Genomic DNA, 57,671 nt, shown 5'->3' with positions numbered 1-57,671 from the left:
ACGTCTGCGCCTTCGCAAGAATCGGTAGACTTGAAGGTTTTTTCCACGCGGGTGCCGGTCAGCAGACGGCGCATTTTCACGCGCGCGAACGCCTGGCCTTTGCCCGGCTTAACGAACTCACTGGCTTCGACGGCGTAAGGTTCGCCCTCGAACATGATTTTAAGACCCGGACGGAAATCGTTGCTAGAATAAGTCGCCATGATGGCCCTCTGAATATTTGAACTGGTAGCTTAGCCAAAAAAATGGCACACATTATAACCCAAAGTACGGCACATAGAGAAGATTGGTTGCATCAACTCGCCGATGTTATTACCGATCCCGATGAATTACTGCAGCTTTTGTCACTGAATACGCACCCGGAACTGCCGCAGGGGCGCGATGCCCGCCGGCTGTTTGCCCTGCGCGTGCCGCGCGCCTTCGCTGCGCGCATGCGCCCCGGGGACGCCAACGACCCGCTGCTGCGCCAGGTGCTGACCGCCAGAGAGGAGTTCATCAACGCCCCAGGGTTCACCACCGATCCGCTGGATGAGCAGCGCAGCGTGGTGCCGGGCCTGCTGCACAAATACCGCAATCGCGCGCTGCTGCTGGTCAAGGGCGGCTGTGCGGTCAACTGCCGTTACTGCTTCCGCCGCCACTTCCCCTACCAGGATAATCAGGGCAACAAGAACAACTGGCGGCAGGCGCTGGATTATATCCGCCAACACCCGGAACTGGACGAGATCATTTTTTCCGGCGGCGATCCGCTGATGGCCAAAGACAGTGAGCTGGAGTGGCTGATCGGCGAGCTGGAAGCCATCCCGCACCTGAAACGCCTGCGCATTCACACCCGTCTGCCGGTGGTGATCCCGGCGCGCATTACGCCGGCGCTGTGCCGCCTGCTGTCGGCCTCGCGCCTGCAGGTGCTGATGGTCACGCACATCAACCACGCCAACGAAATCGACCGCGAGCTGCAGAGCGCCATGGCCCAGCTGCGCCTCGCCGGCGTCACGCTGCTCAATCAAAGCGTGCTGCTGCGCGACGTCAACGATGACGCCGACACGCTGGCCGCGCTCAGCAACGCGCTGTTCGACGCCGGCATCCTGCCCTACTACATTCACGTGCTGGACAAGGTGCAGGGCGCGGCGCACTTCATGGTCAGCGACGATGAAGCGCGCGTCATCATGCAGGCGCTGCTGAGCAAGGTGTCCGGTTATCTGGTGCCGCGCCTGACGCGTGAAGTGGGCGGCGAACCGAGCAAAACACCGATCGACCTGCGCCTGATGCAGGAGTGAGGCGCGCCACATGGCCTGATGGAACGAAAAGAGGAATGCCGTGGCATTCCTCTTTTTTTATCTCTGTGCGGCGTTTGGCCTCAGCGCCTTACGGGCACTTGTAAACCTGGCCGACCATTTTGCTGTCCAGCGGCGCGAAGCTGGAGAGCAGGTTCTGGCTTGGGCTGTTGGCGCCGTAAATGACGTTGCCGCCCATCGCCGCTGCCTTGTTGCGCAGATCGTTGGCCGCACCGCGCATGGAGCTGCCTTCACCGCCGTTGCCGGACAGCCAGTTGCTCTGGGTGCCGGTCACTTCCCCCAGCAGCTGGCATTCCGCCGCCGGCTTGCTGTCGGTGAACTTGATCTGCTGACCCGCAGCGGTCAGTTCATGAGTGGTGCTGCAACCCGCCAGCAGCACCGCTGCCGAAAGACCCAGTAAGGCTTTAATCCGCATCTTGTTCCCCATTCGATGTTGAGAATTACGCAAAATCTTCTACCCGTCGCCTTTCAAGCTGTAGCGTTGTTGACTGCACTCGCTCACCCCAGTTACTTACTCAAGTAAGCGCCTGGGGACTCACGAGCTGGCCGCCTAGCTACAACTTGAAATTCATAGGGTATATCAGAAAGCGATGCCATCTCTTAAGCATCCGTTGCCACGCGAGCGGGCCAACGTCTTGAGCGACAGCTGATGACTTACCAGTTTACCAGCTAAATCGCCCCGGGCGGCAAAAATATCATCAAATACAGTGCGGCGGCGTTATCCCCAACCGGCGGCCGCCGTCGGTGCCTCCACTTCGCCCTGGCGCGGTTCCTCCTCCGCCAGTTGGAAAGTCGCCACCGCCTGCGCCAGCAGGGCCGCCTGTTCCTCCACGCCGACGGCGGTGGTCGCCACCTCCTCCACCAGCGCAGCGTTCTGCTGGGTTACCTGATCCATCTGGGTTACCGCAATCCCGACCTGCTCAACGCCCTTGCTTTGCTCTTGCGACGCATAGGAGATGTTATCCATCAGCGACGTCACCTGGTTCACCGAGCCGACGATGGCATTCATCGTTTCGCCCGCCTGCTCCACCAGCCGCACGCCGGCGGCGATATCGCAGGTGACGCCGTCGACCAGGCTGCTGATCTCCTTGGCCGAAGTCGCGCAGCGCTGCGCCAGATTGCGCACCTCGCCGGCCACCACCGCAAAACCCCGCCCCTGTTCACCGGCGCGCGCGGCCTCGACGGCGGCGTTCAGCGCCAGGATATTGGTCTGGAAGGCGATGCCGTCGATCACGCCGGTGATATCCCCCACCTGACGCGCACTGTCGTTGATCGCCCGCATCTTGTCGACAGCGCTGGCCATCAGCGTTTCGCCGTTGCGGGCAATGCCGGCAGTCTGATTGACCATACCGGCGGCCTGATTGGCGTTATCGGCGTTTTGCCGCACCGTGGCGGTAATCTGTTCCATGCTGGCGGCGGTTTCCGTCAGCGCGCTGGCCTGTTCTTCGGTACGGCTGGAGAGATCGGCGTTGCCGACGGCGATCTCGTGCGTACCCTGGTTGATCGACTCCACGCCATCACGCACCTGCTGCACGGTGGCGCTCAGCTCCAGCTGCATCGTTCGCAGGCTGGCGAACAGCATGCCGATCTCATTGTTGTTGCGTACCGCGATCTCGCTGCGCAGATCGCCGCGCCCAACCTTTTGCAAGTGTGCGGCGATCTGACGCAGCGGCAGAATCAGGCGCCGGCGGAAATCACGCTGCACGGCGACCAACAGCAGCAGGATCGCCGCCAGGGTGCCGCTCAGCAGGCGGGCGAACACTTTCTGAGTCTGTTCCGCCTCTTCCACTGCCAGACGGTGGGCGGCCACCGTGGCCCGCATGTAGTCGGCAAACTGGCTGTCCAGCCGCTGGCGCACCTGGCGCTTCTCTGCCGCCATGGCGTGCAGCCGCTCGATCAGCGCCGCCTGTGGCGTGTCGGCCAACAGCGCCAGTTCTTGCTTCAGCACTCTCTGCTGCGCCAGGTAGACCTTTTTCATCGCCTCGCCCAGCTCCGGGTGCGATACCGTCAAACCCGGCGTCTCCCAAAACAGGTTGAACGCGACATCGGCGCCGCGCAGCTCGCCGCGTGCCTCACCAATGCCCTGCTGAATATCGGCTCTGCTGGTCTGCGCCATACGCTCGAACGCCATGTTGTCGATCAGCGTCTGCGTTTGCAGCAGAGCACGCCAACTGCGGTTCAGCGCGGCTTCCTCGTCGGAGAAAGTGCTCATCCTGCCGATGCTGTTGCCGTTTTGCTGCATGAAATAGAAGGCGATGGCGCCGGTTCCCATGGGCATCAAGCCCAACAGCAACAGCATCAACATCAGCCAGGTGGCTATTTTCATATTTTTCAGCATAAGTCGTCTCCGTTGACAGTCACACCGGCGAGGGAAAATTCCCCGCCTGGTAGGGGCTATATCGGTACGAAACGACAACGGTTTAGGGCAAAAACAAAATAATGCAATAATTCATTCAATAAACTAATAACAAGCTAAACAAACATTCTTTTTATTGATTTTTAAGCTAAAAAAAACCCCGGTCATTTGACCGGGGTTCTCAGCACACAAGCGTGTGGGGGATGATTACATCATGCCGCCCATACCGCCCATGCCGCCCATGCCGCCTGCTGCGCCCAGATCCGGTGCGTCAGCCTTCGGCAGGTCGGTGACCATGCATTCGGTGGTGATCATCAGGCCAGCCACGGAAGCCGCGTACTGCAGAGCAGAACGGGTCACTTTGGTTGGATCCAGGATACCCATCGCGATCATGTCGCCGTATTCTTCAGAGTAAGCGTTGTAGCCGTAGCTGCCTTCGCCCGCTTTCACCTGGTTGGCGATAACGGAAGCTTCTTCACCGGCGTTAACCACGATCTGACGCAGAGGGGCTTCCATTGCGCGCAGCGCAACTTTGATACCCACGTTCTGGTCTTCGTTGTCGCCTTTCAGCGCGGCGATTTTGCCTGCAACGCGGATCAGCGCTACGCCGCCGCCGGCAACCACGCCTTCTTCCACTGCAGCGCGGGTGGCGTGCAGGGCGTCTTCAACGCGGGCTTTCTTCTCTTTCATTTCAACTTCAGTCGCTGCGCCAACCTTGATAACGGCAACGCCGCCGGCCAGTTTCGCTACGCGCTCCTGCAGTTTTTCACGATCGTAGTCAGAGGTCGCTTCTTCGATCTGCTGACGAATTTGAGCAACGCGGCCCTGGATGGTTGCTTCGTCGCCCACGCCATCGATGATGATGGTGGTGTCTTTGTTGATCACAACGCGTTTCGCCTGACCCAGGTCTTCCAGGGTGGCTTTTTCCAGCTCCAGACCGATCTCTTCAGAGATAACGGTACCGGCAGTCAGGGTCGCGATGTCCTGCAGCATGGCTTTACGACGGTCGCCGAAGCCAGGCGCCTTAACGGCAGCCACTTTCACGATACCGCGCATGGTGTTGACCACCAGGGTCGCCAGCGCTTCACCTTCAACGTCTTCAGCGATGATCAGCAGCGGTTTGCCTGCTTTGGCAACGGCTTCCAGCACCGGCAGCATTTCGCGGATGTTGGAGATCTTCTTGTCAGCCAGCAGGATGAACGGACTTTCCAGCTCAACAGAACCGGTTTCCGGCTTGTTGATGAAGTATGGGGACAGGTAACCGCGGTCGAACTGCATACCTTCAACCACGTCCAGCTCGTCTTGCAGGCCGGTGCCTTCTTCAACGGTGATAACGCCTTCTTTGCCCACTTTCTCCATCGCTTCCGCGATCAGTTTACCCACGGTTTCGTCGGAGTTGGCGGAGATGGTGCCTACCTGAGCGATAGCTTTGGAATCGGAGCAAGGTACGGACAGTTTTTTCAGTTCTTCAACCGCAGCGACAACCGCTTTGTCGATGCCGCGCTTCAGATCCATCGGGTTCATGCCGGCAGCAACCGCTTTCAGGCCTTCGGTGATGATGGATTGAGCCAGTACGGTTGCCGTAGTGGTGCCGTCGCCCGCCGCGTCGTTCGCTTTGGAGGCCACTTCTTTCACCATCTGTGCGCCCATGTTCTCGAACTTGTCTTCCAGCTCGATTTCACGCGCAACGGAAACGCCGTCTTTGGTGATGGTCGGTGCGCCGAAAGATTTATCCAGCACTACGTTGCGGCCTTTCGGGCCCAGGGTCACTTTTACTGCATCAGCGAGAACATTCACGCCGCGGAGCATTTTCACGCGAGCGTCATTGCCGAATTTTACGTCTTTAGCTGCCATTGGTATTTCCCTTCAACTCGTTCAGTTCAGAAGATAAAGCGCAATTACGCTTCAACAATTGCCAGAATGTCGCTTTCGGACATGATCAACACTTCTTCATTGTCGATCTTCTCTGCTTTCACGCCGTAGCCGTCGTTGAAAATCACGATATCGCCAACTTTCACATCCAGCGGTTGGATGTTGCCGTTTTCCAGCACACGCCCTTTACCCACTGCAACCACTTCACCGCGAGTGGATTTACCCGCAGCAGAGCCAGTCAGGACGATGCCGCCAGCAGATTTTGATTCAACTTCTTTGCGCTTGACGATAACGCGGTCATGCAATGGACGAATACTCATTGAACGCTCTCCTGTAAGAAGGTCTCTATCAGATTTAGGGTTGTACACCGGATGGTTGTTATTACCGGCCTCGTGGCATTTGAGATGGGGGCGTTCCAGCCCCCTTCAAGGGGGCTAACGAAAAAAATTTCGCATTTTTGGTTCGGCGAGTGCCGCAGAGATGAAAAACGCGGCCTGGGCCGCGTTTGCTTAACGATCGTGAGGTTTGCGATCCTCGTCCGGGCGGTGTTCCAGCACCGGGCGCTCGTCGTCCTTACGCTGGAATTCGCCGTCAAAGGTGTTGCCGTTGGCGGCGTCGCCGCCCGTCCAACCGCCGGGGCGATACACCGACAGATGCGGCATCAGCTTCAGCGTCAGCGATTTTTGCACCGGCGGCAGCAGCAGCAGCAGGCCGAGGAAGTCGGTGAAGAAGCCCGGAATCAGCAGCAGGAAGCCCGCCAGCACCAGCGAAACGCTTTTCACCATTTCCGCCGCCGGGCTTTCGCCGGCCGCCAGTTTTTGCTGCATCTGCACGAAGGTTTTCATGCCCTGATTGCGCACCAGCGAAATGCCGACGCAGGAGCTGAACACCACCAGCAACAGGGTGACAGCCACGCCGAGCACGGCGGCGACTTTGATAAAGATGGATATTTCTATGTAAGCCAGCAGAAATATCAGCAGTAGCGGTAACCAGCGCACCTGGTTCTCCTATCGGTAGGTAAAGCGCGGCCGCCACGGGGCGACGGCGCGAAAAAAGAGGCCGTAAACGGCCGACACCATTACAATGAGGGCATCCCCCCACCATTTCAACCGAGAGCCGGTTTTTATTGCTAAAGTTCACAAACGTGAAAGAAGTCACAGAACCGGAAAAGGGCATATCCTTAAACACCATAAGGTGATCTGGATTCAGTCATTTCTTATCAACCAGCATATGATCTGGGCAGCAACGGGCGATTTGGTTAATCGTTTCACGCCCCAAGCCTTCGGCAATATTAATTTAGGCTGTGCCCTTTAGCCTTGACCTGACAAATTATTAATTCGGCAGCAACACATAGAGAAGGTTCTCATGTCAAACAACATTCGTATCGAAGAAGACCTGTTAGGAACACGTGAAGTCCCCGCAGACGCTTACTACGGAGTTCACACTCTGCGTGCGATTGAAAACTTCTACATCAGCAACAGCAAAATCAGCGATGTCCCCGAGTTCGTTCGCGGCATGGTGATGGTGAAAAAGGCCGCGGCGATGGCCAACAAAGAACTCAAAACCATTCCGCGCAAAATCGCCGACGTGATCATCCAGGCCTGCGACGAGGTGCTGGATAAAGGCAAGTGCATGGATCAGTTCCCGGTGGACGTATTCCAGGGCGGCGCGGGCACCTCGCTGAACATGAACACCAACGAAGTGCTGGCGAACATTGGCCTGGAGCTGATGGGCCACCAAAAAGGCGAATACCAGTACCTGAACCCGAACGATCACCTCAATAAATGCCAGTCCACCAACGACGCCTACCCGACCGGGTTCCGCATCGCGGTGTACGCCTCCAACCAGAAACTGATCGACGCCATCAACCAGCTGCGCGAAGGCTTCGATCGCAAGGCGAAAGAGTTCGAAACCATCCTGAAAATGGGCCGCACCCAGCTGCAGGACGCGGTGCCGATGACCCTCGGCCAGGAATTCCACGCCTTCAGCGTGCTGCTGAACGAAGAGACCCGCAACCTGCACCGCACCGCGGAGCTGCTGCTGGAAGTGAACCTGGGCGCCACCGCCATCGGCACCGCGCTCAACACCCCGGAAGGCTACCAGCCGCTGGCGGTGCAAAAACTGGCGGAAGTCAGCGGCCTGCCTGTAGTACCGGCGGAAGACCTGATCGAAGCCACCTCCGACTGCGGCGCCTACGTGATGGTGCACAGCGCGCTCAAACGCCTGGCGGTGAAACTGTCCAAAATCTGTAACGACCTGCGCCTGCTCTCCTCCGGCCCGCGCGCCGGCCTGAACGAAATCAACCTGCCGGAGCTGCAGGCGGGATCGTCCATCATGCCGGCCAAAGTGAACCCGGTGGTGCCGGAAGTGGTCAATCAGGTGTGTTTCAAGGTGATTGGCAACGACACTTGCGTTACCATGGCGGCCGAAGCGGGCCAGCTGCAGTTGAACGTGATGGAGCCGGTGATCGGCCAGGCGATGTTCGAGTCGATCCACATCCTGACCAACGCCTGCTACAACCTGCTGGAAAAATGCATTAACGGCATCACCGCGAATAAAAAAGTCTGCGAACACTACGTCTTCAACTCGATCGGTATCGTCACCTATCTGAACCCGTTCATCGGCCACCACAACGGTGACATCGTCGGGAAGATCTGCGCCGAAACCGGCAAGAGCGTGCGCGAAGTGGTGCTGGAACGCGGCCTGCTGACCGAAGCCGAGCTGGATGACATCTTCTCCGTGGAGAACCTGATGCACCCGGCCTATAAAGCCAAACGCTATACGGATGAAAATGAACAATAACAGACCTACCCGGTAGCCCTGAAAGGCACGCTAAATCCTCTGGATAGCGTGCCTTTTTACTTTTAGGCGCCCACAAAATTTTAACGTTTGATTTTCAATTTCTCTCATTTTAAGGAGTAAACACTATGCTAGCCTTGGAATTGGTTATCGTTCTGCTGGCCATCTTTTTAGGGGCCAGGTTGGGCGGTATCGGTATCGGGTTCGCGGGGGGGTTGGGCGTTCTGGTCCTGGCGCTGATCGGCGTCAAGCCGGGTAGCATCCCTTTCGACGTGATTTCCATCATCATGGCGGTGATCGCGGCGATCTCCGCGATGCAGGTCGCCGGGGGGATGGACTACCTGGTGCAGCAGACCGAAAAGCTGCTGCGCAAGAACCCCAAACATATCACCATTCTCGCCCCTATCGTCACCTACTTCCTGACCATCTTCGCCGGCACCGGCAACATCTCGCTCTCGGCGCTGCCGGTGATCGCCGAAGTGGCGAAAGAACAGGGCATCAAGCCTTGCCGGCCGCTGTCGACCGCCGTGGTCTCCGCCCAGATCGCCATCACCGCCTCGCCGATTTCCGCCGCGGTGGTGTACATGTCTTCGGTGATGGAAGGCCACGGCGTCAGCTACCTGCACCTGCTGATGGTGGTGATCCCGTCCACCTTCTGCGCCGTGCTGGTGATGTCGCTGCTGGTGACCTGGCTGTTCGACTCCAAGCTGTCTAACGATCCGGTCTACCTGAAACGCCTGGAAGAAGGCCTGATCACCCTGCGCGGCAACAACGCGCTGGCGATCAAACCGCGCGCCAAAACCTCGGTGCTGCTGTTCCTGCTGGGCGTGCTGTGCGTGGTGGCCTACGCCATCATCAACAGCCCGGGCCTGGGCCTGGTGGCCAAGCCGCTGATGAACACCACCAACGCCATTCTGATCATCATGCTGAGCGTCGCCACGCTGACCACCCTGCTGTGCCGCGTCGACACCGACATGGTGCTGAACTCCAGCACCTTCAAGGCCGGCATGAGCGCCTGTATCTGTATCCTCGGCGTCGCCTGGCTGGGCGATACTTTCGTGCAGGCCAACATCGACTGGATCAAAGAGACGGCCGGCAGCGTCATTCAGGCGCACCCGTGGCTGCTGGCGGTGATCTTCTTCTTCTGCTCGGCGCTGCTGTACTCGCAGGCCGCCACCGCCAAGGCGCTGATGCCGATGGCGCTGGCGCTGAACGTGTCGCCGCTGACCGCCGTCGCCTCCTTCGCCGCCGTTTCCGGCCTGTTCATCCTGCCGACCTACCCGACGCTGGTCGCTGCGGTGCAGATGGACGATACCGGCACCACGCGCATCGGCCGCTTCGTGTTCAACCATCCGTTCTTCATTCCCGGCACCATGGGCGTGATCTTCGCGGTGGTATTCGGCTTCCTGCTCGGCAGCGTCATGCTGTAACGCTTCGACCGGGGCTGCGGCCCCGGTTTTCCTTCTGGCGATAAACTCGCCTTCTAGCCAATCCGCCTTCAGGGTATAGTGCCCATTCGAACCGATGAGAGGGCTGAAGATGTCTGATTGCGAAGCTGTCGTCATACTCTGTACCGCACCCGATGAAGCCAGCGCCCAGGAACTGGCGGCGCGGGTCTTGGGCGATAAGCTGGCGGCCTGCGCCACGCTGCTGCCCGGCGCCACCTCGCTGTATTACTGGGAAGGGAAACTGGAACAGGAATACGAGGTGCAGATGCTGTTCAAAAGCGATCGCCGCCGTCAGCAGGCCCTGCTCGACACCCTGAAACAACATCACCCCTACCAGACACCCGAGCTGCTGGTATTGCCGGTGATGGCCGGAGATAAAGACTACCTGTCATGGATCAACGCTTCATTAAACTGATTTTGCTGCTGTGCAGCCTGTTCTTCCTGCCGCAGGCGGCGCAGGCTTCGCTGTTCGCACCGACGGGCGGCAGCCAGTTCGTGCCCGTCGATCGGGCCTTCGCTTTCGATTTCAAACAGCAAGGCAACCAGGTAACGCTGAACTGGCAGATCCGCCCCGGCTATTACCTGTATCGTCAGCAGATCAAACTGGTGCCCCAGCAGGCGACGCTCGGCGCCTTTACCCTGCCGGAAGGATTGAGCCACAAGGACGAGTTCTTCGGCGAAGTCGCCATCTTCAAGCAGCAGCTTAATCTGCAGGTGCCGCTGCAACAGGCGGCGGCCAACGCCAGCCTCAGCGTCACCTATCAGGGCTGCGCCGAGGCCGGCTTCTGCTATCCGCCGGAAACCCGGGTCATCCCGCTGGACGCGGTCAGCGCCGGCGCTGCCGCCCCGCTCCCGGCCGCTGCACCGGCTGAAGCGCCCGCCGCACCGGCCAGCCTGCCGTTTTCGCCGCTGTGGGCGCTGCTGATCGGCATCGGCATCGCCTTCACGCCGTGCGTGCTGCCGATGTACCCGCTGATCTCCGGCATCATCCTCGGCCGCGAGCGGCCGCAAAGCAGCGGCCGCATTCTGGCGCTGGCGGTGGTTTACGTGCAGGGCATGGCGCTGACCTATACCCTGCTCGGGTTGGTGGTGGCCGCCGCCGGCCTGCAGTTCCAGGCGGCGCTGCAACATCCTTATGTCTTGATCGGCCTGTCGGTGCTGTTCATCGCCCTGGCGCTGTCGATGTTCGGCCTCTATTCCCTGCAACTGCCTTCCGCACTGCAAACCCGGCTGGCTAACTGGAGCAACACCCAGCGCGGCGGCTCGCTGACCGGCGTGTTCCTGATGGGCGCTCTGGCCGGGCTGATTTGCTCGCCCTGCACCACCGCGCCGCTCAGCGCCATCCTGCTGTATATCGCCCAGAGCGGCAATCTGTGGGCCGGCGGCGGCACGCTGTACCTGTACGCGCTGGGGATGGGCATTCCGCTGGTGATCGTCACCCTGTTCGGCAACCGCCTGCTGCCGCGCAGCGGCCCATGGATGCAGTACGTGAAAGAGGCCTTCGGCTTCGTCATTCTGGCGCTGCCGGTGTTCCTGCTGGAGCGGGTAATCGGCGATCTGTGGGGCATGCGCCTGTGGAGCCTGCTCGGCCTGGCGTTCTTCGGCTGGGCTTTCGCCCTGAGCCTGAGAAGCGCGCGCGGCTGGGCTCGCGCCCTGCAACTGCTGCTGCTGGCGGCGGCGGTGATCGCCGCACGGCCGCTGCAGGACTGGGCTTTCGGCGCCGACCAGGCGCAGCAGGCCGCTCAGCCGCACCTGGCCTTTACCCGCATCAACAACGTCGCACAGCTCGATCTGGCGCTGCAACAGGCGCGCGGCAAGCCGGTGATGCTGGATCTGTACGCCGACTGGTGCGTAGCCTGTAAAGAGTTCGAGAAATACACCTTCAGCGATGCGGCGGTGCAGGCGAGCCTGGCCAACGCGGTGCTGCTGCAGGCGGATGTGACCGCCAACAGCGCGGAACAGGCGGCGCTGCTGAAGCATCTGCAGGTGCTGGGGCTGCCGACGATCCTGTTCTTCGATCCGGCGGGCCAGGAACTGACGGCGCAGCGGGTCACCGGTTTTATGAAGGCGGAAGCCTTCAACGCGCATTTGCAGAAAGTGATGCGATAACTGACACTGAAGATCGGAAGCGAATGGGAGGAAGCACAAGTGCAACGTGAACACGTCCTTGATACCGCGCTGGGCCTGTTGGAACAACAGGGCCTGGCGACCGCCACATTAGAGATGCTGGCGGAAAAACTCGACGTTCAACCCGGCGATCTCAAACGGTTCTGGCCGGATCGCGAAGCGTTGCTGTACGACTGCCTGCGCTATCATGGCCAGCAGATAGACACCTGGCGCCGCCAGCTGCTGCTGGACGAAAATCTGAGCCCGCAGCAAAAGCTGCTGGCGCGCTATGACGTGCTGGCGGAATACGTGCAGCAAGACCGCTATCCCGGCTGCCTGTTTATCGCCGCCTGCAGCTTCTTCCCGGAAACGGACCACCCGATCCACCAGCTGGCGGAGCAGCAAAAGCTGACCTCGCTGGAGCTGACCCGCGAACTGCTGCGCGACATGGATGCCGACGACGCCGACATGGTGGCGCAGCAAATGGAGCTGATTCAGGAAGGCTGCCTGAGCAAACTGCTGGTAAAACGCCAGCTCCAGGACGTATCGGTCGCCAAACGGCTGGCGGAAGACATCTTGCAGGTGGCGCAGTGCCGCCGCAACGGGGCGTTGAGCTGAACCGGCAGGGTTGGCAGCGCCACCAACCCGAGGCGATAGCCCCAACAGGCGCATTTTTTGCGCCCTTTGCCTGAAAAGCCAGCAACCGGAGGCATTTTCGCGTATTTCACGCATAAAGCCGTTGACGGCTTTCGGCCAATACGGTTTAATGCTGCCCGTTGCCCGGATAGCTCAGTCGGTAGAGCAGGGGATTGAAAATCCCCGTGTCCTTGGTTCGATTCCGAGTCCGGGCACCATATTCAGAAGAACCCGCCTATGGCGGGTTTTTCGCTTTCTGGGGTACGGACTCTCCATCGAACTGCGTTCGATTATTCGGCCAGAGGCCTCACCCTGCGGGCCAGCGCCGTCTGCAGCCGCTGGAGGATGAAAACCACCGGCTCCGTCGTTTGGCGGCAGACCTCAGTCTGGATAAAGAAATGCTCCAGGATGTTATTCGAAAAAACGTTCTGAGGCCCGTCCAGAAGCGAGAAGTACTGACTTACCGACCTGGATGCCTAGCGTATTTGCCAGCGCCATGGTTGTCGTTTGATGATGCAGAGTCGCACGATATACAATTTAAATATATTTACACTATATAAGAATAATAAATAACCTTATCATTAGTGTATATCCAGATAGTTTCCCTCCATCCATGAATAATTTAATCCTCGTTCAAAACATTCAACACGACATTTAAAACCCCTGATTTTGACGACATCAAATCATAATGTGTCGCTTCAGGAATCATGCTGATAATGACATTATCTTTGTGTGTTTTTGCATAGTCTTCTGCATATTTACCCGGAGCTATATTATCCTCCCCTCCATTTATCAAGGTAATCCTGAAATTATTTCTCATTAGTATCGGCGAGGTTGACTCCATTTTTTTGCCTGATATCTTATCGATGCCACCAAATCGAATAATATTTGGGCAGGCTGTTTCTGCAACTTTAAGATCAACAATTGCACCCAGACCAATTGCCTGATTTATTTTTACCTTACTCAAGTAGTTTTTCGAATGAGTTTCCTCTCCGCCGGATGCGGCCCAGCTGGCTAAATGCCCACCAGCGGAATGGCCAATTAACGTGATTCCGGACTCAGTTATCTGCTTGTCGTTCAAAACCTCAGTTATCTTAATCAAGGCATTTGAAATATCACTATACGTTGTCGGATATCCTCCGCTCGTATCTGCTTTGGTATACTCCACATTGAAAACGGCGTACCCATTCTTCAAGAAGAAGTCCACAACTTCTCCTGCCTGTTGAAAACCCTCGAATTTCGAGTCCCAGCAACCTCCATGTATCACGGCTATGGCTGGCTTTTTTTTATCTAATCCTTTAGGGACGTAGAAATCAAAAAAATTATTTTCTTTATCGGCACCATAATAGTACCTCTGAGTTGCTATGTTCTTCGGCTTGAATTCCATATAGTCTTTAAGTGTAGCGCCGTATATTGGATTGATAACTTCGGCACTTGTACTGCTTATTGAAAAAAAGGCAAGAATAAATGCTAATTTTATTTTCTTCATGGTCAGTCATCCCATTAAAATTTAAATCAATTTTTTGTTTTTTTAATTATTACCATCAAAAATTAACCTGAAATAACCTGTGTGATTTTCGCACTATTATTCCGCGTACCAGGGTTTGGCTACTCGATTCCTAATGGTAATCGACTTAATGTTTGAATAGAGATCAAGCGTTTCTTGACAATGTTCTATCCCTATCCCGCTCTCTTTGACTCCACCGAAAGGAACGCCGCTGGCAAGGTTGAAGTATTCATTTATCCAAACAGAGCCCACATCAAGTGCATCTGCCGTACGCATCGCTTTTTCAAGGCTAGTGGTATAAACGCCTGCTGCGAGGCCATAAGGCACATCGTTCGCTTCATGCAGCATTGTATCATAATCGTTCCAGCGGATGAGGCTTAGTACAGGACCGAAGATCTCCTCTTGAGCAACACGCATTTTATTCTTAACTTCAAGAATAGTTGGCTGTATAAAATACCCGGGCTCACACCCCTCAACCTGAACACGATCTCCGCCATACAGGACTTTTGCACCTTCAGCTTTTCCAATGCTGATATATTCAAGCACTCGCTTCCCTTGCTTGGCTGATACCAGGCAGCTTAATTGGACAGAATCGTCGCGTGGGTCTCCAATCTTTAAACTTGATGCTTTCCCTATCAGTTTTTTGACGAACGGCTCATAAATTGAGTCATGTATGAATAGCCGAGTGCCTGCAAGGCAAGATTGACCGTTGCAGTACATCGCGGCGAACAATGCATTGTCGACAACGGCATCAATGTCTTCGATATCGGGGAATACAATGTTGGGGCTCTTTCCTCCGAGTTCTAACGAGGCCGGGATCAAACGCTCTGCAGCGGCATGGCCGATAAGGCGTCCGACCTCAGGGCTGCCGGTAAATGCTAACTTCGACACTAAAGGATGGGTCGTAATTGCATTACCGACTTCATCGCCAAAGCCGGGCACGACGTTAATGACACCCGGTGGTAAAATTTCGCCTGCCACAGCAGCAAACTCTAATGTGGAAATTGATGCATTCTCATCTGGCTTGAGAATCACGGTATTCCCAGCTGCAATAGCCGGCGCTACCTTAAGCGCGACCATCAGCGCAGGGACATTCCAGGGAATGATCTGTCCAATAACACCTATAGGTTCGCGTTTAGCGACCATATAACCATCGGGAATGGGTTTTCCGTAGCCTTCGTAGGTTGAAATGGCTGCCGCGAAATATCTATATTGAGCGATCGCTTTCTCATAATCTAGACGAACTTCCGCCAGACGTCGTCCGACATCAGTGGCATCAATCAACGCTAATCGTTGCAGGTTTTTTTCGAGTTCGTCTGCCAAGCGGTTTAATAATCTTGCACGCTCCTCATAAGACGTTTCTTTCCAGGTAAGAAAAGCGTTTCGGGCCGCGATAACTGCGGATTCAACTTCAGATTGTCCACAACGGGCGATCTTCGTCAACACTTCCCCGGTTGCCGGATTGACGGCCTGGAAGGTTATTCCGGAGTATGGAATAAATTCGCCATTTATGTAAGGATTGTATTGTTTTCTGAGTGAGATGTTCATGGAAACTCCTTCACGTTAGAAAAAGGTAACGTAGATAATCAATGAATTGTTTACTTGGCGCTATCTATATAGCGCCACTGATGTCAAGAAAACGCCTTTTTTGATCACAAACTGTTAACGGTTTATAAGGAGTACTTATGAGTAAGTCGTTAGCATCATTCTCAAGGTTAGATATCGCACTGCGAAATACACAGTGCAGCGATAATACTATGCCTGCAGAAGCCTTGCTGTTCGATACCCAAGACCTGGATTATGCTCAAGAGAAAGTGAGTGAGGTTTATTGCCCATATCGTTTCAGTCTTGGTGAAAAAAATGAAGGAAACGCAGGTATGTTTAGCCTGCCGGGAGAGAATATCGTGCTGTCCTGGTTTGCTTATGGGACTGATATTCTAATTGAACCGGAAAACTTTAGTGATTTTATATTGACGTTAACGACACTGTCTGGTGAATCTGTGATTCATAGCACCAATATAGTAAAACCCGGCCATGAAAATTCTACAGTTGTCATTGCCGCAGACGACTCGCCACGTTTTCTATATAGCTCAGATAACGTGCAGTTGGGGGTCCGTATTGACGCTCGCTATATGGATGCACTATGGTTACGTTTCTCAGAGGGAGAAGGCGAGTTTTGCTCTTTCGTTTTGCTCGGGGGAGAATGGAATAAGCGCTGGTTGGCCTCTGTAGAAATGCTTAGACAACTGCTGCTTCCAACAATACCTGCCGCTACAAGAAATATGCTGTTGCCTCGGGCAGAGGAATTATTGGTACTACAGCTTCTTGCTGAACGATGGGCCGGTTTTACGGATAAACATTCACGCGGAACTTCCAAACAAAACCTGCCTGCTTACTTACGGCGTTCTGTTGAATATATTAATGAAAATATTGATAGCCCTTTGACCTTATCGGAGATTGCGAGTGCTGCTCAATGCAGCATCCGTACTTTGCAACGGGTTTTTCATAGTTGGCGTCAAATAGGTATAATGCAATATGTTAAGGAAGTCCGCTTGCGGAAAGTGCGTGAGGATTTACTGCAGTCAGAGATAAGCTCAGTGACAGAAGTGGCTACTCGATGGGGTTTTTTCCATTTAAGCCAGTTTGCTGCAGATTACCGTAAACAATACGGTGAACTTCCTTCGGAAACTCGACGCAGGCGGCAGCTTTAAAATAGCAACGGTGGGTTTTACCCCCTCAGATGCGGCAGGTGACATCCTGCCGGAATTGGCCAGCTTTGATTGGTGAACAGTCCCCAAATACATAATGACAGACAGCCACCACAACATAGCATCCGTCCTTAAACCAGGGTGTTTTCATTATGGAGTATGCAGACTGAATCCGATGTCTTAACCGACCACACAAAGGTGATTGGCTTCACCAGCATTGAACGTATCTAAAACCGTCCTAAAGAAAAAGCTGATTCGCGATAAATTCGTACCTTTTATCATGTCACTGTAACCCTGCCTTATTCAAGAAAACCCTGGGGCTATCGGGAGTATCCATATACGGCGGTTTCCGGCGAGACAGGCAGGGACGCCTGTCGTAGCCGGCCGTGATACGAAGCGATAAAGTGAGGGCCGTTGGTGCAGCCAACTATCTGGCAGGGCAAGGAACGTGCCTACGGTTCCTTGCTAGGTCGAGGCGTATGAGTCTTATAAAGCATCTCACTTTTATCGGCAGGAACATCACCAATATCTTCAGAAAAAAACGAACTGACAAGCATGATGCCTATGGCTAGTTTTTCGCTTTCTGGGATACGGACTCTCCATCGAACTGCGTTCGATTATTCGGCCTTCGGTTGACTCGGCGGGATCAGCCCAATCAGCGCCAGTACGCAAGATTTGGCGGCTAATACCAGATTGAGATGCCCGGGGAAAGCGACGTTGATGAACCAAAAGGCCAGGAAGATCGCCAGAGAAACCGGCCAGGCGAGCACGAAGAACCGGGTATCGCATAACCGCTGGGCGCAAAACAGCAGCGTCAGCACGATCGCCAACACGCCGAAAGGAAGATACAGAATCAGCCTCAGGTAAGAGGCGATGACATCAGCGAACGAAACGTTATTGATGACGGAAATCGTCAATTTCTGAAAGAATAATGCGTCGTTGTTATAGAGCTCTAAAAGATTTAACCACGCAAAGCTGAACCCTATCGTTAACGACATCCATACTGCGTATTCTTTGCGGGATAGGGGATTGGTGATCAAACTCAGTCTCTCGTTCAGCCAGCGGTTCCGAACAAAGGATATAGCATAAAAACGCTGAACCGGCGGTAAACGGCAGTTCAGCGTTGTTGTTCAACTCGTCTGAACAGACGCTCTTTTTCTCACTCCGCCATCGTCTCCGTACGCGCGAAATGAATAAACTCAGGCGCCGCAATACGCAGATAATCCTGCGCATTGAGCACCACGGAGCGTTGCAGATCGCCGGCGTTAAACGCAATGTCATCGTAACGCTCAAACAGCTCCGGATCGGCGACCAGCCTGAGCTGCGGGTGGAAGCTGAACGGCGGGATCGCCCCCGGCACGCAGGCCGTCAGGGTCGCGATTTCCGCCGGGCTGACCAACGATGCCTTTTTACCGCCCAACTCGGCCGCCAACCGCTGCAGATCCGCCTGACGGTCCGCTGCCAGCACCGCCAAAATGTAATGCTTGGCTCCGTCGATGCGCGTTTGGCACACCAGTGCCTTGGCGCCCTGCCCCTGTTCGGTGCCGCGCAATGCCGCTACAGCTTCGCAGCGCCCCTCCGCCGGATGTTCTATCACCCGGAATGCGGCCTCTCCGGCGCTCAGCAGCGCCACGACCTGCTCAAATACCGTCTTGTCTGTCACCATGGTTCTCTCTCGTCATCCGCCTGTTTCTATTGACCTGCCAGCAACTCGCCGTAGCGGCGAATGTCGACGTTGCCGCCGCTGATGATCACACCGACGCGTTTTCCCCGCAGCATCGATTTCTGCGCGCAGGCGGCGGCGAACCCCAGGCAGCCGGTTGGCTCCACCACCATTTTCATCCGTTCGGCGAAAAAGCGCATGGCGGTAATCAGCTCATCGTCGGTCACCGTCAGAATGTCGTCAACGTCCCGGCGGATAATAGGGAAAGTATATTGGCCCAGATGCTGCGTCTGTGCGCCATCGGCGAGGGTCTGCGGCGTCTCAATGTGAACGATGCGGCCGGTACGGAATGATTGCTGCCCATCATTGCCCGCCAAAGGCTCTACGCCATAGACTCGGCAACCCGGCGACAGCCGACGCGCGGCGAGTGCAGAGCCGGCCAGCAACCCGCCGCCGCCCAGGCAAACGAACAGCGCGTCCAGTTCGCCGACCTCGTCGAACAGCTCTTTAGCCGCGGTGCCCTGCCCGGCGATCACCTGCGGATGATCGTAAGGCGGGATCAGCGTTAATCCCTGTTGCTGCGCCAGATCCCGGCCGATCTGCTCGCGATCTTCATGATAACGGTTGTACTCCACCACTTTGCCGCCATAGCCGCGCGTCGCAGCCACTTTGGCCACCGGCGCGTCGTGCGGCATGACGATCGTGGCGGGAATGCCAAGCAGCCGGGCAGCCAGCGCGATCGCCTGCGCATGATTGCCGGAAGAAAAGGCCACGACCCCGGCCTTGCGCTGCGCCGGAGAAAACTGCAGCAAAGCATTCATCGCACCGCGAAATTTAAAGGCGCCCATGCGCTGCAGGTTCTCGCATTTGAAAAATACGCTGGCGCCGAAATCGTCGTCAACCGTGCGTGAAGTCTGCACCGGCGTGCGGTGAGCATAATCATTGATGCGCGCGGCGGCGGCGGCCACGTCGTCATAAACGGGTAAAATCAAATCGGTCATAGCGTTACCTGTCAGTAAGGGTTAAAGGGCGGCCAACGCGACAGCTTCCACTTCCACGGCGGCGCCATAATGCAGTTGCGATACGCCGGCCACCGCGCGCGCAGGGCGAAACTCGCCGATCCATTCGGCATACAGCGCATTGAAGGTCGGCCACAAATCGATATCCGTCAGATAGACGCGCACCTGAACCAGCTGCGCGCGGCCGACGCCGGCCCCTGCCAGGCAGGCATCCAGATTGTCCAGCACCTGGCGGGCTTGCCGCGCGAAAGGTTCGTCGGCAAGACTCTCACCTGAAAAGGCGATCGGCAATTGGCCAGAGATATAGACCGTCCCATTGGCCGTGCAACTGGGTGAGTAATGACCGGCGGGAGGAAAGCCGCCGGCGGCGTTGTAAACCACATCATGCTTCATATTTAATCCTTGCACAGGTTCGAAAAGCCCTGCGGAAACGGCGCAGGGCGGCATTCAGACGGGTTTGCGCGCAGCCGCTTCAGGCAACCTCGCCTGAAAACCCACACGCTCTTTCTGCCAGTAAGAAATCGCCATGGTCGCCACGCCGTTGCCGGCCACGTTGGTCAACGTACGCATGGTATCCATCAAGCGATCCACGCCAAGAATCAGCGCCAGCCCCTCCATCGGTATCTCTGGAAACATCAACAGCGAAGCGGACAGCGTGACGAAAGCGCCGCCCGTCACGCCGGCTACGCCTTTCGAGGTCAGTAGAAACACCATCAATAGGCCGGCCTGTTGCGCCAGGCTCAGCTCCAAACCGGCGGCCTGAGCGATAAACAGCGCCGCTAACGTCATGTAGATTGAAGAGCCGTCCAGATTCAAGGAGTAACCGGTCGGCACGACAAAACCGACGGTGGCTTTACTGCAGCCGGCCAATTCAAGTTTTTTCATCAGGCCCGGCAAGGCGGCTTCCGATGAGGTGGTGGTAAAGGCGATGATCAGCTCTTCCCTGATGAGTTTTAAGAAACCGAACAGGCTAAAACGGGTCAACCAGGCCACCACGGAAAACACCACCACAATGAGGAACAGACACCCCAGATAGACCAGCCCCACCAATTTCATCACCGGCATCAGAGCGCCAATGCCGTATTTACCCAGCATGAACGCCGCCGCGCCAAATACGCCAACGGGCGCCAGCTTGAGGATGATATTGACCACTTTGAAGGTGGCTTCGGTCAGCAGATTCACCAAATCAACCACCGGCTTGCCTTTATCGCCCATTGCGTACAGCGCATAGCCAAACAGCAGAGCCACCAACAAGATTTGCAGCATGACGCCGCCGGCCAACGCATCAACCACCGTTTTCGGGATGATGCTCATCACGAAGTCCACGCCTTGCAGGGGCTCCGCCGGTTTAAGCGCCGTGGCGGCATCGGCATGCAAGGCCAGCCCTTTGCCCGGCTCAAACAGATTGCCCATCGCCAGGCCGATCAGCAGCGCCAACGTGCTGACCACTTCGAAATAACAGACCGAGATCATGCCCAGGCGGCCAACGCCGGCACCGCGTTTAACCTGCGCAAAACCGGCTACCACGGTGAGAAACACAATCAGGCCGGCCACCATTTTGATCAGTTTGACGAAGGCCGCCGCCAGCGGATTGAGCTGAGCGCCGATTTGCGGCCACAACAGGCCCAGCGCGCCACCGGCCGCCAGCCCTACCACCAACTGAAAGGTCAACGTGTAATAAAAAGGTTTTCGTGCAGAACCGACGACTGAAGTTGCAGACATTATTGTTCTCCATGCCCTTGCGGGTCGTTGAAGCTAGCGCTGAAAAACCCCGGTGTGTGCGATACGGCTTTTAACGCACGAACATTGTCATATTTAAAACAAATAATCTAAAATTAGAAAATAAGTCCAGAAATGATGTTATATACCTGCGCGACGGCCAAATGCCAATCGGGAAGTGCAGAATTGGGAGCAAGATCATTTTTAGTGCCGCCAGGCGCCAGATGAAAACCGCCGTGCGCCGCACTTGTGGTATGTTCTTCATCTGGCTCGAAATGAGCCAACGCCGCCAAGAAAGTGATCGGAGTGCCCTATGCCTGAAGTGCCGGAAAACCTGTTGTTATCCCAGTTGAATGTGATTGCCGAGGGGCTGAGCGCCACCTTCGCGCCGTTTTGCGAGGTGGTGGTTCACGATCTGCAAAATCCCGAACACGCCATTTTGGCGATCCACAACAACCTGTCCGGACGAGAAGTCGGCCAAGCGGCGACGGAACTTGGCCTGGCTCGCATCGCTTCGGCGGAGTTTCCCAGCGTGATCGCCAACTACGGCAACCAGTTCGCCGATGGCCGCCCGGCGAAAAGCACCTCGATCGGCATCAAGAATGCGCAGGGCGACTACGTCGCCGCACTCTGTTTGAACGTTGATATGACGCTGTTCCGCGGCATGCAAAGCGCGCTGGCGCAGTTCACGCAAACGGCGGCCGGCGCGGTGGCGGAACACCTGGAGCCCAGCGGCGCGGAGGCCATCCGCAACCGTATCGATCGCTTCGCCGCACGCCACGCCACCACGCCGCGCGCGCTGAAAACGCCGGAGAGAAAACGGTTGATTCAGGAACTGAGGGAGCAAGGCCTGCTCGAGGTGAAAAAGGCGATGGAGATTGTGGCGCAGCACCTCGGCGTTTCCCGCGCTTCGGTGTATCTCTATGCGAAAGAAGAGTGAAAAGGCGACGCCTTCCAGCCCCGCCTGGTTACTTTACGTTTTTTCATAGAAAACCCGCCATACGGCGGGCTATTACGCGATGTGATCATTTGAGTTTTTCAGCCCAAGCGAGCGATTTGCCGCTCCTGCCAACGCCCGAACAGCAACAGGCCGCATATCGCCCCGAGCAGCGCGCAGAACATGTCGGACTGGGTGTCCCACGGGTCGCCCTGGGTGCCGAGAAACTCGTCGGCGCCCTGGCCCAGCGCCAGCGCCGCCCACCATTCGATCAGCTCATACAGGGCACTGATGGCGAGCGCGATGCAGCACACCACGAAGCCCAGCATCTTGCGCCCCTGTACATAACCACCGCGCAGCAGGATCTCGCGCGCCGCCAGCGCCGGCACCAATCCCTGAAAGAAATGCCCCAGTTTGTCGTACGGGTTGCGATCAAGATCCAGCCACTGCTGCACCTCAAACCCCAGTGGCACGCGGGCATAGCTGTACATGCCGCCAAAAATCAGGATCAGCGCGTGGAAGAAAATCAGCGTGTAGAGCAGCGGCGTCAGCGGGTAACGGCGGTGGGTGAGCCACAGCAGCGGCAAAACGATCAAGACCGGCGCCACCTCCATCAGCCAGGTGGTGCGATCGTAAGGGCTGATGCCGCTGTGGATCAGCGCGGCCAGCAGCAGCAGAGTGATAACGGACAACAACAGCGGAGAGCGTGAGACGGGCATAACCAACGTTCCTTCGGGTCAATAAGGCAATCCACACGTTATACCGCAGATCGCACGGCGAAAAAAAACAGGCGGAGCGTCGCCGCTTCGCCTGTTCGGTGTGCTTACCTGGGTGGGATTATTTCAGCACGACGCGGATCACGTCGTCCGGCGCGGTCGCTTCTTTCTCGCGGCTGGAAGCCTGCTTGACGCTGACATACAGCGTTTGGCCATCAGGCGACAGCGCCAAGCTGTTCGGATGGGTCGGCGTCTTGATGGTGTTCAACACCTTGTAGCTCTTGGCGTCGATCACGCTCACTTCGCCCGCCTGACGGTGGGTGACGTACACTTCATTGCGCGCCGGGTTGAACAGCACCGCCAGCGATTCCGGCACGTCGATCTTGCTCAGGATGTTGCCGTTACGGGTATCCACCACCAGCACCTGTGGCTGCTTGGAATCAGTGATGAAGGCGCGATGGGTGGCGGTATCCAGGCTGATGTTCAGGAAGAAGTGCTCTTTGGACTCATCCAGTTTCTTGCGCGACAGCACCTTGTTGCTCTGGGTATCGATGGTCACCAGTTCGCCGTCGGCGTTGGTGACGTACAGGCGTTTGGCGGCGGCGTCCAGCGCCAGGCCAGTGCCGTACTTGCCGGTGTCGGTCACGGTGGCGCGCAGGGTCAGATCCTTGCCGTCCACCACCCATACTACGCTGGAATCCCCCAGCCCGGTGATATACAGGGTATCGCTGTCGGCATCCGCCACCAGTTCGCGCGGCGCCAGCGGCTTGACGGTTTCGGAGCGCTGGCGCGCGTCCAGCACCAGGCGGCCTTTCACGTCACCGGTCTTGGCGTCGATGGCGGTCACCGAGTTATTGACGGTGTTGCCGAAGAACAGCGTACCGGTCTTGGCGTTGACGGCGGCGCCGAATGGCTTGATGTCGTTATGGATAATTTGGGTCACGTCCAGCGTGGTCGGATCCAGACGGTAAACGATGCCGCCCTTGTCCAGCTTGCGGCTCTGCGAGGTGGCCAGGTAGAGCGCGTTCTCGCTCGGGCTGTAGGCCATTTCATAGGCGCCTTTGCCGACCGGCTTGCGCAGCACTTCCGGCGCGGTTTGCGCCTGCAAGGTGTTGGAGAACAGCAGCGTAGACAGCAGCATCAGCGGAAATGCCGCACGTTTTCCCTTGGTGATCAAAGTATTCATCAAAATCTCCTTATAAAGCCAACAGGGTGGCCGAACGGCCGCCCTCTGCTCGTGATTAAAATCAGGCTTTCTCTTCGGAAAGCAGCGCCCACCAGCTGTCGATGGTCGGGTTGCGCGCCAGCGCGATAAAGTCGATGTCGCCGCGGATCTTGCGCCAGCGGGTCGCCAGCTCCATGATGCGCACCGAATCCAGACCGTAATCGATCAGGTTTTCATCGTTGCCCATGTCTTCGCTGTCTTCATCCAGCAGCGGCAGGATCTGCTGACGCAGCGCGTCGATGCTGGCGATGCCGGCCGCCGGCAGCAGAGACGCGGTGGTCACCACCCGGCCGCAGCGGCCGGCGGTGTAGCGCAGCGCCATCAGGTGTTCGTCGCGCGAGAAGTCCGCCAGGCCGTCGGCCACCATGAACGGCTGGATGTTGCGCATAAAGGCGTCGATGGCGGTGGTCAGGCAGCCGATGTGCGCATACACGCCGCAGATGATCAGCTGATCGCGGCCGGACTCCTGCAGGATCTCCTGCAGCGGCGAGCGATGGAAGGCGCTGTAGCGCCATTTCACCAGCACCGTATCGTCTTCGTCCGGCGCCAGCGCGGCGGTCACCGCCTGCTGCTCAGGGTGCTTGTTCAGGCCCGGCCCCCACATGTCGTTCAACAGCGCGCGATCTTCATCGCTCTGCTGGTTCGGCTGCGCGGTATAGAACACCGGGATGCCCTGCTGCTTGCAGTAGCGGCGCAGGTTGGCGATGTTCTCCACCACCTGTTTAATCAGCGTGCTGTCCTCGCCCCAGAAGTTGAGGAAATACTGCTGCATATCGTGGATCAACAGCGCGGCGCGCTGCGGCTCCACCTGCCAGGTGACTTTATTTTGCGGCAGTTCGTCCGCCGTCGGCAGCGCGTAATCATTAAGTTTTGGAATGGCCATCGATTAATCTCCCTGAGCCTGAGTCTGTAGTTGCGCGTCGAGCTGCTGGCGCAGCCGTTTTTTGTCCACTTTGCCGACCGGGGTCAGCGGCAGGCTGTCCACCTGAATAAAGCGATCCGGCAGTTTGAAGTCCGCCACGCCCTGTTCACGCAGGTGACGGCGCAGCACCACCGGTTTCAGCGGCGCGTTGGCGATGATATAGGCGCAGCTCTTCTCCCCCATCAGCGCGTCCGGCATCGACACCAGCGCGGCGTTGATCACGTCAGGATGACGCAGCAGCAGGTTCTCGATCTCCTCGGCGGCGATCTTCTCCCCACCGCGGTTGATCTGGTCTTTTTGCCGCCCCTGCACGGTGATGTAACCGTCTTCGCTGATGCTGATCAGATCGCCGGAGCAGTAGAAACCGTCGGCGTCGAAAGCATCGGCGTTGTGCGCCGGGCTCTGGTAGTAACCGCGGAAGGTGTAAGGCCCGCGCGTCATCAACCGCCCGACCTCGCCCGCCGGCAACGGATTGCCGTCGTCATCCGCCACCCACACTTCGTCGTCCGGCGACATCGGCCGCCCTTGCGTCGCCAGAATGTGGCGTTCGTCATCGTCCAGCCGGGTGTAGTTCACCAGCCCTTCCGCCATGCCGAACACCTGCTGCAGTTGGCAGCCGATTTCGTTCTGAATGCGCGCCGCCAGCGTTTCGCCCAGCTTGGCGCCGCCCACCTGCAGCAGTTTCAGGCTGGCGAGCTGGGCATTGCCGCCCCACTCTTCGATCGCCTGCAGCCACAGCGTGACCGCCGGCGGCACCAGCGCCGTCACGTTGATTTGGTGCTGTTCGATCAGGCGGAAGCATTGCCCGGCGTCCGGATCGGCGGCGAACACCACCAGCCCGGCGCCATAAAACACGCCCAGCACGCCCGGCGAACTCATCGGGTAGTTGTGCGCCACCGGCAGCGCGCACAGATAGCGGGTCTGCGCGTCGAAGCGGCAGATCTCCACGCTGCGGCGAATGCTGTAGTAGTAATCATTGTGGGTGCGCGGGATCAGCTTCGGCGTACCGGTGCTGCCGCCGGAAAGCTGGAAGAACGCCACCTGATCAGCCGCGGAAGGCTGCGCGACGAAACCGTCGCTCGCTTCGTCCAGCCAGGCGGCCAGCGCCAGCTCGCCCTCGGCCTGGCTGCGCAGCGCCACGACGCGCAGCGAAGGATGCGCATCGCGGAAGGCGTTCAGGAATTGATCGTCGGCAAACAGCGCGTGCCGGCGATCGGCGATCAGCAGCGCCGGTTTGATCTGCTCGGCATAGGCGTTCAGCTCACTGCGCTGATGGCTGAACAGCGCGTTGACCGGCGCCACACCAATTTTCAGCAGCGCGAAGAACACGATATAGAACTCCGCCACGTTGCCCAGCTGCACCAGTGCGGTGTCGCCGGATTTCACGCCGCGGCGCAGCAAAGCGGCCGCCAGACGATCGGAGCGCTGCTGCAGCTCGCGGTAGGTCAGGCTGCCCTGGGCGTCGATGATCGCCGGAGCGTCATTGTTGGCCTGGCGGTCGAGGATCTCGGTCAGCGGCTTGTCAGTCCAGTAGCCGCGCTCGCGATAGCGGCTGGCGAACTCCGCCGGCCAGGGGGTAAAGGCAATGCTCATCTTGTCGTTATCCTTGATTTATACCAAAGGCACGCAGAATGGTGCTGAGTTTGGTGCCTGTTTCATGCCATTCAGATTCGGGTGAAGAGTCTTCCACGATGCCGGCGCCGGCGAACAGCCGTACCCGGTTGCCGTCAACGGTGCCGCAGCGGATGGTGACCACCCACTCGCCGTTGCCTTCGTCGTCGCACCAGCCGACGATGCCGCCGAACAGGCCGCGATCGAACGGCTCCAGCTTGCCGATCAGGGCGTGCGCCTCGGCCGTCGGCATGCCGCACAGCGCCGGCGTCGGGTGCAGCAGGCAGGCCAGCGACAGGGCGTTTTCGTCGGGAGACGCCGCCTCGCCGTCGATCGGCGTGGAGAGATGCCACAGCGTGGTGGTGGTCAACAATTCAGGGGTGTGCGGCACGTTCAGGTAGCGGCAGCGGCCGGCCAGCACGTCACGCATGCTTTCGGTGACGATGCGATGCTCGTGGCGATCTTTCGCCGAGGCCATCAGCCGCTCCCCCACTTCGCGATCGCGCTCTGGGTCGGCCTCGCGCCGGGCGGAACCGGCCAGCGGGTTGGAATAGAAACGGCCGCCGTCCTGGCGCAGCAGCAGCTCGGGGCTGGCGCCCAACAGCGCGCCCTGCTCCAGCGGCACATGGAAATGGAAACCGTGCGGGTTTTGGGCAATCACGCGCGCCATCAGCGCATGGCGATCCACCGGCTGACGCGTTTCGATCTCCAGCAGGCGCGACAAGACCACTTTGTCCAACTCACCGGCCTTCATCGCGTCGACGGCGTCGCTGACCATGTTCATGAACGGCTGCTGTGGCGGCAGTTCCGTTACCCCGGCCAGCTCCGGCCCGTCCGCCGCCGGCCTAACGCCGGCCATAAAGGCGGCGCGATCGAACCAGCGGCTCTGCTGCGGAATAAACAGCGCCGAAGGCTGCCGGGTATCGAACGGAATGGCGCCGCACAGCAGCGGCTTTTTGATGCCGGCCTGGCGGGCCTCGGCAAACGCCTGCCGTACGCTGCGCTGGAACTCGCCGTTCAGATCGGCGCCGTCTGCGGCCGGCAGGCGAATGCGGCTGAAACAACCGGTGGTGGTCAGACTGCGGAAAGGAGAAGTAAAGAAGAAGCCCGACGCCGGAGAAAAATCAGCGGCAAACCGCTGCTCTTCGCACTCCTGCACTTCCTTTCGATTGATGTCGTTCACGGCAGTATCCATCGCTTCGCCCTCAAGAATTTGAAGTGATAACCAATATAATAATGATTATCATTTGAGTTAATTCCGCGCTAAATTACTCGCCGATATTTGCTATGTCAATAAACGTAAGCACTTCTTTCATTTCGAAATCATGACATAAACGCTGTGGGTTTTACGCATGCCGATGATAAGCATTGCTATTTGATCCCACAGCGTTGTTTTAACGCGTTCGACTACTTTTCTGTGGCGGGCTGCGGCTCCGGTTTGTGCAGCGTAACCTGGCGCAAACCGGTCATGGCGAACAGCAACAGGATGCCGAGCAGCGCCGCGCCGAAGCCGAAACCGCTGGCGCTCATCGCCGGCAGCATAAAGGCGCCCATCGCCCCCAGCAGCAACGCGCCCAGCGCATCGCCCACCACGTTCTGCGCCGTCCACAGGCCATTGATGCGGCCGAGGAAGTTGTCCGGCGTCAGGCTCTGGATCAAGCCGTATTGCAGCAGCGAGTTCAGCGCGCTCAGGTAGCCGAACGCCACCAGGCACAGCAACGCCAGGCTGTACCACGGCATCAGGCCGAACAGGCCGATGGCGGCGAACGCCGCGATCGCCGTCAGCAGCATCACCCAGCCGGGGCGCGCCACATGCGCCACGCGCCCGCTGGTGAACGCGCCGATGGCGGCGCCGAGCGGCACGGCGGCGTACATATAACCGAGGTGGGCAGCGTCGATGTGCCAGCCTTCCGCCATCGCCGGGTACAGCACGCGCACCGCGCTGGCCATGGTCAGCAGCGCGCCGATCAGTGCCACCATGCCGATCACCTTGTTCTGGAACAGGAAGGCGAAACCGCCCGCCAGCGCGCGCAGCGGGTGTTCACGCGGCTGCGGCGGCGGCATCAGCTGCGGCAGGCTCAGCAGCGGCAGCAGCGTCAGCAGGGTGCCGAACGCCGCCAGACCGTAGTTCCAGGCGATGCCCATATGGGCGATCACCAGGCCGCCGATCGCCGGAGAAAGAATCGAGCCGAAGCGCACCGTCAGCATGCTGATGGCGCCCGCCTGCACGATGTTTTCGCGGCCCACCAGCGCCGGCGTGGCCGCCAGCAGCGCCGTCACCCCCACCGCGCCAAAGAAGCCGTCCCACACCGCCAGCAGATAAATGGCCGCCAGCGAAGGCGACGGCAACAGGGCATTGAGACACAGGCCGACAAATCCGACGCCGCAGGTGGAACGCGCAAACAGAATCAGCCGGCGTCGCTCATAGCGATCGGCCAATACGCCCCCCATCAGCAGCCCGGCGAACATGCCGCCGCCGGCCAGCGTCACCGCCAGCCCGACCTGCAGGGTGGAACCGGTCAGCGCCTGGATCTGCACCGGGATGGCGATCGCCATCAGTCCCAGCGCCACAATGGAGATAAAGCGCGCGCAGAACACCGCGCGGAAAGCCCGGTTGGTTTTCAGCAGGCTGAAATCAAGCAGGATGGAGGGTTTGCTACTCATCGGTTGTTCACCACATCTTTAAACGGGGATTCTGCAGTTGCGGGGCGCTATGCTAGCACAGATGGCGAAATCAATAATGATAATAAAAATCATTGATATTCAATTGTGAGCGACCGCAAGAAACGCCGCCAAACGCGGGATAATCCCCGTGCCTGGCGGCGGGATGAGGGCGTCATTACAGCGTGCGCAAGATCCGGTTCAGCAGCGGCCCCAGCACTTTGAACGACGCCGGCGAAACGATATCGACGTGCGCACAGTCCAGCTCGTGCGCCTGCAGCGCATCGACGTACTGCGACCAGGTCTGCTGCACGTCCATCCCTTCCTGCAGCGTGCGTTTGGCGACGAACAGCGTCGCCTGGCCGTGGAAACGGGCGGTCCGCGTGTGCGACAACAACCGCACCGAATCGGCGTAGTTGGCTTCGATGTTGTCGAACATCGCCGTGCGCGTCTCACCCAGCGCCGGATCGAGCGTGTCCTGCGACACCGCCAGGAACTGCTCGCGCTCGCGCTGCACTTCCTTCAACACGTTGTCGTCCAGCATCACGTCCCAGTTTTGGGTCTCCGGCGGATAGGTATCCAGCAGGCCGAGGAACGCCACCTGCTCGCCGCGCGCCTGCAGCCGGGCGGCGATGCCCTGCGCCAGCGTGCCGCCCAGCGAATAACCGATGAAGTGGTACGGCCCGTGCGGCTGCACCTGCAGCACCGTCTGCAGGTGGGCATCCACCACCTGATCCATGTCTTCGCTCAGCGCCAGCGGGCCATCCGGCCGCGGCGACTGGATGCCGACCAGCGACCAGTGCTGGTCGAGATAACGCGGCAATGCGCTGAACTGCCAGGAGAAGCCGGATGCCGGGTGCAGGCAGAACAGCGTCGGCCCCTCGGTAACGCGCAGCGGCAATACGCTGTCGAAGCCACTGCGATCGGCCTCTTCCTGCGTGCGATCTTCCGCCAGCAAGGCGGCCAGTTGCTCAACGCGCGACGCCACCATCACCTGGCCGACGGACACCGCCTTGCCCAGATCGCGGCGCAGCTCCGCCGCCAGGCGCATCGCCAGCAGCGAGTGGCCGCCAAGCGCGAAGAAATCGTCGTCGGCGAACACCTGCTCGCGCTGCAGCAAGCGGGCGAATACCGCCGCGATCTCGCTTTCCAACCCGGCCTGCGGCGTCCGCCCCGCCTTGCGCTCACCGCCCTGCGGCTGCGGCAACGCCTTGCGATCCAGCTTGCCGTTGGCGCTCAGCGGCAAATCCTGCATTTCGACCAGCGCCACCGGCACCATGTGCGGCGGCAGGCGGTCGGCCAGCGCCGCGCGCAGGGCTTCCGCATCCCAGCTCGCGCCTGGCTGCATCACCAGATAGCCCACCAGCTGGCGCGCATCGCCGCCGGCGTCCACCGGCGTGCCCTGCAACACCAGCGCGTGCGTCACCGCCTGGCGCACGCCCGGCAGCGACAGCAAGGCGTGATCGATTTCACTCAGCTCAATACGCTGCCCGCGGATCTTCAGCTGATCGTCGCTGCGGCCCAAATATTCCACCGCGCCGTCCGGCAGCCAGCGCGCCACGTCGCCGGTACGGTACATCCGTCCGCCCTCGCCGAACGGGTCGGCGACAAAGCGGCTGGCGGTCAGATCCGGCCGGCCAAGGTAGCCGTGCGCCAGCTGCACGCCGGTCAGATACAGATCGCCCGCCACGCCCGGCGGCACCGGCCGCAGGCGCGCGTCCAGAATGCGCAACCCAGTGTTCCATACCGGCAGGCCGATCGGCACGTTGGCGCCGGTCACCTTCGCCAGCGCGTCGCCGTAGGCCGGATGCCAGGTCACGTCCACCGCCGCTTCGGTCGGGCCGTAGAGGTTGTGCAACGGCACCGCCGTGCGGCTTTGCCACAGGCGGCACAGCTCCGCCGGCAGCGCTTCGCCGCTGCAGAACACCTGGCGCAGCGCGGCGCAGTTCGCCACCGCCGCGTCGTCGTCCAGGGCGGCCACGAAAGCCGCCAGCATCGACGGCACGAAGTGCAGCGTGGTAATGCGATGTTGGGCGATCAGCTGTTGCAGCTGCTGCGGATCGCGATGCGCCTCCGGCGGCGCCATCACCAGCCGGGCGCCGACCATCAGCGGCCAGAAGAATTCCCACACCGAGACGTCGAAACTGCACGGCGTTTTCTGCAGCACCGCGTCGTCCGCCCCCAGCGGATACTGGTGTTGCATCCACAGTAGGCGGTTGACGATCGCCTGATGGCCGACCAGCACGCCTTTCGGGCGCCCGGTGGAGCCGGAGGTAAAGATGATATAGGCCGCATGATCCGGCGTCGGGCCCGCGATCGCCACCCCGGCGGCGTGATCGGCCGCCAGCGGTGCGTCATACAGCAAAATTTCGCCCTTGTCGGCGAAACGCGCCTGCTGCGCCGGGCTGGTGATGACCAGCCGGGGTGCGGCGTCTTCCAGCATCATCGCCAGCCGCTCGTCCGGATAACCGGTGTCCAGCGGCAGGTAGGCGGCGCCCGCTTCCACGATCGCCATCAACGCTAGCGACAGGAACACCGAGCGCGGCAGCGCCACCGCCACGATGTCGCCCGGCCGTACGCCCTGCACAACCAGCTGGCGCGCCAGCGCCGTGACCTGTTCGCGCGTTTCGCGGTAGGTGAAGCTGAAATGCGCATCCGCCAGCGCCGGCGCGTTCGGCGTGCTTTGCGCCTGCTGCGCCAGCAGTTGGCTCAGCGTGGTCGCCGGCACCGGATGCGCCGTGTCGTTGACCCGCGCCAGCAGAGCGCGATCGTCGGCGGTCAGCATGTCGGCTTCGCCGATCGGCAACGTTGCCTGCGCGGCGAACTGCGCCAGCAGCAGCGGCAACCGCTGCAGATGCGCCAGCAGTTCCTGACGGCTGTAACGCTCGGCGTTGGCCAGCAGCTCCACCTTCAGCTGATGGTGTTCGTCGATAAACAGCGCAATCTCCAGATCGCGCACCGGCCCGGAGGCCAGATCGTGGGTAATGCCTTCGATACCGGCGAAGTCCAGCTGGTAATCGAACATTTTGAAGTTGAAGACCGTACCGTACAGCGGTTCGCCGTCGCCGATGCGCCCCAGATCGCGCTGCACCTGTTCGGCGTCGTAGCGCTGATGGCGGCGCACCGTTTTCAGCTCGCGGCTGATGCGGGCGGCGGCCTCATACAGCGTGGCCTGCGGCTCGAGGTGCATCTCCATCGGCAACACGTTGATCACCGGGCCGGCGGCGCACAGGGCGGCCGATCCGGTACGGCGCATGAAGATAAAACCGGCGCTGAAGCTCGGTTGGCCGCTCAGACGCGACACCCACAGCGCCACCAGCGCCACCGCCATATCGGCGGCGTTCAGCTTCTGCTGCGCGCCGCACTGCACCAGTTCGGCGAAGGCCTGCGGATCGCAGCGCTGTTCCAGCCGGTGGATGCGCGGCGTGGGCGTTTGCCCGGCCAGCGGCTGCGGGCAGATCGTGGCCGGCGGCGGCAACTGCCGTGCTTTTTCGCGCCAGAAATCGGCGTCGCGTTGCCAGGCCGGGGCCTGCCGGTAAGCCTGGTATTCCGCCACCACGTCGCTGAACGCCGTGAAAGGCGTCGGTTCCAGCGCGTCGCCGCGGCAAAGATGGGTGTAAATCGCCGCCACGCGGCGCGCGATGGCGGTGAAGCTGAAACCGTCCACCAGCAGATGGTGATAGCGCTGATACCAGAACCAGCGGTCATCCGCCAGACGCATCACCACATGACGATACAGCGGCGCGCCGCTGCCGGCGCGCAGATCGCTCGCCAGATCGATGTCCATCAGCGCGCGCGCGGCGGCTTCAGGATCCGGCGACGTCGTCAGATCGACAAGTTCCGGCGCGTGCACCACCAGCGTGTCATCCAGCCATTGCACCGGCACGCCGTCGCGTTCCGCAAAACGCAGGCGCAGCATGTCCACCTCGCCCAGACCCTGGATGATGGCCTGCAGCAGAGGCTCCACGGCGACAGGGCCGTTGAGTTCGATGGCGTGAGCCACCGCGTAGGCATTGCGATGCGGGGAGATTTGATCGGCGACCCAGATGCCGGGTTGTGCCGCGACCAGCGGCCATTCGCCCGCAAGCGCCGGGCCGCTGAGAGAGTTAGGGGTGTGTGACACTGCTTATTGCTCCCGTGATTACCTGGCGCCGGTCACGCCTCGCGTGCTGCGACCGGCAGAATATCTTGCCAATGCTGTTCCAGCCATTCGGCGCACTCGAGGCGCGCCGCCGGGCCAAAGACGATCGTCCACTCGGACGGAATGGCGCGGAAATCCGGCCACAAACTGTATTGTTGTTGTACGTTGCGCAGCACCAGGCTGCGCTGCTGTTGATCATCGAACGGATTCAGGCTTTCCATCATGTGTTCCTCGTGCCGTCGCCGATGCCGGGTAAGCGGTGGCGAAAGCGGAAGCCCATACCGCCTGCAGCCCATCGGTCAGGCCGCTGCGCCAGCACAGCGCATCGTGCCCGCCTTCCACCACCCGGTAGTGCACCCGATGGCCGGCGTCGCTCAGGCGCGCCGCCATTTCGCCACTGACCCGATGCACCAGTTTTTCCTGCGAACCGGCTTCCATAAAGACCTTCAGCGCGCCGTGGTTGCCCAGGCCGTGGCGTTCGACCTGTTGCATCAGCCAGCAGGCGTCGTCGGGAATGCTCGGCAGCTGCAGCATGTCGCGCCGCGGCCACCAGTAGGAACCGGACTGGGTGATCACCGCGCCGAAGCGCTGCGGCCAGCGCAGCCCGGCATACAGGGAGGCCAGGCCGCCAAAGCTTTGCCCCGCCACCACCGTATCGGCCGGCTTGTCGCTGTGCGGCGCCCAGTCGGCCAGCTGCGGCATCAGTTCTTCCTGCACCGCCAGCCAGAAATCGTCCTTGCAGGTTAATTCTCGCGCCCGGTGCGGCAGATCGATGATGTCGATCAGCACATACACCGCTTCCGGCAACGCCCCCTCGCGGGTCAGTTGCATCAGCGGCGCCCAAACCGGCATCTGCTTCGCCCAGAACTGGCCGTCGAGCAAGATCGCGAGCGGGCGCTCGGCCGGCTTGCTGTCGCCGGTGGTGTAGATCCAGACATCGCGGCTGTTGCCCAGGCGCTCGCTCTGCCAGGTATGCCGCTGCAAACGCGCCGGCAGCGGCGGCGTGCAGCGCCCGCTGGCGATCTCATATTCGTCGAACGAACGCCATACCGGCTGCGGCGGCGCATCCGGCATGTGCAGACCGGAGACGCTGTGACCGCTGGCGCTTTGCCAGGAGCGATACGGGTTGAGCAGATCGGGGGTAGCGCTGGCGAACACCTGATGCCACCAGTGACGCAGGTTGTGCATGTTGGCGTGCGCATCGTCGCCGCTGAACGCCGGCGGCCGCTCGTCAAAGCAGGGGATAAAGCAGTAGCTTCCGCGCCAGGCGCCGCTCAGTTCGGTCTGCCAATACCACACGTCGGTGCCGGCCAAACGCTGCAGGCTTTGCGGCGGATTCGGCTGATGGTGGTCGGTCAGGCAGTTAATGTTGATCCATACGCGACGGTAGGCGGAGGTCAATTCGCATCCCTGGGGATCGCGCCAGAAAAAGGTGGTGCGCCAGCGGCCGTTACCCGCCGGTTCTACCCATGGCGTACCGCGTCGTGCCACCGTCAACCACCACCCTGGACTGCCCGCATTGCTGCTGGCCAATAATCTGCTGCTTTCTGACTGTAGTTCTGTATTCACAACGCCTACCCATTTTGTAGTTGGCGGCACCGGGAACGTCGACTTTTCCCTATCGCCGGCCACCGCCCGAACGCACTGTACGCCAAATACTATTGATAATAATTTGCATTTGCAATAGTGTGTAAGGCTTGGAGATCGTGCTGGTATTGCGCGCAACGGACAGGGATCGGGGATACATCAATGGCATCCCTTGCCGCAGCCGATTTTCTATTTCCGACTACACAAAAACTACAACCGCCCTTCCCCCATTCGGCGAGGGATGGCAGCAAGGTAGGACACTCAGATGAAAAGCAAGCTATCACGTTATTCTTTAGCCACTCTTATCGGCTTGGGATTGGGCGCGTCCGCGTTCGCCAACGCCGCGCAGCAAACCGACACCACCACCACGGAAGAGAACAGCGGCGCCACGGATAAAAAGCCGCGCGGCGAAGACACCATCGTCGTGACCGCCGCCCGGCAGAACCTGCAGGCGCCGGGGGTGTCCACCATCACCGCCGACGAGATCAAAAAACGCCCGCCGGCGCGCGACATCAGCGAACTGATCCGCACCATGCCCGGGGTTAACCTGACCGGCAACTCCACCAGCGGCCAGCGCGGCAACAATCGCCAGATCGATATCCGCGGCATGGGCCCGGAAAACACCCTGATTCTGATCGACGGCAAACCGGCCTCCAGCCGCAACTCGGTGCGTCAGGGCTGGCGCGGCGAGCGCGACTCCCGTGGCGATACTGCCTGGGTGCCGCCGGAAATGATCGAACGCATCGAAGTGCTGCGCGGCCCGGCCGCGGCGCGCTACGGCAACGGCGCCGCGGGCGGCGTGGTCAACATCATCACCAAGAAAGCCGGCGATGCGCTGCACGGCTCGCTGAACGGCTACTTCAACGTGCCGCAGCACAAGCAGGAGGGCGCCACCAAGCGCACCGATTTCAGCCTGTCCGGCCCGCTGAGCGATTCCCTGAGCTTCCGCCTGTTCGGCGGCTACAGCAAAACGCAGGCCGACGCCTGGGACATTAACGAATCGCATAAATCCGAACGCGTCGGCGCCTACGCCAACAGCGTCCCGGCCGGGCGCGAAGGGGTAGTCGATAAAAACATCGACGCCCTGCTGCACTGGGACTTCGCCCATCTGCAGTCGCTGGAGTTCGAGTACGCTTACGGCCGCCAGGGCAACCTGTACGCCGGCGATACCCAGAACACCAACACCAACGCCCTGGTGCAGAGCAACTACGGCAAAGAGACCAACCGCATCTACCGTGAAACCTTCGGCCTGACCCACCGCGGCGCCTGGGACAACGGGGTGAGCACCAACAACTACGTGCAGTTCGAACGCACCCGCAACACCCGCCTGAACGAGGGCTTGGCCGGCGGCACCGAAGGCATCTTCGACACCAAAAACACCGGTTTCGGCACCACCAAGCTGGACGACTTCCTGGCGCACAGCGAAGTCAGCGTGCCGTTTGAGCTGGGCGTCGCGCAAACCGCCACGCTGGGCACCGAGTGGACCCAGCAGCGGATGAAAGACGGCACCTCCACCAGCCAAACGCTGATGGGCGGCACCATTCCCGGCATGACTACCGGCACGCGCAGCCCTTACGCTTCCGCACATATCTTCTCGCTGTTCGCCGAAGACAACATTGAGCTGACCGACACCACCATGCTGACGCCGGGTCTGCGCTACGATCTGCATTCGGAATCCGGCAACAACTGGAGCCCGGCGCTGAACCTGTCGCAGGAACTGGGTGATTACTTCACGCTGAAGATGGGCATCGCGCGTTCCTATAAAGCCCCGACGCTGTTCCAAACCAACGGCAACTACCTGCTGTACAGCAAAGGCCAGGGATGTGCCGGCAGCGATACCAAAAACGGCTGCTACCTGCTCGGCAACGACGATCTGAAAGCGGAAACCAGCGTTAACAAAGAGATCGGGCTGGAATTCCATAACGAAGGCTGGCTGGCCGGCGTGACCTACTTCCGCAACGATTACCACAACAAGATTGAGGCGGGTAACTCGCGCATCGCCACCAGCAGCACCGGCACGGCGGTCTATCAGTGGGAAAACGTGCCGAAGGCGGTGGTGCAGGGGCTGGAAGGTTCGCTGAACGTGCCGGTCAGCGAGACCGTCACCTGGAGCAACAACGCCACCTACATGATCGAGAACAAGAACAAGACCACCGGCGATTACCTGTCGGTGATCCCGAAGTTCACCGTCAACTCGACCCTCAGCTGGCAGGCCACGCAGGATCTGTCGATGCAGTCCACCCTGACCTGGTACGGCCGGCAGAAGCCGAAGAAGTACAACTATCAGGGTAAACCGGCCACCGGCGGCGAAACCCGCGAGGTCAGCCCTTACGCCGTCGTCGGCGCCAGCGCAACCTATGACCTGACCAAAAACGTCAGCGTCACCGCCGGCATCGACAACCTGTTCGACAAACGCCAGTTCCGCGCCGGCAACGCGCAGAACGTGGGCGATCCGAACACCGGCGCGATCAACATCGCCGGCGCGGGCGCGGCCACCTACAACGAACCGGGCCGTACCTACTACATGAGCATCAACACCCACTTCTGATGACATGACCCAACGACAAAGGGGTGCTCAGCACCCCTTGAGGTAAATGACAAAGCGGATGACGTTGCCGGGCTTTCATTAGGCGACAGATAGAAAACAAGGAAAATCAATTTATTGATTTTCGGCTGATAACCACAAAGGAGGAAAAACCACGCTTTTTCCTCCTTTGTCAGCCACTAGAAAGGGCGCCGCGGCGCCCCTTTTTTTATCTTTCCGTTGCGTTACCTGGTGTGCAGTTGAATGCGCACCACGCTTTCCGGCTTGCCGGCCTTGGTGGAAGCGCCGTCGTTTTTCACCGTCACGAACAGCGCGTCGCCTTTCGGATCCAACGCCAGGCTGTTAGGGTGCGGCGGCAGGTCTACGGTTTGCAGGCGCTTGAGGGTCTTGGCGTCAAACACCGTCAGCGTCCCGGCGCCGTGATCCACGCGCACGCCTTTGCGGTTGGCGACATACAGCCGCTGGCTACGCTCATCGAGCAGCAGGCCGATCGGCACCTCATCCGTCAGCTCGCTGGCCAGCACTTTTCCGCTGTCCGCATCCAGCGCGAATACCCGGTGGCCGCTGCTGCGCTTCACATAGTCGTGCCCCAGATGATGATTGCGGTAGTCGTCGCGATCGATGCCCTGATCGACGCCCAGCAGGCGATTGCTCGCCGGGTCATACACCAGGTTCAGCAGCTGATCGGCCTGTACTTCGTGCGTGGCGGTGATCGCCAGCGTGTCGGCGTTCAGGGTGATCACCTGCCCCTGCATGTTGGAGACGAACACCCGGCGGCCCTTCTCATCCAGCGTGATGCCCACCGCGTTGTAGCCGAAGCCCGGGATCACTTTCTCCAGCTTGCCGGCCTTGGTATCGACCACATACAGCACGCTGTCGACGCCGAAGCCCAGACCCGGCAGGAACAGACGGCCGCTTTGCGCGTCATACTTGAGCTCGCGGAGGCGGTACAGGTAGTCCTCGGTGATTTTAAACTTCTTCAGCTCCGCCAACAGGAAATCCAGACGCTTGCCGCTGATGCCCGCCTGCTTGTAAGCCTGCTCCAGCACCGCTTTGTCCAGCAACTTGATGCTGCCCAGCGCGTGGTTGGTGGTGGTGTCCACTACCCCGACTTCGCCGTTGAAGGCCTGCGTCAGGTACAGGCGATTGCCCGCGTCGTTCAGCGCCACGCCGAAGCCTTTCACCTGCAACGGGATCTCCGCCTTGATCGCCAGGGTGTTGGGATCCAGCCGCAGCACGCGGGAGCGCGCCTCTTCCTTCCAGTCCGGCGCGCTGACGAACAGCGCCTGTTGCGAGGTGCTGTAGGCCATCTCCACCACCGTCGACGACAGCGCCTGGCGCTTGATGTCCTGCGGTTTGATGCCGGCATCGTCGGCCTGCGCGGCGCCGGCGACCACCAGAGAGGCCGCCACCAGCAGCGACAGTAACGCGCGCGGGGTTGCTAGGGTTCCAGACATCCTTTTATCTCCTTGAAAATCATGCTTTCGGTTAGAGTGAAACAACGTCATGCCTGCGGCCCGGGCGGCAGCGCCGCCAGAGCGATATCGCCAGCGATGTGCTGCGCAAACTGGGTAAAGACGTGCTGAACGCCGTCGGCGATCAGATTGGCCTGCTCCCGGCTGTAGTGATCCTGGCGGTAGGTCATCATCACCCGCAGGGATTTCGCCCCCGCCAGATCGTCTTCCATCACCTCAAACTGCAGGCCGAGCAACGATTCGGCTTTCTCCGGCTCCACCTGACGGTAGGCGATCGCGCTGCCGTCCTGCAGCCGGAACTCGCCGTTCAGTTTGATGCGGCTGTGGATCTGGATGAACACTTCAAACATGTGGTTCTTGCGGTCGGCGTCCACGCCGAACAACCCTTCTTCCACCAGATCGATCGGAATATCGGTGTATGGCAGCGAGCCGTTGATGGTGTTTTTCACCTGGCTGACCAAGCCGGCCACCGTCAACCCTTCGTCGAAGCGCACGCGGTGCACCACCACGGTGGTGAAGTAGCCGACGGTATCGAAGAACTCGGCGTCGTTACGGCCGGAGGTCGAAGTGCCCACCAGCAGATCCGCCGGGCCGCCAAGCAGGCGCAGCGCCGAGGTGATCCCGGCATACACCACGTTGAACAGCGAAGCGTTATTGCGGCGAGCGAGCTGATACAGGCCTTCCGCCACAGCGGGATCGACCTCGAACTCCAGCCAGCCGCCGTTGACGTCCGCCGGCGCCGGCACTGCCGGGTGGGTAGAGGGTTCTTGCCGGAAGATCGGCTGGCCGACCGGCGCGCCGCGCAGCGCATCGAGCCAGTAGTCCAGATGTTGCTGCTGCACCCCGGAGGCCCGCTGCTGCCGGGCGAAGGTGTGGAACTGCGGCGGTTGCCCGCTCCACTGCGGCGCCTGGCCGACGACGCGATGGCGGTAGGCGATGCCCAGCTCATCCATCATCAGGTTGAGCGACCATTCATCCAGCACCACATGGTGGAACAGCAGCGACAGCAGCTGCTGGCCGTTGTCCGCATCGCGCAGCAGCGTGACGCGCAGCGGCAGCTCGGCGGCCAGATCGAACCGGTGCTGGCCGGCATCGGCCAACAGGGCGGCGGCGTTGCCCGCCGGCGTCTCGTGGGAGAAGCGGAACCACGAGTAGTCCGCGAGTTCAGCAGCCGGCACCACCACCTGCACCACCTCGCCCTGCTGCTCGACAAAGCGTGAACGCAGCACGGTATGGCGAGTCATGACGTCGATAAACGCCTGATGCAGCGCCGTTTCATCCACCGCATCGAAGAAGCGCAGAGAGAACGGCAGGTTGAAAATCTCGTCATGGCCGAAGGCTTCATACACCTTCCACAGCGATTCCTGCGCCAGCGACAGCGGCGCCTGCGCGCGATCATGATCGACAGCGGCGGCCACCGGGGCATTCGGCTGCGCGACGTTCAGGCGTTTGGCGTAGCCCGCCAACCCGCGCGCCGTCGGATGGCTGAACAGATCGTTAATGTTGATTTCGATCTGATGCAGGCTCAACAAGCGGCCGATCACCCGGGTGGCGACCAGCGAATGGCCGCCGCGATCGAAGAAGTCTTCATCCAGGGTCATTTCCGGCGCCACCAGCGCCTCACGGAACTCCTGCAAAATCAGCGGTGCAACGCTTTCGTCCGCCTCGCCGTTCGTCGCCGGCGCGGCCATCGCCGGGGAAGCGGCCTCAGCCGCCGGCAAGGCGACGGCAATCCGCTGCCCGGCCAGGAACGCGCTGAACTGCTCCAGCAGGAAAGGCGCCACATGGGGAGACAGGCGCGGATCGGTGACCAGCTCGAGCGTCAGCGCTTCCGCCTCTGGCAAGCCCAACAGCAGCGCCAGTTCAAACGGCGTATGCAGCGGCGGCAGCAACATGCGCTCGGCGTGAACGCCTTCCAGCCGCCACTCTGCGGCCAGATCGTCGCGCCAGGCCACCAGCAGCTGCGCCCGTTGCGGGTCCGGCTGTTCAGCCACGGCCTGCACCAGCAGCCGCTGCCCGACGTCGCTCTCGCCATGCTGCACGGTCAGGCGCATCAGCGGCGGCGCCGTCAGGCCAAGCTCCAGGCCGACGAACTCCGCCGTTTCCGCGGCCGGCACGCACAGCTGCACCGCTTGGCCGCCGGCCTGCGCGGCGACGAACTCGGCAAACCGCGCCGCCACCGCCGCCAGCAAGGCCCGCGGCGTGTCGTTGGTGGGCAACAGCGAGCGATCAATGCGCGTGACCACGCGCGCGCCCACCGGCGGCAACGCTTCAGCACGCGGCGCCGGGCTGCGGTAATCCTGCAGCGAGACCGCCTGGCGCGCCCAGGGCAGTTGCGGCTCCGGGGTTTCCGCCAGCTCGACCGGCTCCGCCGCGAAAGGCAGAGACATCACATCCCCGTTGTAACGGGCGGACAGCATCGCCGGCAGATGGCGCCAAGGCAGCGTTTCCGCCAGGATGTCATGCAAGACCACGCCCAAAATCACGTCATCACCCGGCGTGAGCAACAGCAAGCCGCGCAGCGGCGCTTCGCTTTCCAGTTCAAACGGTGCCGCCTGCGCCTGCAGCAGGCAGCCAATGGCGTGCTGTTCGTCCGCCACCTGACGAAGGCTCACCGGCAACGGCGCCGAACCGGCGGCGCGTTTAATCAGCCCGTTTTCGTCATCAAAAACGTAGCGCACGTCCACGCCCGGCGTCTCCCGCACCAGCGCCTGCAGCGCCGCCGCCAGCCGGGCGATATCCACTTCCCCCGTCAGGCGCCAGGCCAGCGCCCGCTGCCCGCGTGCGTCACCCTGCTGCAGATGGGCGAACCATGCCCGCTCTTCGGCTTCGCTTACCGGCCGCTCGCCGTTGGCCGACGCCGCGCCCAGCGCCTGAAACGCGCTCTCCAGCCGCTGGGCCTCTTCATCGCTCAGAATGCTGTCAAAATCACCGATCACTGCGTTATCTCCTTTGCCCGGCCGTGCCGGGATAGCGCATAAAACGGGGGACATTCGTCCCCCGTCACCGCGATAGCGTTAGAAAGTCAGCTCAACCGCCGCGCCGATCAGGCGGCCGCGCTGGAGCGTCGCCGTGTAGATGTCATTGCTTCGGATCATCTCGCGGCGGTCGGAGTCAAACAGGTTCTTCGCATACAGCGTGGCGCGGCCGTAGTCGAAGGTGTAAGCCAGCTGGGCGTTGGCCGTCCAATAGGAGCCGATGCGCCCGCGCGAGTCGTTGTCGTATTGCGAATAGTAGGAGTCGGTGAACGCCACGTTGCTGCTCAGCTCCCACCCTTTCAGGAACTGATACCTGGCGCCCATGTTGGCGGTGTAAGCCGGCGCGCGCGCCAGCTCATGCCCTTCCACGCCGCTGCCCGAGAACTTTTTGATGTCGGTTTTCAGCAGGCCGAGGTTGCCGAACAGCTCGAAGTCCCAGCGCGGCTGCCAGGTGGCGCCGATTTCCGCCCCGTAGGTTTCCACCTTGTCGGCGTTGCGGATCACGCTGGAGTTCTCACCCAGCGAGTACGGCAGCTGCATGTCTTTGTAATCGTTGTAGAAGATGTTACCCGTCAGCACCACGTTGGCGTCTTTAAGGTGATGACGGGTGTACAGCTCGTAGTTCCAGACATACTCGGAACCGTAGGTGTAGCTGACCACCGGCGTGCCGATCGTGATGCCGCCACCGCCGGCGTTATAGCCGCGTGCGATCTTGGCGCCGTAGGTTTGGGTATCCGTCGGTTTCCAGGCCACGTCCAGCTTCGGCAGGAACACGGTGTAGGTTTCATCAAAATCGATGCGCACCGCCTGGCTGCCGCCGTCGCGGCGACGGTGTTCGCGTTCCAGACGGCTGGCGGCGGTCACGTCCACCTGCGGCGTCAGCGCATAGGTCAGCTCGGCGAACGCCGAATGGGTATCGGTTTTATCCTTGAAGGTCGAGCCGCCGAAAATGTTGACGAACTCATCCTGCGTGCCGTGGAAGTAACGCAGCCCCGCCAGCCCGTGCAGGCGGCTGTCCGCGCCACCGAAGCGCACCACCGGCTCCACGTGAACTTCCTGGCCGTCGATCTCGGCGTATTGGATGTTGTAAGCGGTAGGACGGTTGATGTTGAAATCGGTGTAGATAACGCGGTTTTCAAACGTCAGCGCATCGGAGGCCTCCCAGGCCAGATCCCAGATAGTGCTGTTCATGTTGCTTTTGAACACGGCGCGGCGCGGATCGTGACGCGGATTGGTCGGATGCGGCTGCGGGTTAAGGCTTTCGTTTTGCGGTGCGGTGCTGCCGAAGTGGTTAAAGGTCAGCTTAGTGGTCAGATCGCGCAGGCCGGCCGGATTGAACAACAGCTTGGCGCGGGCGGTGGTGGCTTCCACTTCACGCGGATCGCCCACTGGCGCATAGGCCGGCAGGTCAGCCTCGCTGCGGCGGCGCTGGCGATCGACGCTGACGCGGAACGCCAGCTGATCCTCCACCAGCGGGCCAGACGCCATGGCGGCCAACTGTGACGAGTGCTGGTTGCCGGCTCCGCCCTTGAAGGCGCTTTCCCATTCGAAGGTCGGGTCCTTACTGGCCATGACGATGGCGCCGGCGATGGCGTTGCGCCCCTGGATGTAGCTTTGCGGGCCGAGGAACACTTCGACGCGATCCAGATCCCACAGCGACTGCGGGCCGAACGCCTGTTCGTTATAGGTCAGCGAACGGCCGTCCAACGACAGATTGAGGCGCGGGCGGGTGCCGCTGAGGAAAGCATTGGCCCCGACGTTCGGGCCGGAACCGTCGATACCGCGCACGGTCGGCAGTTCGTTGCCGATGCCCAGATCCACCACGTTGGGGGTCATGCGCAGCAGATCGGGGATCTGCACCGCGTCGGGCATCGAGGCGATGCGGTTGCTGTCGAACACCTGCACGCTGGAGCCGGTGTCGAAAATGGAACGTTTGATCTTCTCACCGGTGACCAGCAGCGTTTCCGCGTCCTGGTAGGTTTCGTTGCTCTTCGTTTCCGCCGCGTTGACGTTACCGATCGCCAGTGAACACACGCCTAAAAATACCGAGGAAAACGCCCCAATGGCTCTTAACCCCGCCTTTTCCCCGTTTCCTACGCTTTCATGCCGTTGAGCCGCAAAATGCTTGCCCATAGATGTCTTCTCCTTTCATCCCAGAGGTGCACAAAATTTGATTTTTTTTTACACAACCTACATCGACACTCACACAGACCATGACGCTGCGGCCTTCCCGGCCTTGCTGTTGCTTATCCCTGCGGCAAACCCATGTCTTTCGCGGCCGAACGGGCGCGGCCCGTCCACGGCCAAGCCGCCGGCGGAGCGGCCGACGGCTTGTATAAAAACGTAAAATAATGTTAAGAATGATAATATTTTGCATTCTCTAATGCAAATCATTATCAATAAAGGTGTGAGAGCGGCCACGATAACCGCCAGAAAACCTTATACTTTCGCAGGTAAAACAAGCGCTGCAATAACAGACAATAATTACAATGCTAAGAATAATATGAATAAATTATTCACACCCAACCCCATGCCTGCCCGTTACAGCTAAAACCCCTTATAGATAGCACCCTCGCGTCAAATGGATCAAATAATAATAATTTTCATTCCTATTAACATTTGGATATATTCTTGCAGTCTCGTTGGCTGAATCAAAATGGATACCCGATGAAAGCTTTGACCACGATGCAGGCCGCCTATTGGGTTGGCCGACAGTCCGCTCCCCCTCTGGGCGGCATGGCCGCCCATCTTTATGCGGAATTCGACGGCGGCGAGCTGAACATCGCCCGGCTGCGCCAGGCCGTCGAGGCGTTGTACCTGCGTCATCCGCTGTTACGCCTGCGCATTACCGACGATGGCAGGCAGACGATCGCACCTCCCGGCTCCCGGCATACTTTGCATCTCGACGACTGGCGACACACCGATGAAGCAACGCTGGCGGCCGCGCTCGCCGCCAAACGCCAGGCGAAAAGCACCCAGTTGCTGCCGCTGGAACAGGGCGTTCCCTGCGATATCAGCCTGAGCCTGTTGCCGGAAGGACGCAGCCGCCTGCATGTCGATCTCGACATGATCGCCGGCGATGCCATGAGCTTTCGCCTGTTGATGGAAGATCTGACGGCGTTTTATCACCAGTGTCCGGCGGCCCCAGCCCATGACGCGCCGCCGGCCTACTTCGATCACCTCGAACGACGCGACGCCGACGTGGCGCTGCGCCAACGGCGCGAACGCGGCCAGCGTTGGTGGCGTGAACGCCTGGCGCAGATGCCGCCGGCGCCGCGCCTGCTGCGCACGCCGGACCGCTGCCGCAGCGATCGCCTGGCCATACAGCTGAATGCAGAAGAAAGCCGCGCGCTGGAAAACGTCGCCAAACGGCATCACACCTCCCTCTCGACGCTGTTTCTGGCGCTGTTCGCGCTGGCCGTCGGCCAGGGTTGGAACATGACGCGCTTCCGGCTCAACGTGCCGCTGTTCCACCGCGAGAGCGAACGGGAGGACGCACATCGCCTCATCGGCGATTTCTCTAACCTGGTGCTGCTCGGCGTGGAACTGAACCCGACGGAAAACCTGAACGCCTTCTGCCGGCGCCTGATGACGCAGCTGGCGGAGCTGATCGAGCATGCGGATTACCCCGGCGTCAGCGTGATGCGCGATCTGTCGCGCCTGCACGGCAGCCTGCAGCCTTCGCCGGTGGTGTTTACCGCCGGTTTCGGCATCCGCGGCAAAACGCTGTTTTCCGAACGGGTCACCAACACCTTTGGCCGTCTCGGTTGGGTGATCTCTCAGGGGCCGCAGGTGGCGCTGGATGCGCAGGTCGCCCACGTCGACGACGGCATTCTGATCAACTGGGACGTGCGGCTGGACGCATTCCCCGAGCAGGTGCTGCCGCGCCTGCTGGCCTGTTACCGGGCGCTGCTGCACCTGGCCGCGCGGCAAGCGGGGGCATTCGATCGCCCGCTGTCGCAGCTGCTGGCGCAATGCACGCCCGACGCGCTGGCGCAGCAGGCGCCGGTGCGCCAGGTGCTGCACCGGCTGCTGGCGCGGGTGGCTCCCGAGGCCAGTGTGCGCGACCACGACGATATCCGCCGGTTGGCCTTGCCGGATGCCGGGGTGAACGCGCTGCTGACGGTGCTCAACAAGTATCTGGCGGCGGCGCTGACGGCGCAGGATCTGACGGCGCATCCCTCCCCGGCTGCGCTGGCGGCGTTGATCTGCCAACGGTCGCCCGAGGCAGGAAGGCATGCGAAAACGCTGCTCGCCGCGCTGGCGCCGCAGCACTGAGATCGGTTTCCGGGCGCACGGCGCCCGGCTCGTTTTAATCGGTTAGCGACTATAGGGAAGTACCATGGAGACAGCTTTAACCGCACTGCAGCAGGCCTATCTTCTGGGCCGCAGCGATCGATGGCCGCTCGGCGGCGTGGCGATGCACGACTTTCGCGAATACCGCGCCCGGCAGCTGGACGTACCGCGCCTTGAAGCGCGCCTGACCGAGCTGGTACAGCACTACCCGGCGCTTCGCACCTGCATCGATGTGCAGCGCGGCACGCAGCACGTACGCCCGGAGGTGACGCTGCATCTGGATCGCCACGATCTGCGCGCCCTTGATGGCGAAACGTCGCAGCGCCAGGTCGAACAACTGCGCGAGCGTTACTCCCACCAGCGCCACGATCCGAGCCAACCGCTGTGGCGCATCGCCGTGATCCAACTTGCCGAACAGCAGGATCCGACGGGATCGCCGTACGATACGCTGATCTTTACCAGCTTTGATGCCTTGATCCTCGACGGCCAGGGGATCTCCACCGTGATCGCGCGCCTGTTCGACGATCGCCCTCTGACGTCGACCGCCGCCGCACTGGCGCCCCCCGCCGCATCGGCGGCACAGCGCCAGGCCGATGCCGCCTACTGGCGTGAAAAGCTGCAAGATGTCACCACCCCGTCGGCACTGCCGTGGCGCGCCCCGCTCGCCAATCTCACCTCATCACGCTATCGCCGCGCCACCCTGACGCTGCCGCGCGATACGGTAAAACAGCTTGGCCGCCTGGGATCGCCGCATGCGCTGCTGCGCAACAGCCTGCTGTCGGCGCTGGTCCTCGATACGCTGGCCCACTGGACCACCGACGGTGAGCTGTGCGTCGGGGTGCCGGTAGCGTTCCCCGCCGCCGATGGTGCCCTGGGCAACGCCTCCAGCTTCGTGGCGGTGCGCTATTCCCGTCACGGCGAAGATTTTATCCAGCGCGCGCAAGCCCTGCAGGACGATGTGCTCGGCGCGCTCGACCACCTGACGTTTTCCGGCGTCGATCTGGCGCGGCAGTTACTCGGCCAAAGCCAGGGCGGCCCGGCGCTGCCGGTGATCCTGACCAACTGTCTGGGTTGGGAAACGCTGCCGGCCGAGGCGCCGGTGCGCTTTCACGACGGCCTGACCCAAACGCCGCAGGTCGCCATCGATATTCGCCTGACGCTGGACAGCGAAAAAAACCTGCAGCTGTGCGTGGACTACGCCGAACAGGCGCTGCACGGCGAGCAGGTAGAAGCCATGCTGGCGGCGTTGCAGCGACGCATCCTGCGCAGTTGCCAACGCGCCGACCTGGCGATCGCGCCGCGAGATTTCATCGATCTGGCGCATTATCGCCACAACGACAGCGAAGCGAATTACGCGCCTTATCCATATCTGGCGCAGCTGGCCGAGCGGCTGTTTGGCGCACAAAACGGCGGCAACGCGCTGATCTGCGGCGAACAGACGCTGACCTACCGCGAACTGGGCCAGCGGATCGCCACGGCGATCGCCAACCTGCAAAGCCGCGGCGTGCAGCCGGGCAACGTGGTGGCGTTGTATCTGCCGCGCAGCCCAGAACAGATCATCTTCAGCCTCGCCTGCGCCCTGCAGGGGGTGATCTGGGTGCCTATCGATATCAACTCACCGCCGGAACGCACCGCCTACCTGCTGGAGAACTGCCGGCCAACGCTGGTGGTGCACGGCGGCGATCTGGAGACGCCGATCGGCGTGACGCCGGCGATCCTGCTGGCGCCGACGGATCGCGCGCCTGCGCTGCCGGATGAACAGACGTTGGTGGAACGCAGCGCCAGCCTGGCCGCAAGCTACTACCTGTATACCTCCGGCACTACCGGCAAGCCCAAATGCGTGGTGCTCAACAACCGCGCCACCGCCAACGTTATCCACCAGACCCAGCAGCGCTGGGCGGTCACCGCCGACGACGTGTTCATTTCCGTCACGCCGCCGCACCATGACATGTCGATGTTCGATCTGTTCGGTTCGCTGTGCGCCGGCGCTACGCTGGTGCTGCCGGCGCCGCATCAGGAAAAAGACGCCATCAGCTGGAACCAGCTGGTGGAAAAACATCGGGTCAGCCTGTGGTGTTCGGTGCCGGCCATTCTGGAGATGCTGCTCACCTGCAAAACGGCCGACAGCCTGCGTTCGCTGCGCCTGGTGGCGCAAGGCGGCGACTACATCAAGCCGGCGACGGTGCAAACCCTGCGAACCCTGCGCCCGGATCTCGCGCTGTTCTCGCTCGGCGGGCCGACCGAAACCACCATCTGGAGCATCTGGCACCCGATCGCCCCGCAGGAGAGCGGCACCGTGCCTTACGGCCGCCCGCTGCCCGCCAACCGTTACTTCATCTGCCATGACGACGGCAGCCACTGCCCGGCCGGCGTGGTCGGCCGCATCCATACCGCCGGGGTGAACCTGGCGTTGGGCTACCTGGAGCAGGGGGAGCTGAAGCAGCACGATTTCATCACCCTCGAAGGGCCGGACGGACAACCGCTGCGCGCTTTCCGCACTGGCGATCAGGGCTACTACCGTGCGGACGGCAACATCATGTTCGCCACCCGAGTGAACGGCTATGTGAAGATCCGCGGCGTGCGCGTCTCGCTGCCGGAAATCGAAGACGTGCTGCGCCGCCATCCGGCGATCCTGGATATGGTAGTGGTGGATTATCCCAGCGGAGAGAACAACGAGGCGGCGCTCGGCGCCCTGTATCTGACCCGTGACGGCAAACCGCTGCCGCTGTCCGAGATCCGCGCCTTCGCCACCGGCTATCTGCCCTGTACCCATATTCCCACGCGCTTTATCCATGCCGAGGCGCTGCCGCTGTCTGCCAACGGTAAAACCGATCGCCATCGCATCCGCGCCGACCTGAGCCACCAGCAAACCGCGCCGGCGTTGAACGCCTGCGCGGCCCCGCCGCCGAACGCGCCGCTGGCGCGCAGCGCCGAGATCCTGACCATTTACTGGCAGGCGATCGGCGTGACCCCACGCCCGGAATGGGGGGAAGAGACGGCGTTTATCGCCATGGGGCTGAAGCTGCCGCATATCAAACAGGTGGCGTCGCGCCTCAATGACGCTTTCGGCACCCGTCTGGTAAGCAGTTCGCTCTTGCCGTGCAAGAACGCGCGCGAAGTGGCGGCGTTGCTGGCCAGCTGAAGTCCTGCCACTCGGGCGGGAGCATCCTCCCGCCCGCACTTTCTCAGGCGGGCAACGCCGTCAGGGCCGCCAGCGGTTGCTCCCAGGCTTCCCGCTGCAGCGCACGCAACAGAAATTCTTGTAGCGCCTCGCCATAGTCCAGCGCATCCTCCGTCGGGAACTGTTCCAGATAAATGTCGATATCCACCTGCAGATCGCGGGCGTCGGTGCGGCCGCGATACGTCAGGTTGAAACCGTCGCCCGAGCCGCCGGCCAATACGCTGCGCGTACCGCTGCAGCCGGTAAAACGGGGCGCATCGAAGGGTTGCACGTTGATGAAAGGGGAAATAAAGAAGCGCGAGTCCGGATCCACGCCGCGATCGGCGGCCAGTTGGCGCAGGCGGTAGCCGGCGTGGCTGCGCAGCTCCCGCAGCTGCTGCGTCAGCGTGGTGAGAAAGCTCCCCAGCGTCTCCGCTTGCGGCGGTGATACCAGCAGCGGCAGCGTGTTGACCGCCAGCGAAGGCACGTTGGTGGCGACCTGCCCGCGGCGATTCAGCGCCGGCATCCACATCGGCAGCATATCGCCCTGCCGGGTACCGCGCGGCATCACCTGAAACAGCCAGGCCGCCGACAGCGCCACCAGCAAGTCGGGCCAATTGATGCCGCTGCGCTCCGACTGCTGCGCCAGACGTTGCGCGACTTCTGTCGGCAACCGACGGTTGACGCTCAGGCGTCGCACGCCATACTCCCTGCCGCCCTTGCGCACCGTCGGCAGCGCCTGCGACGGCGGCAGATAGTTCTGCCAAAAGCGCCGATCGCGCTCGCATCGCTCAGAATCAGCGTAGGCCAGCTCGGCCTGTTGAAAGACATTAAAGGCACCCAGGGGCATACCCGCGCTACCCTCACCCAGATAGTGCGCATATAACGCGGCGCAGCGGTGTTCGATCAGGGCCATACCGAAGCCATCAATCAGAATATGGTGCGCACGCACGTACCAGAGGTAGCGCTCCGGCCCCAATTTGAGCAGCCAGGCTGCGGCTAGCGGCTCGCTATGTAGCGCCCGGCGCTGCGCGATATCTTCGCGCATCAGGCTTTGCGCCGCCTGCCAGGGATCGCCGTGCGTTTGCAGATCGATACGTTGCAATGGCGGTGTGCACTGTGGATCGTAACGTAACGACGGGGGAGCGTCGCCATGCCGCTCACCAAAGCGCAAGGCAAACGCCTGCGTCTCGGCGAGAGTGGTGGCGATCGCCCGGCAGAGCGTCTCTTCCTCTACCGCGCCACACAGTTCGGTGCAATGTGCGACGGTGGACAGAGTCTGCCCAGGGTGCAAGGTGTGTTCTTCCCAGAAATCAAGCTGCGCTGGCGCCAGCGGCAACCATTCAGAGGCCAAAGCGGTGTCCGACATGTTACCTACCTTTGATAAGCCTGAATAAAGACGCCGAACGGGCGTAACCCCACCGTTCAACGGCTTTGCGTGTCTCCATACATCATCAAATGAAAATGATAATAACATCTATTATCATTTCTATTAATTTGGTAACACTTTAGATTCTGTTAAGCGGGGATGCAAGTCGCGCAGTAGGACAGAGAAAAGAAAGTGGCCGGTTGAAGAGCCATAAAAACAAAACGCCCCGGCACAACTGCCTGGGGCGTTTTCAACGTCGGCGATACTCGGTAATTAGGCCTGGTTGGCCGGCTTCACCTTCTGCGCCAGGAACTCCGTTTCGTAGGCCAGCGCCTTCTTGCGATCAAACTGGTGCTCCCATTTGGCGATCACCAATACCGCCAGCGCGTTACCCACCACATTCAGCGCAGTGCGCGCCATATCCAGGATACGGTCCACGCCGGCGATGAACGCCAGGCCTTCCAACGGAATGCCGACGCTGCCCAGGGTGGCCAGCAGCACCACGAACGAGACGCCCGGCACGCCGGCGATCCCTTTCGAGGTCACCATCAGCGTCAGCACCAGCACGATCTCCTGCCCCAACGACAGCTCGATGCCGTACAACTGGGCAATAAAGATGGCGGCGATGCTCTGGTACAGCGTCGAGCCATCCAGGTTAAAGGAGTAACCCGTCGGCACCACGAAGCTGGTGATCGACTTGGGTGCGCCATAAGCCTCCATCTTTTCGATGATGCGCGGCAGCACCGTTTCCGAACTGGCGGTGGAATAAGCCAGGATCAGTTCGTCTTTCAGGATGCGGATCAGCGTCCAGATGCGCAGGTTGCACAGCCGGGCGACCGCCCCCAGCACCACCAGGGCGAAGAACGCAATGGCGAAGTACACCAGCACCACCAGCTTGGCCAGCGGCAGCAGCGAAGCGAAACCGAAGTTGGCTACCGTGACCGCAATCAGGCCAAACACCCCGATCGGCGCATAGCGCATAATCATGTGGGTGACTTTGAACATGCTCTCGGACACCGCCTTGAACACCTTCAGCAGCGGCTCTTTGGTCTCTTTCGGCAACGACGACAGCCCCAGACCGAACAGCACCGAGAAGAAGATAATCGGCAACATGTCACCCTTGGCCATCGACGAGAAGACGTTCGACGGGATCAGCGACAGAATGGTCGCCACCAGACTGTGCGAACCGCTTTGCACCTGTTCGGTGGTTTTCTCGTACTGCGAAATGTCCACCGTGGTCAGCGTCGACATATCGATGCCGTGGCCGGGTTGGAAAACGTTGGCCAAGGTGAGCCCCACCACGATGGCGACGGTGGTGATCACTTCGAAGTAGATAATGGTTTTCAATCCGATGCGGCCCAGCTTTTTCGCATCCCCCACGCCGGCAATACCGACGATCAGCGTGGAAATAACGATCGGCACCACAATCATCTTGATCAAACGAATAAAGATATCACCCGCCGGGCTGAGAATATTACTCACTAGCCACTCACGAGATTCGGTCTGGTTGTGCAATACCGCGCCAACAATAATACCCAGTACCAACGCGATCAGGATTTGCCAAGCCAGGCTAATTTTTACACTTTTCATACCCAAAAAGTCCTCAAAGACTCTTTGCGCCGTACAAAGTCGCAACACGGCGAAAAGAATACTTAATCATTTATTACAGGCTTATGTTAATTCAGTGGAAGCGTTCACCTGCCCTGGGTGCGACGCAGTATAAATCTGTATCATCCGGGCGGCATGCTCTGCAAGCCTTGATTTGTCAGGCTTGAGCGCTGAATCGAATCACAAAAATTTCGCGTAACTCTTTCAAATTGCATAATTGCTTGTTATTAAAAACATAATTTTTCATATAATGAAGTACATAACCGCGCCGACGACGATTTTTTGAACGCGATTAAAATGCGTTATTTTTCGTCCATTCTGCATATTTAGTCCACGACAAATGTTTATATTTTGTTACTCAAAAGTCAAACAAATGAGAATTGGCCGAGTGACACTTTCGTCCATAAATGCAGCGCCACTTTATATTTCGATTAAAAATCGAACGATACCGCAGGATGAATGCCACAGGGTATTTCCCGAGTTTTCATCAGGAATTAAGCGTTAATAAAACGTTATTTCACGCTGTGCAGTCCATCGTTATATCGTGCTAATGCCAACTTAGAATATTAATAGCGAAAAACAACCCAAAAAGATTTATAGCGAGAAATAATGGCGGCCCTGATCGTATCTATTAATTTCGCGGCAGTTGAGTCCGTTTTGGTTTATTCTTTTTTGTTCTTTATATAAGTGTTTTTGGTTAAAAACGTGGGTTTATGAGGATTTAAGCGCCAAAGAGATAGATACGCCCTGCAAATGCGACAGAACGATTACAAATCAATATCTTTGTTGCGTGATCTGCCGCGCAAAAAAGAAACAAAGAATCGTAGCAAACTATACTTAACCTTCAGTTGACATATCATTAACAACTTCAAGGAGAAAAGCTATGAGCCAACTGCATAAACACGCTATTCCTTCTGCAATTGCAGAACGCGCCCTGATTAATCCGGCACAATACCAACAGTATTATCAACAGTCGGTTCAAGACCCAGAGGCTTTCTGGGGTGAGCATGGCAAAATCCTGGATTGGATCAAACCCTATACCAAAGTTAAAAATACCTCGTTCGATCCGGGCCACGTCAGCATTCGCTGGTTTGAAGACGGCACCTTGAACCTGGCGGCCAACTGCCTGGACCGCCATCTGGCCGAGCGCGGTGACCAAACCGCCATTATCTGGGAAGGCGATGACCCGACCCAATCCAAAAAGGTGACTTACAAACAGCTGCACCATGATGTCTGCCAATTCGCCAACGTGCTGAAACAGCTCGGCGTTAAAAAAGGCGACGTGGTGGCCATCTATATGCCGATGGTGCCGGAAGCGGCGGTCGCCATGCTGGCCTGCGCGCGCATCGGCGCCGTACATTCGGTGATCTTCGGCGGCTTCTCGCCGGAAGCCGTCGCCGGGCGCATTATCGACTCCAACGCCAAACTGGTGATCACCGCCGATGAAGGCCTGCGCGCCGGCCGCGCCGTGCCGCTGAAAAAGAACGTCGACGATGCGCTGAAAAATCCCGGCGTGGTCAGCGTGGCCAACGTGGTGGTATTCAAACGCACCGGTAAACCGGGCTACTGGCAGGAAGGGCGCGATCTGTGGTGGCATGAGCTGACCCAGGGCGTCTCCGCAGACTGCCCGCCGGAAGAAGTGAACGCCGAAGATCCGCTGTTCATCCTGTACACCTCCGGTTCGACCGGCAAGCCGAAAGGCGTGCTGCACACCACCGGCGGCTACCTGGTCTACGCTGCGATGACCTTTAAGTATGTGTTCGACTACCACGACGGCGACATTTACTGGTGCACCGCCGACGTGGGCTGGGTCACCGGCCACAGCTATCTGCTGTACGGCCCGCTGGCCTGCGGTGCCACCACGCTGATGTTCGAAGGCGTGCCTAACTATCCGGGCGTCAATCGCCTGTCGCAGGTGATCGACAAACACCAGGTCAACATTCTGTATACCGCACCGACCGCCATTCGCGCGTTGATGGCCGAAGGCGACAAGGCGATCGAAGGCACCCGACGCGATTCGCTGCGCATCATGGGCTCGGTCGGCGAACCGATCAACCCGGAAGCCTGGGAGTGGTATTACAACAAGATCGGCAACGCGAGATGCCCGATCGTCGACACCTGGTGGCAAACCGAAACCGGCGGCTTCATGATTACCCCGCTGCCGGGCGCCACTGAGCTGAAAGCCGGTTCCGCCACGCGGCCGTTCTTTGGCGTACAGCCGGCGCTGGTCGATAACGTCGGCACGCCGCAGGAAGGCGCCTGCGAAGGCAACCTGGTGATCGTCGATTCCTGGCCGGGCCAGGCGCGCACCCTGTTCGGCGATCATGATCGCTTCGAGCAAACTTACTTCTCGACCTTCAAAGGCATGTACTTCAGCGGTGACGGCGCCCGCCGCGACGAGGACGGTTACTACTGGATCACCGGCCGCGTCGACGACGTGCTGAACGTCTCCGGCCACCGTCTGGGCACCGCCGAGATCGAGTCCGCGCTGGTATCGCACCCGAAAATCGCCGAAGCGGCGGTGGTCGGCATTCCTCACAACATCAAAGGCCAGGCGATCTACGCCTACATCACGCTGAACCACGGCGAAGAACCGACGCCGGAGCTCTATACCGAAGTGCGTAACTGGGTGCGCAAAGAGATAGGGCCGATCGCTACGCCGGATGTGCTGCACTGGACAGACTCGCTGCCCAAAACGCGCTCCGGCAAGATCATGCGGCGCATCCTGCGCAAAATTGCCGCCGGCGACACCAGCAACCTGGGGGATACCTCCACGCTGGCGGATCCGGCCGTAGTCGACAAGCTGTTGGAAGAAAAACAATCAATGAAAGTGCCGTCATAATTTACGCCGCTTCAGGCCGCTCATTCGGATAACGCGCCGTTGAGCGGCCCTGGCGCGGCGTACTCTCTCAATACCGACTGGAGACACTCTGATGAATGACACCATTTATCAAGGGATTGAAGAAAACCCGCGCTTTAAAGAGCTGGTGAGAAAACGCGGCCGGTTCGCCTGGCTGCTTTCGCTGATTACGCTGGCGCTGTACGTCGGCTTTATTTTGTTGATCGCCTTCGATCCACAATGGCTCGGTACGCCGATCGCCGCCGGATCGACCATCACCCGCGGGATCCCGGTCGGCGTCGGGTTGATCGTGATCTCTTTCGTCTTGACCGGGATCTACGTGTTTCGCGCCAACGGCGAGTTCGATCGCCTCACCGCAGAGATCCTGCGCGAGGTGAAACAATGAAGCGCTTATTGTCCGCCGCCGCGCTGCTGTTACTGCCGGGCCTGGCCTGCGCCGACGCCATTGGCGGCGAGGTGCATCGTCAACCGCTGAACATCCAGGCGATCGTGATGTTTATCCTGTTTGTCGGTGCCACGCTCTACATCACCTATTGGGCCTCCAAACGCACCCGTTCCCGTCAGGACTACTACACCGCGGGCGGGCGTATTACCGGCCTGCAAAACGGCCTGGCGATCGCCGGTGACTTCATGTCCGCCGCCTCATTCCTCGGCATCTCCGCATTGGTCTACACCTCGGGCTATGACGGGCTGATCTACTCCATCGGCTTCCTCATCGGCTGGCCGATCATTCTGTTCCTGATCGCGGAACGCCTGCGCAATCTCGGCCGCTATACCTTCGCCGATGTCGCCTCTTACCGTCTGCAGCAGAAACCGATCCGCACCCTCTCGGCCTGCGGCTCGTTGGTAGTGGTGGCGCTATATCTGATCGCGCAGATGGTCGGCGCCGGTAAACTGATCCAGCTGCTGTTCGGGCTCAACTACCACGTGGCGGTGATCCTGGTCGGCATTCTGATGGTGCTGTACGTGCTGTTCGGCGGCATGCTGGCCACCACCTGGGTGCAGATCATCAAAGCGGTGCTGCTGCTGGCCGGCGCCAGCTTTATGGCGCTGATGGTGATGAAGTCGGTCAACTTCGACTTCAATACCCTGTTCGCCGAAGCGGTGAAGGTGCATCCGAAAGGCGTCGCCATCATGAGCCCCGGCGGGCTGGTGTCCGATCCGATTTCCGCGCTGTCGCTTGGCCTGGCGCTGATGTTCGGCACCGCCGGCCTGCCGCACATCCTGATGCGTTTCTTCACCGTGAGTGACGCCAAGGAAGCGCGCAAGAGCGTGTTCTACGCCACCGGCTTTATCGGTTACTTCTATATCCTGACCTTTATCATCGGCTTCGGCGCCATCTTGCTGGTCAGCGCCAATCCGGCGTTCAAAGACGCCACCGGCGCGCTGCTGGGCGGGACCAACATGGCGGCGGTGCACCTGGCCAATGCCGTTGGCGGCAACTTCTTCCTCGGCTTTATCTCGGCGGTGGCGTTCGCCACCATTCTGGCGGTGGTTGCGGGCCTGACGCTGGCCGGCGCCTCGGCCGTGTCCCATGACCTGTACGCCAGCGTGATTAAAAATGGCAAGGCGACCGAGCGCGATGAGCTGAAGGTCTCCAAGATCACTGTCGTGGTATTGGGGCTGGTCGCCATTGCCCTGGGGATTTTGTTCGAGAAGCAGAATATCGCCTTTATGGTCGGGCTAGCGTTCTCCATCGCCGCCAGCTGTAACTTCCCTATCATCATCCTGTCGATGTACTGGTCGCGTTTGACGACCCGCGGCGCGATGATTGGCGGCTGGCTGGGTCTGTTAACAGCGGTGATTCTGATGATCCTCGGCCCGACGATCTGGGTGCAGATCCTCGGCCATGAGAAACCGATTTATCCGTACGAATACCCGGCGCTATTCTCAATGATCGTGGCCTTTGTCGGTACCTGGCTGTTCTCGATCACCGACAGCTCGCTGGCCGGGCAGCAGGAGCGGGAACGCTTCCGGGCCCAGTTTGTCCGTTCGCAAACCGGGCTGGGCATCTCCCAGGGCAGCTCGCATTGATCGAATAATAAGTGAAAAAAGCAAACACACCCTAATCAAAGGCCCTTCGGGGCCTTTTCTCTGGCTCGCTGGCGGAGAATAAGGAGGAGGGGGAAAACCGCGCAGCGTAGCTGCGCTTTTTTACGTTTTACGCACAGCAAAAAGCCCTGAACGTCAGTTCAGGGCTTTCGGCTTTATTTGATGCCTGGCAGTTTATGGCGGGCGTCCTGCCCGCCCCCCTTCGGGCCGTTGCTTCGCAACGTTCAAATCCGCTCCCGGCGGATTTGTCCTACACAATTCGTCTCAGGATGCCCATGCTCGGGCAGAACGCCAGATAACAGACAAAACAAAAAGCCCCATGCTTTCGCATGAGGCTTGTTGTTTTATTTGATGCCTGGCAGTGTCCTACTCTCGCATGGGGAGACCCCACACTACCATCGGCGCT

Annotated in this window: 41 protein-coding genes, 1 tRNA gene and 1 pseudogene (1 of these 43 running past the window's edge); 16 read left to right on the top strand and 27 right to left on the bottom strand. The window is 60.1% G+C overall.

Going from position 1 to position 57,671, the window contains the following annotated elements; translation table 11 throughout:
- Positions 1 to 200, bottom strand: partial view of an elongation factor P gene (gene efp / locus ACOWVD_RS08990; RefSeq protein ID WP_004929666.1) — the beginning only. The gene continues 367 nt to the left of window position 1, outside the view; the window shows 200 of its 567 coding nt (coding positions 1-200); its start codon is at positions 198 to 200; the stop codon falls past the left edge of the window.
- Between the two features lie 42 nt (positions 201 to 242).
- On the opposite strand from efp, the gene epmB reads away from it, so the two are divergent.
- Complete coding sequence (epmB, locus tag ACOWVD_RS08985) at positions 243 to 1,271, top strand: EF-P beta-lysylation protein EpmB (protein WP_164095951.1); 1,029 nt, start codon at positions 243 to 245, stop codon at positions 1,269 to 1,271.
- 88 nt (positions 1,272 to 1,359) lie between these two features.
- Here the strand turns inward: epmB and ACOWVD_RS08980 are convergent, their stop codons facing one another.
- The 5 genes from ACOWVD_RS08980 to ACOWVD_RS08960 all read right to left on the bottom strand — a co-directional run bounded on the left by ACOWVD_RS08980 (position 1,360) and on the right by ACOWVD_RS08960 (position 6,515).
- Positions 1,360 to 1,704 carry a DUF4156 domain-containing protein gene (locus ACOWVD_RS08980; protein WP_004929664.1) on the bottom strand — a complete coding sequence of 115 codons (345 nt, stop codon included), beginning with the start codon at positions 1,702 to 1,704 and terminating at the stop codon, positions 1,360 to 1,362.
- A 303-nt stretch (positions 1,705 to 2,007) separates the two neighbouring features.
- Positions 2,008 to 3,627 carry a methyl-accepting chemotaxis protein gene (locus tag ACOWVD_RS08975; protein ID WP_197843167.1) on the bottom strand — a complete coding sequence of 540 codons (1,620 nt, stop codon included), beginning with the start codon at positions 3,625 to 3,627 and terminating at the stop codon, positions 2,008 to 2,010.
- Between the two features lie 225 nt (positions 3,628 to 3,852).
- Positions 3,853 to 5,499 carry a chaperonin GroEL gene (groL, locus tag ACOWVD_RS08970; protein ID WP_004929662.1) on the bottom strand — a complete coding sequence of 549 codons (1,647 nt, stop codon included), beginning with the start codon at positions 5,497 to 5,499 and terminating at the stop codon, positions 3,853 to 3,855.
- Between the two features lie 44 nt (positions 5,500 to 5,543).
- Complete coding sequence (locus tag ACOWVD_RS08965) at positions 5,544 to 5,837, bottom strand: co-chaperone GroES (protein WP_004929661.1); 294 nt, start codon at positions 5,835 to 5,837, stop codon at positions 5,544 to 5,546.
- 189 nt (positions 5,838 to 6,026) lie between these two features.
- Positions 6,027 to 6,515 (bottom strand): FxsA family protein, encoded by a 489-nt coding sequence (locus tag ACOWVD_RS08960; protein ID WP_004929660.1) that lies wholly within the window; start codon positions 6,513 to 6,515, stop codon positions 6,027 to 6,029.
- Positions 6,516 to 6,882: 367 nt separating this feature from the next.
- Here ACOWVD_RS08960 and aspA point away from each other — a divergent pair, with 367 nt between their 5' ends.
- The 7 genes and pseudogenes from aspA to ACOWVD_RS08925 form a co-directional block, all read left to right on the top strand.
- A complete protein-coding gene (aspA, locus tag ACOWVD_RS08955; protein WP_421105589.1) occupies positions 6,883 to 8,319 on the top strand; it encodes an aspartate ammonia-lyase in 1,437 nt (478 codons plus the stop codon).
- A 125-nt stretch (positions 8,320 to 8,444) separates the two neighbouring features.
- Entirely contained in the window at positions 8,445 to 9,746 is a 1,302-nt protein-coding gene (locus tag ACOWVD_RS08950; RefSeq protein ID WP_076740826.1) for an anaerobic C4-dicarboxylate transporter, read from the top strand.
- A 109-nt stretch (positions 9,747 to 9,855) separates the two neighbouring features.
- Positions 9,856 to 10,179, top strand: a complete 324-nt coding sequence (gene cutA / locus ACOWVD_RS08945; RefSeq protein ID WP_015376376.1) for a divalent cation tolerance protein CutA — start codon at positions 9,856 to 9,858, stop codon at positions 10,177 to 10,179.
- Complete coding sequence (locus tag ACOWVD_RS08940) at positions 10,155 to 11,873, top strand: protein-disulfide reductase DsbD (protein ID WP_421105588.1); 1,719 nt, start codon at positions 10,155 to 10,157, stop codon at positions 11,871 to 11,873. Before cutA ends, ACOWVD_RS08940 begins: the two co-directional genes overlap by 25 nt.
- A gap of 39 nt (positions 11,874 to 11,912) precedes the next feature.
- The gene (gene dicD / locus ACOWVD_RS08935) at positions 11,913 to 12,488 is read left to right on the top strand and encodes a division control transcriptional repressor DicD (protein WP_015376374.1); all 576 of its coding nucleotides are present in this window, start codon (positions 11,913 to 11,915) and stop codon (positions 12,486 to 12,488) included.
- Positions 12,489 to 12,648: 160 nt separating this feature from the next.
- Positions 12,649 to 12,724 (top strand) — tRNA-Phe (locus tag ACOWVD_RS08930).
- A gap of 105 nt (positions 12,725 to 12,829) precedes the next feature.
- Positions 12,830 to 12,964: pseudogene (locus tag ACOWVD_RS08925) on the top strand (IS3 family transposase); the annotation flags it as partial.
- Between the two features lie 164 nt (positions 12,965 to 13,128).
- Here ACOWVD_RS08925 and ACOWVD_RS08920 read toward each other — a convergent pair.
- Both ACOWVD_RS08920 and ACOWVD_RS08915 read right to left on the bottom strand, forming a co-directional pair.
- A complete protein-coding gene (locus ACOWVD_RS08920) occupies positions 13,129 to 13,995 on the bottom strand; it encodes an alpha/beta hydrolase (protein ID WP_049240017.1) in 867 nt (288 codons plus the stop codon).
- 96 nt (positions 13,996 to 14,091) lie between these two features.
- Entirely contained in the window at positions 14,092 to 15,561 is a 1,470-nt protein-coding gene (locus ACOWVD_RS08915) for an aldehyde dehydrogenase family protein (protein WP_049240018.1), read from the bottom strand.
- A gap of 137 nt (positions 15,562 to 15,698) precedes the next feature.
- Between ACOWVD_RS08915 and ACOWVD_RS08910 the strand changes: the two genes are divergently transcribed.
- Positions 15,699 to 16,724 carry an AraC family transcriptional regulator gene (locus ACOWVD_RS08910; protein WP_197798764.1) on the top strand — a complete coding sequence of 342 codons (1,026 nt, stop codon included), beginning with the start codon at positions 15,699 to 15,701 and terminating at the stop codon, positions 16,722 to 16,724.
- Between the two features lie 614 nt (positions 16,725 to 17,338).
- Here ACOWVD_RS08910 and ACOWVD_RS08905 read toward each other — a convergent pair.
- From ACOWVD_RS08905 to ACOWVD_RS08885, 5 genes are all read right to left on the bottom strand, one after another.
- Entirely contained in the window at positions 17,339 to 17,761 is a 423-nt protein-coding gene (locus ACOWVD_RS08905; protein ID WP_239504357.1) for a hypothetical protein, read from the bottom strand.
- Positions 17,762 to 17,880: 119 nt separating this feature from the next.
- Positions 17,881 to 18,387, bottom strand: coding sequence for a YbaK/prolyl-tRNA synthetase associated domain-containing protein (locus ACOWVD_RS08900; protein WP_063919671.1), 507 nt, complete (start codon positions 18,385 to 18,387; stop codon positions 17,881 to 17,883).
- A 26-nt stretch (positions 18,388 to 18,413) separates the two neighbouring features.
- Positions 18,414 to 19,385 carry a threo-3-hydroxy-L-aspartate ammonia-lyase gene (locus tag ACOWVD_RS08895; protein WP_306377060.1) on the bottom strand — a complete coding sequence of 324 codons (972 nt, stop codon included), beginning with the start codon at positions 19,383 to 19,385 and terminating at the stop codon, positions 18,414 to 18,416.
- Between the two features lie 21 nt (positions 19,386 to 19,406).
- A complete protein-coding gene (locus tag ACOWVD_RS08890; RefSeq protein WP_197800560.1) occupies positions 19,407 to 19,796 on the bottom strand; it encodes a RidA family protein in 390 nt (129 codons plus the stop codon).
- Positions 19,797 to 19,850: 54 nt separating this feature from the next.
- A complete protein-coding gene (locus tag ACOWVD_RS08885) occupies positions 19,851 to 21,125 on the bottom strand; it encodes a cation:dicarboxylate symporter family transporter (RefSeq protein WP_406889294.1) in 1,275 nt (424 codons plus the stop codon).
- 310 nt (positions 21,126 to 21,435) lie between these two features.
- On the opposite strand from ACOWVD_RS08885, the gene ACOWVD_RS08880 reads away from it, so the two are divergent.
- Entirely contained in the window at positions 21,436 to 22,062 is a 627-nt protein-coding gene (locus ACOWVD_RS08880) for a helix-turn-helix transcriptional regulator (protein ID WP_049240023.1), read from the top strand.
- Between the two features lie 98 nt (positions 22,063 to 22,160).
- Here the strand turns inward: ACOWVD_RS08880 and ACOWVD_RS08875 are convergent, their stop codons facing one another.
- The 9 genes from ACOWVD_RS08875 to fes form a co-directional block, all read right to left on the bottom strand.
- On the bottom strand, positions 22,161 to 22,778 hold the full coding sequence (locus ACOWVD_RS08875; RefSeq protein ID WP_049240024.1) for a DUF2238 domain-containing protein: 618 nt from the start codon (positions 22,776 to 22,778) through the stop codon (positions 22,161 to 22,163).
- Positions 22,779 to 22,896: 118 nt separating this feature from the next.
- Entirely contained in the window at positions 22,897 to 23,916 is a 1,020-nt protein-coding gene (locus ACOWVD_RS08870) for a YncE family protein (RefSeq protein ID WP_370531156.1), read from the bottom strand.
- Between the two features lie 106 nt (positions 23,917 to 24,022).
- Entirely contained in the window at positions 24,023 to 24,883 is an 861-nt protein-coding gene (locus tag ACOWVD_RS08865; protein WP_021505033.1) for an isochorismatase, read from the bottom strand.
- 3 nt (positions 24,884 to 24,886) lie between these two features.
- Positions 24,887 to 26,515, bottom strand: coding sequence for a (2,3-dihydroxybenzoyl)adenylate synthase (locus ACOWVD_RS08860; protein WP_049240025.1), 1,629 nt, complete (start codon positions 26,513 to 26,515; stop codon positions 24,887 to 24,889).
- 7 nt (positions 26,516 to 26,522) lie between these two features.
- Positions 26,523 to 27,728, bottom strand: a complete 1,206-nt coding sequence (locus tag ACOWVD_RS08855; protein ID WP_049186371.1) for an isochorismate synthase — start codon at positions 27,726 to 27,728, stop codon at positions 26,523 to 26,525.
- 212 nt (positions 27,729 to 27,940) lie between these two features.
- Positions 27,941 to 29,197 (bottom strand): enterobactin transporter EntS, encoded by a 1,257-nt coding sequence (gene entS, locus ACOWVD_RS08850; protein WP_049186372.1) that lies wholly within the window; start codon positions 29,195 to 29,197, stop codon positions 27,941 to 27,943.
- A gap of 175 nt (positions 29,198 to 29,372) precedes the next feature.
- Entirely contained in the window at positions 29,373 to 33,317 is a 3,945-nt protein-coding gene (locus ACOWVD_RS08845; RefSeq protein WP_421105587.1) for an enterobactin synthase subunit F, read from the bottom strand.
- A 32-nt stretch (positions 33,318 to 33,349) separates the two neighbouring features.
- The gene (locus ACOWVD_RS08840; RefSeq protein ID WP_004930023.1) at positions 33,350 to 33,556 is read right to left on the bottom strand and encodes an MbtH family protein; all 207 of its coding nucleotides are present in this window, start codon (positions 33,554 to 33,556) and stop codon (positions 33,350 to 33,352) included.
- The gene (fes, locus tag ACOWVD_RS08835) at positions 33,531 to 34,904 is read right to left on the bottom strand and encodes an enterochelin esterase (RefSeq protein WP_074469401.1); all 1,374 of its coding nucleotides are present in this window, start codon (positions 34,902 to 34,904) and stop codon (positions 33,531 to 33,533) included. Before fes ends, ACOWVD_RS08840 begins: the two co-directional genes overlap by 26 nt.
- 283 nt (positions 34,905 to 35,187) lie before the next feature.
- Between fes and ACOWVD_RS08830 the strand changes: the two genes are divergently transcribed.
- On the top strand, positions 35,188 to 37,470 hold the full coding sequence (locus ACOWVD_RS08830) for a TonB-dependent siderophore receptor (RefSeq protein WP_164095959.1): 2,283 nt from the start codon (positions 35,188 to 35,190) through the stop codon (positions 37,468 to 37,470).
- Positions 37,471 to 37,691: 221 nt separating this feature from the next.
- Here ACOWVD_RS08830 and ACOWVD_RS08825 read toward each other — a convergent pair whose 3' ends face one another.
- From ACOWVD_RS08825 to ACOWVD_RS08815, 3 genes are all read right to left on the bottom strand, one after another.
- Positions 37,692 to 38,924, bottom strand: coding sequence for a YncE family protein (locus tag ACOWVD_RS08825; RefSeq protein WP_048325759.1), 1,233 nt, complete (start codon positions 38,922 to 38,924; stop codon positions 37,692 to 37,694).
- Positions 38,925 to 38,971: 47 nt separating this feature from the next.
- Positions 38,972 to 41,881, bottom strand: coding sequence for a condensation domain-containing protein (locus ACOWVD_RS08820; protein WP_421105586.1), 2,910 nt, complete (start codon positions 41,879 to 41,881; stop codon positions 38,972 to 38,974).
- Between the two features lie 78 nt (positions 41,882 to 41,959).
- Positions 41,960 to 44,053: a TonB-dependent receptor gene (locus ACOWVD_RS08815; RefSeq protein ID WP_049240029.1), complete on the bottom strand. Its 2,094-nt coding sequence runs from the start codon at positions 44,051 to 44,053 to the stop codon at positions 41,960 to 41,962.
- 534 nt (positions 44,054 to 44,587) lie between these two features.
- On the opposite strand from ACOWVD_RS08815, the gene ACOWVD_RS08810 reads away from it, so the two are divergent.
- Together ACOWVD_RS08810 and ACOWVD_RS08805 are read left to right on the top strand one after the other, a co-directional pair.
- Positions 44,588 to 46,198, top strand: coding sequence for a condensation domain-containing protein (locus ACOWVD_RS08810; protein WP_421105585.1), 1,611 nt, complete (start codon positions 44,588 to 44,590; stop codon positions 46,196 to 46,198).
- Between the two features lie 64 nt (positions 46,199 to 46,262).
- Complete coding sequence (locus tag ACOWVD_RS08805) at positions 46,263 to 49,358, top strand: amino acid adenylation domain-containing protein (RefSeq protein WP_197800568.1); 3,096 nt, start codon at positions 46,263 to 46,265, stop codon at positions 49,356 to 49,358.
- 43 nt (positions 49,359 to 49,401) lie between these two features.
- Here the strand turns inward: ACOWVD_RS08805 and ACOWVD_RS08800 are convergent, their stop codons facing one another.
- Together ACOWVD_RS08800 and gltP are read right to left on the bottom strand one after the other, a co-directional pair.
- Positions 49,402 to 50,745 (bottom strand): condensation domain-containing protein, encoded by a 1,344-nt coding sequence (locus ACOWVD_RS08800; RefSeq protein WP_306377054.1) that lies wholly within the window; start codon positions 50,743 to 50,745, stop codon positions 49,402 to 49,404.
- Between the two features lie 273 nt (positions 50,746 to 51,018).
- The gene (gene gltP, locus ACOWVD_RS08795; RefSeq protein WP_015376334.1) at positions 51,019 to 52,335 is read right to left on the bottom strand and encodes a glutamate/aspartate:proton symporter GltP; all 1,317 of its coding nucleotides are present in this window, start codon (positions 52,333 to 52,335) and stop codon (positions 51,019 to 51,021) included.
- Between the two features lie 901 nt (positions 52,336 to 53,236).
- Here gltP and acs point away from each other — a divergent pair.
- The 3 genes from acs (at position 53,237) to actP (ending at position 57,247) form a co-directional block, all read left to right on the top strand.
- Positions 53,237 to 55,195 (top strand): acetate--CoA ligase, encoded by a 1,959-nt coding sequence (gene acs, locus ACOWVD_RS08790; RefSeq protein ID WP_004930044.1) that lies wholly within the window; start codon positions 53,237 to 53,239, stop codon positions 55,193 to 55,195.
- A 91-nt stretch (positions 55,196 to 55,286) separates the two neighbouring features.
- Complete coding sequence (locus tag ACOWVD_RS08785; protein ID WP_004930047.1) at positions 55,287 to 55,598, top strand: DUF485 domain-containing protein; 312 nt, start codon at positions 55,287 to 55,289, stop codon at positions 55,596 to 55,598.
- Positions 55,595 to 57,247: a cation/acetate symporter ActP gene (actP, locus tag ACOWVD_RS08780; RefSeq protein ID WP_049240033.1), complete on the top strand. Its 1,653-nt coding sequence runs from the start codon at positions 55,595 to 55,597 to the stop codon at positions 57,245 to 57,247. The genes ACOWVD_RS08785 and actP overlap by 4 nt, the downstream gene beginning before the upstream one ends.
- The last annotated feature ends 424 nt before the right edge of the window (positions 57,248 to 57,671 follow it).

Origin of the sequence: Serratia sp. SA088 (genome assembly GCF_049065515.1) — a bacterium.
GTDB lineage: Bacteria > Pseudomonadota > Gammaproteobacteria > Enterobacterales > Enterobacteriaceae > Serratia > Serratia nematodiphila.
Note: the sequence above shows the minus strand (reverse complement) of the source record. Positions and strands in the feature narration are given on the sequence as shown.

Excerpts from the sequence above, each read along its gene's own strand:
- ACOWVD_RS08965 (WP_004929661.1), bottom strand. The coding sequence starts at position 5,837 with ATGAGTATTCGTCCATTGCATGACCGCGTTATCGTCAAGCGCAAAGAA.
- ACOWVD_RS08885 (WP_406889294.1), bottom strand. The coding sequence starts at position 21,125 with ATGTCTGCAACTTCAGTCGTCGGTTCTGCACGAAAACCTTTTTATTAC.
- epmB (WP_164095951.1), top strand. The coding sequence starts at position 243 with ATGGCACACATTATAACCCAAAGTACGGCACATAGAGAAGATTGGTTG.
- ACOWVD_RS08810 (WP_421105585.1), top strand. The coding sequence starts at position 44,588 with ATGAAAGCTTTGACCACGATGCAGGCCGCCTATTGGGTTGGCCGACAG.
- ACOWVD_RS08875 (WP_049240024.1), bottom strand. The coding sequence starts at position 22,778 with ATGCCCGTCTCACGCTCTCCGCTGTTGTTGTCCGTTATCACTCTGCTG.
- actP (WP_049240033.1), top strand. The coding sequence starts at position 55,595 with ATGAAGCGCTTATTGTCCGCCGCCGCGCTGCTGTTACTGCCGGGCCTG.
- ACOWVD_RS08825 (WP_048325759.1), bottom strand. The coding sequence starts at position 38,924 with ATGTCTGGAACCCTAGCAACCCCGCGCGCGTTACTGTCGCTGCTGGTG.
- ACOWVD_RS08900 (WP_063919671.1), bottom strand. The coding sequence starts at position 18,387 with ATGGTGACAGACAAGACGGTATTTGAGCAGGTCGTGGCGCTGCTGAGC.
- ACOWVD_RS08805 (WP_197800568.1), top strand. The coding sequence starts at position 46,263 with ATGGAGACAGCTTTAACCGCACTGCAGCAGGCCTATCTTCTGGGCCGC.
- ACOWVD_RS08855 (WP_049186371.1), bottom strand. The coding sequence starts at position 27,728 with ATGGATACTGCCGTGAACGACATCAATCGAAAGGAAGTGCAGGAGTGC.
- ACOWVD_RS08880 (WP_049240023.1), top strand. The coding sequence starts at position 21,436 with ATGCCTGAAGTGCCGGAAAACCTGTTGTTATCCCAGTTGAATGTGATT.
- ACOWVD_RS08785 (WP_004930047.1), top strand. The coding sequence starts at position 55,287 with ATGAATGACACCATTTATCAAGGGATTGAAGAAAACCCGCGCTTTAAA.
- ACOWVD_RS08860 (WP_049240025.1), bottom strand. The coding sequence starts at position 26,515 with ATGAGCATTGCCTTTACCCCCTGGCCGGCGGAGTTCGCCAGCCGCTAT.
- ACOWVD_RS08800 (WP_306377054.1), bottom strand. The coding sequence starts at position 50,745 with ATGTCGGACACCGCTTTGGCCTCTGAATGGTTGCCGCTGGCGCCAGCG.
- ACOWVD_RS08815 (WP_049240029.1), bottom strand. The coding sequence starts at position 44,053 with ATGGGCAAGCATTTTGCGGCTCAACGGCATGAAAGCGTAGGAAACGGG.
- ACOWVD_RS08915 (WP_049240018.1), bottom strand. The coding sequence starts at position 15,561 with ATGAACATCTCACTCAGAAAACAATACAATCCTTACATAAATGGCGAA.
- ACOWVD_RS08950 (WP_076740826.1), top strand. The coding sequence starts at position 8,445 with ATGCTAGCCTTGGAATTGGTTATCGTTCTGCTGGCCATCTTTTTAGGG.
- ACOWVD_RS08975 (WP_197843167.1), bottom strand. The coding sequence starts at position 3,627 with ATGCTGAAAAATATGAAAATAGCCACCTGGCTGATGTTGATGCTGTTG.
- acs (WP_004930044.1), top strand. The coding sequence starts at position 53,237 with ATGAGCCAACTGCATAAACACGCTATTCCTTCTGCAATTGCAGAACGC.
- ACOWVD_RS08920 (WP_049240017.1), bottom strand. The coding sequence starts at position 13,995 with ATGAAGAAAATAAAATTAGCATTTATTCTTGCCTTTTTTTCAATAAGC.
- aspA (WP_421105589.1), top strand. The coding sequence starts at position 6,883 with ATGTCAAACAACATTCGTATCGAAGAAGACCTGTTAGGAACACGTGAA.
- ACOWVD_RS08865 (WP_021505033.1), bottom strand. The coding sequence starts at position 24,883 with ATGGCCATTCCAAAACTTAATGATTACGCGCTGCCGACGGCGGACGAA.
- groL (WP_004929662.1), bottom strand. The coding sequence starts at position 5,499 with ATGGCAGCTAAAGACGTAAAATTCGGCAATGACGCTCGCGTGAAAATG.
- cutA (WP_015376376.1), top strand. The coding sequence starts at position 9,856 with ATGTCTGATTGCGAAGCTGTCGTCATACTCTGTACCGCACCCGATGAA.
- ACOWVD_RS08940 (WP_421105588.1), top strand. The coding sequence starts at position 10,155 with ATGGATCAACGCTTCATTAAACTGATTTTGCTGCTGTGCAGCCTGTTC.
- ACOWVD_RS08830 (WP_164095959.1), top strand. The coding sequence starts at position 35,188 with ATGAAAAGCAAGCTATCACGTTATTCTTTAGCCACTCTTATCGGCTTG.
- entS (WP_049186372.1), bottom strand. The coding sequence starts at position 29,197 with ATGAGTAGCAAACCCTCCATCCTGCTTGATTTCAGCCTGCTGAAAACC.
- ACOWVD_RS08840 (WP_004930023.1), bottom strand. The coding sequence starts at position 33,556 with ATGGAAAGCCTGAATCCGTTCGATGATCAACAGCAGCGCAGCCTGGTG.
- ACOWVD_RS08895 (WP_306377060.1), bottom strand. The coding sequence starts at position 19,385 with ATGACCGATTTGATTTTACCCGTTTATGACGACGTGGCCGCCGCCGCC.
- ACOWVD_RS08890 (WP_197800560.1), bottom strand. The coding sequence starts at position 19,796 with ATGAAGCATGATGTGGTTTACAACGCCGCCGGCGGCTTTCCTCCCGCC.
- gltP (WP_015376334.1), bottom strand. The coding sequence starts at position 52,335 with ATGAAAAGTGTAAAAATTAGCCTGGCTTGGCAAATCCTGATCGCGTTG.
- ACOWVD_RS08980 (WP_004929664.1), bottom strand. The coding sequence starts at position 1,704 with ATGCGGATTAAAGCCTTACTGGGTCTTTCGGCAGCGGTGCTGCTGGCG.
- ACOWVD_RS08910 (WP_197798764.1), top strand. The coding sequence starts at position 15,699 with ATGAGTAAGTCGTTAGCATCATTCTCAAGGTTAGATATCGCACTGCGA.
- ACOWVD_RS08870 (WP_370531156.1), bottom strand. The coding sequence starts at position 23,916 with ATGCTGCTGTCTACGCTGCTGTTCTCCAACACCTTGCAGGCGCAAACC.